Source organism: Kitasatospora sp. NPDC059088 (genome assembly GCF_042738155.1).
Lineage (GTDB): Bacteria > Actinomycetota > Actinomycetes > Streptomycetales > Streptomycetaceae > Kitasatospora.
The window spans coordinates 5,360-63,030 of sequence record NZ_JBHYGR010000030.1 but is presented as its reverse complement, the minus strand read 5'-3'; the positions used below and the strand labels follow the sequence as shown (position 1 = coordinate 63,030).

Sequence of the window (57,671 nt, the reverse complement as noted above, 5' to 3'; positions counted from 1 at the left end):
CGTCGAGGACGAGGTTCGACCCCAGGTACATCCCGACGTGTCCTGGGGAACTCGCGGTACCGTCCGATCCGGCAAGGAAGATCAGGTCTCCGGGCTTGAGCTGTTGTGCGTCGTAGACCGGGGTTCCATCGTAGACCTGCTCAAACGTGGTCCTGTGGATCGTGATCCGGGCGGCCTCGTAGGCTCGGAGCATCAGGCCTGAGCAGTCGTAGCTGGGGTCTCCAGTGCCGCCCCACTGATAGGGCATGCCCAGCTTGGAGACTCCGAACGTGATAGCGGTCACGACCGCGGTGGGGGTGCCGGCTGGCAGGGAGAAGCCGGCGGGAAGGCTGACGGCCTCGCTCGTCGTTTGGCCGTCGCCGTTGCCGAGCGAGCAGTTCGTGGCGTTCCCCCCGAAGGTGGCTGCCAGCTGTTGGGCGAGGCTCTCCCACTTCGCGTAGGCGTCGGGATAAGCGCTGGCCTGGACCCGTTGCGCGGCGACGGTGACCGGAAGCGTCTCCCACATCGGTACCTTCACCAATGCCTCGTAGAACTTCTTCGACGAGTAGACCGGGTCCATGATCTGAGCGGGAGAGCCCCACCCCTGGCTGGGGCGTTGCTGGAACAGCCCGAGGGAATCCAGGTCTCCGGAGCTCAAGTTCCTCAGCGCCGACTCCTGCAGTGCGGTGGCGATCGCCACCACCGCTGCCTGCGGGGGCAGTTGGAGTGTGGCCGCGACCTGGTAGATGATCTGGGCATTGTTGATCTGCTCGGTGGTCAGCTGCTGCCCGTCCGCGACTGCCTGGCCAGGAGCGACCGGTTTGAAGCAACCGAGTCCGATGCCGTTCGCATTGACCGCCGGTGTGGCGGCTGCCGTTCCTCCGCCGGAGAGCGCGACGCCGAAGACCACCCCGAAGGGTGCGAGGACGCCGACCAATGCCAGATGCGCTGCTTTCTTCACGTGCCACCTCTGAGCCGGCGCGCGAGAAGGCGCACAGCTGTTTCACATCAGCTAATGGGATAGATGGGAACAATAAGCTGATGTGTGCAGCTGGGGTCAACTGAAGTGTGAGTGAGTAAGCCCACTTCGTTAGCCAGAGTGAAGATGTGTGGGCATGGCTCGGCGCGGTAGGGGCCAGGGAGTGTCGGGCGTGTGTGGGCCGATGCGGCCACGGGTGTTAGCTGTCGAGCCAGCCGAAGTGCAGGAGGGCTGCCGGCTGGAGGTCCGGGAACACTGCACTGAAGGCAGCGGCCGCGCTGACCTTGGCTGCATCTTCGGCGCGGTGGCTGGGGGTGCTCGCGGGAGTGCGGTCAGGCCGGTATTCGGATTCCGCCTTGGCCGGCGATGTGGGGGTGGTCGGCGCGGGCGGGGCGATCGTCGAGGCCGATTGCCGACTTTGCTGTGAAGATGTGCCGCGGCCTGCCGGCCGGGTGCCGCAGAGCGGGATCGCGCCCATGGAAATGCCTCCCTGGTCGGGAGGCATTGCTGTGGAGTGGATGACCTGTAGTCGGAGGGTCACTCCGTCTCCCGACCCGCAGAACTGTATGCGACCGGTCGCCGAGAGTGTGCCACTCATCTGGAATTGTGATCATCGAGCGCAGTGGCGTGCATCACTCCGGCGCGGAGTCGGGTGCGGGAAGTCCTTCCATCGCTCGCGCCGATTGGATCATGGCGGCGATCGCCGCCAGGCTGTGCTCCGAGAGGCCGTCCGCATCGAGTGCGAGTTGTCTGATCGCCGGGTTGCGCAGTGCGGCCGCGAGGCGGAGCTGTTCGTCGGTTCGCTTGGCGGTTTCGTCCTCGTAGAAGTACATCGCAGAGACGCCGAAGAAGTCAGCAAGTGCCTTGAGGCGACTGTGAGTTGGGTCCTGGCGCTTGCCCTTTCGGAGCTGCCATAGATAGGTGGCGCTGAGGACCTGGTGGCCGGCCTTCTCGTTGATCGCGCTGGCGACTTCCGGGTTGGCGTACGGGCCCCGGTCGGCTGGGTGCACGGTTGCGAACAGGTGGTTCAGGCGAGCCGCAACCACTCCACCCTCTCCACCCTCGACGGACTCTTCGACTGACATGACGCGCCTAGCACTCCTCGCTGCTGACTAGGTCTCATCGTTGCGCACAGTGACACTCATTAGCCACTGTAAACGGAGAGTGGTCGGGTGAGGCTAGTCACATTCACTCTGGTTGACGCGCCCGGTTCGCACCCGTCTATCGTTTGGTCACGGCCGATTAGCCAGAGTGAATCGCACTGATGTCGCGTGCTGAACTCAGGTGAAGGTCGCCCAATGCCTCCCCATGCCCGATCAAGCAGGGGCGGCTCCTTCTGGCCAGCGCAGACCGTGCGGGATCGCTGGCACATCGCAACTCCGGAGCCCGGTATGTCCCTCACCCTGCAAGCTGTTCACCACCTCGCTGACGTTCACTACCTCGCCGACATCCAGAATCCGGCGCCGGCCGATCCGACGAACGGCTCGAAGGGCGCGAACCTTCTGCTGAGCTACGCGAAGTGGGGAGCCCTGATCGCGTGTGCCGTCGCCGCCGTCGTCTCGGGCGGTCTCATGGGCATAGGCCACCTCAGCAACCGGCCTGATTCCGCGGAGAAGGGGAAGCGAAGCCTGGTCTGGTCGCTCGGCGGCGTGATCGTCACCGCCTGCGCGATCCCCGTCGTCAACACCGTGTTCGGCGCGGCGGCCTAGGACTCGTCATGAACCAGTTCCTCGACCGCCCCCGTCGCCGGATTCTGCCGCTGCTCCTCCTCGGCGTCGTGGGCTTGCTTGCTTTCGTTGCCATCGGGGTCGCCATCGAGTCCGACAACGGGCCCCGCGGCCCCAAGGCCTACACGCCGCCGGCCGCCATCCCGCCGCCGGGCTCGGTCACCGGCGTGGAGTCCACCGGGTCGCCCGCCCCCGGGGTGATCGGCCCTCTCCAACTGATTCACGGAGAGCGCCTTGTCAACGGAGTTCAGCTGGGCTACCCGCATTCCACGGTAGGCGCTGTTTCTGCGGCGGTCGAGTACTGGCGGCAGCTCGGCTCCACGCTGGAGCCCGACCGAGCCGCAGCCGTCGCCAGGGTTGTTGCCGCCGACTCCTGGTCCGATGCGGCGGACACCCTGGCTCAAGGCCCGGTCGCTACTCGGAAGGCGCTCGGCCTACCGGCGAAGGGGCAGTTGCAGCCCGGCGCCTCGGTCATCTTGTCGCCGGTCGAGTACCAGGTGCGCTCGGTCGGCCCCGGCAGCGTCCAGGTGCTGCTGCTGGCGACCTACACCACCAGCGTGCCAGGCACCGGAATGCAGACCCGCATGGGTGTCTATCCGCTCGACCTCGTCTGGTCGGCGGGCGACTGGCGCATCCCGGCCCCCTCCGGCAATCCCACCACCGACTACACCAGCCTCACCGCTGAGCCGGGTACCCCCCAGGCTTCCGCGAAGGGCTGGCAGGAACTGAAGCGATAACCACCATGGTCACCAGCAACACCAGGGGGTCCGCATGCCCTGCGGCCTGAGCGACCCCATCAGCTGCATCCCCGGGCCCGGCGACACCATCCTCGGCAGCCTCGCGGGCGACGCCGCCACCAAGGTGGCGGGCGGCGCGTGGGACTCCATCTGCAAGTCGTTCGCCGACGCCGCGACCAGCTTGCTCAAGTCGTTCGCCACGGACTTCGTCAAGATCCCGCCGGTCGATCTCGCGAGCAACGGCATACGTTCCGTCTACGCGATATCCCTCGGCGTCGCCGGGCTCGTCGCCTGCTTGCTGGTCGTCGTCCAGGTCATTCGCACGGCGGTCACCCACGACGGCCGCCCGTTGGCTACCGCTGCGGTAGGCATCGGGAAAGCGGCACTCGCCTTCATGCTGACCTTGACGGTTGCCTCGACGGCCCTGGTGGCGAGCGACGAGCTGACGAAGTACGTCGTCGACAACTCCCTCGGCGGGGAGAAGGCGCTTAGCGACAAGATCGGCAAGCTGGTCGCCTATACCCCCGGGACTGCAGCCTCGCTCCTGCTGATCATCGCCATCATCGGCATCCTGCTGACGATCGTGCTGTGGTTCGAGATGCTGCTGCGGAACGCGGCGATCGCGGTGCTGATCGCCACTTCGCCGATCAGCGCCGTCGGTCAGATGTCCGACTCCACCAAGTCCTGGTGGTCCAAGCTGGTCAGCTCCACCGTCCAGCTGATCATCCTCAAGCCCATCATCGCGCTGGTCTTCGCGCTCGGCTTCAACATGGCGGGCGACTCACAGGATCTCCAGACGACGCTCTCGGGAATGCTCGTCCTGCTCCTCGCGGCCCTCGCCTGGCCGGCCATCGCCCGATTCTTCACGTTCGCAAGCGTCCAGGTCGGCGGAGGCGCTGGCCTGGCCGCGCTGCTCGGCTTTGCCGGAGGCCGCCTCAGCAACGGCGGCGGCGGTTCGACCGCCGGCCCCTCCCCGGACACCTTCGGACAGGAGAGCGCCACCCGCACGATGACCAACTTCGCCGGCAAGGGCGGAGGCGCCGCCGGTGGAGCAGCTTCCGGTGGTGCCGGGGCCGCTGGCGCCGTCGGTGGTGCGGGAGGCGCGGGTGCGGCGGCCGGAGGAGCCGGTGCTGCTGCCGGCCCGATCGGCATGGTCGCGGTTGCCGGTGTCCGACTCGCGCAGCAGGCGGTCAACAGCCTCGCGGGAGGCATGGAGAAGATGGCCGGGCATGCCGGTGTGCAGGGCGCCAACGTCTACGCGGCTCAGCCCGCCGGGTACGTCAACCGTCACGCCGGAGCCCCGCTGCCCACCAGCGACCAGGTGCTCCCGGATCAGCCGGAGCCTGATTGGTCGGGCCAGCAGGACCCGAAGGTCGAGCCGGTGCACCCGGTCGGCCCGCAGGCCGACCACCCACAGGCGCTCCAGGACGCCACCCCGAACCTGCCGGTGGCCAGTGCCCCGCGAAGCGACCCGCCGACGATCGAGATGCCCCCGGTGCCCGCAGGCCCGCCCACCACCGCTGCGGCGGCCTCCGTCCCCTTGGCAGGGTCCGCACCCAGTGGCGGCCCCGCACCGGCCCCCGCACCGCAGACCCCTCAATCCGGCAGCCCGGCCACCACACCGTCCCCCTCCGGCGCGGAGACGTCGGCGCAGAGCCAGGCACCAAACATCACGTCCCGGCCGACCTCCGGGGCTCCGCTCAACGAAAACCGGGCAACCAAGCGCCCTGACACGCCCGAAGGAGGCAGCAAGTCATGAGCACCGACACCGCTCCCGCCCGCACGTACTTCGGGTGGCAACAGGAGAAGGTCGCCTTCCTCTTCGGCCTCAGCCTCCAGCGAGCCGCCATGCTCGGTGCCGCCATCCTCGCGGTGATCTGGCCGTTCGCCATCTCCTATGTCCGGGCAGGCATCGTGACCTGGCCCCTGTCCTTTCTCCTCTTCCTTCTCGCGTTCGTCCGGATCGCCGGCCGCACCGTCGACGAATGGGCGGTCGCCGCAGTGTCCTTCGAGATCCTCCGCTTCCGCGGGCAGAATCGTTTCCTCTCCGGCGCCTTCGCGCCGCGCAAGGCCGGTACGGACGAGCCGAAACTGGATCTGCCCGGCATCCTCGCCCCGCTGACGATCCTCGAAGCAGACGCAGGCAACGGTGCCCCGATCGCCGTGATCAACCACCAGCTCGACCGCACCTACACGGCGGTCGCCCGGGTGCGCTTCCCCGGTATCGGTCTGGTCGACTCCCACCGCCGCGACCAGCGGGTGGCCAGCTGGGGAGAACTGCTCAACTCCCAGTGCACCGAGGGAAACCCGATCATCAGGATTCAGGCGCTCCAGCGTCTCGTCCCAGAATCCGGTGCGGCCCTCCAGCGCTGGCACGCCGACCACGTCACCACCGAAGCGCCCACCGTCGCGGTCGACATCGCCAAGTCGCTGCTGTCCACCGCCACCCTGGCCACCAGCCAGCGCGAGGCATACCTCGCGATCACGATGGACGCCTCCCGAGCCGCAGGCCCCATCAAGGCAGCCGGCGGCGGCAGCGTCGGCGCCGCCACCGTCCTGGTCCGGAACCTCCGGGCCATGACCTCTTCGATCGCCTCCGCGGACCTCCAGGTCGAGAGCTGGCTCAACCCCCGCGAGCTGGCCGAGGTCCTGAGGACTGCCTTCGACCCGAGCTCCGGCCGGATGCTCGCGGAACGACGAGCGGCGGCCACCGCAGCCTCGCTGCGCGGCAACGAGGTGCCCTTCGAATCGGGAGTGGACCCGGCGGCGGCAGGCCCGTCCGCGGCCGAGAGCTGGCGCGGCCGGTACGAGCACGACGGCGCGATGTCCGTCACCTTCTCCGTCCACAGCTGGCCGAAGGCCAAGTGTCACTCGACCGCCCTCGCCCCGCTCCTGGGCGAAGGCAAGTACCGCCGGACGCTCAACATGCACATCGAACCCCGCAGCCCCCGTGCCGCTGAACGGGAAGTGATGCAGGAGCGCACCGCCCGCGAGGTCGCGGTCAACATGCGCCACAAGACCGGCCAGATCATCCCGGAACACGAGAAGCAGGCCCTGCGCCGCGCCGAGGCCCAGGACGCCGAACGGGCCGCAGGCCACGGTCTGGTCCGCTACACCGCTTACTGCACCGTCACGGTCACCAACCCGGCCGACCTCGAAGACGCCTGCGCCGAGCTGCTGGCCGACGCCAACCAGGGCCGGATCGAACTCCAACGCATGTGGATGGCCCAGGACGTGGGCTTTGCGATCGGCGCGCTTCCGGTCGGCATGGGCCTGCCCAAGAAGCGGGTGGCGTGATGATCTTCCGTCGACGTGCCACCGACCTCCCTGTGCTCGACCTGGCCGATGTGCTCGGCCGTCCGGCCCCGGTAACGGCGAAGCCCGCGAAGCAGAAGGCGCCCAAGCAGCGCCGTGAACCGGTCGCGCCCCGGCGCGGCCACGCTCGCCCGTACGCCGGGCGGGCACCGAGGATGCCGCAAGTGCCGGTGTTCCGCGGCAGCACCGGCCAGGTCCAGGGGTTGTACCCCTGGCTGTACGGGGCGTCCATGCCTCCGGCCGGTGCCTACATCGGCGTGGACTGCCTGGCCGGCGGCGCTTTCTCCTGCCACCCGATCGAGTGGCTGCACCGCGGGCTGATCACCAACCCGAACCTGCTGATCACGGGAGTCCCCGGAACGGGCAAGAGCGCGACCATCAAGGCCCTGGTGACCCGCCTGTCCGCCTACGGCGTCCGGTCGTTCATCCTGGGCGACATCAAGAACGAGTATGCGGGGCTCGCCAGGGCGTTCGGCGTCGAGCCGGTCGAACTCGGCCCTGGGCTGCGGAACCGGCTCAACCCGCTCGACTCCGGACCGCTCGGCACGAACCTGCCGTCCGACCCGGAGGAACTGCGCGAGCGCCTGGACGAAGTCCACCGCCGCCGGATCACCCTGCTCTCCTCCCTGCTGGTCATGCGGCTCGGCCGCAACCTGACGCCCACCGAGGAAGCCGCGCTCTCCCTCGCCATCCAGCACGCCTCCGGCCAGGCCGCCGGTGCCAGCCACCTCGTGGACCCGACGATCCCGCAGGTCTGGGCTCTGCTGCGCGATCCGCTGCCCGAGATGGCAGAGGATCTGCGTGTCCGCGGCGCCGACGTGGCCGAGCTGCGGGAGATGATCCGCCCGGCAGCCGACGCCCTCGGCAATATGGTCCGAGGCTCGCTGTCGGGCCTGTTCGACGGACCCACGACGGTTCGGCCGGACTTCGGTGCGCCGATCCAGACCGTCGACCTGTCGCGGATCGATGGCCGTGGGGACGAGACCGTGGCCATGACCCTGGCCTGTGTGTCGAGTTGGGGCCAAGCGGCGATTGACGAACCCGGTGGCCCGGTCCGCCTGGTCGTGCGCGACGAGCTGTGGCGCGCGATGCGCGTGCCGGCCATGATCCGCAAGCTGGACTCCGACCTGCGGCTCTCGCGAGCTCAGGGCACGATCCAGGTGTTGAGCACACATCGCTTGTCGGACTTCGAGGCTGTCGGTGCGCAGGGCAGCGAAGAGGTCAGCATCGCTCGCAACCTCATCGCGTCGTGCGATGTTCGGATCTGTTTGCGTCAGGACACCGCGCCCCTCGCCATGACGAGAGACGCGATCGGCTTGACCGACACCGAATGCGCGCACATCGCCAGCTGGTCAGGTGAGCAGATCGGCCGTGCGATCTGGAAGATCGGCCGCACCTCTAGCCATGTGGTCCAGACCATCCTGAGCCCGGTCGAGAGGCAGTTGTACTACACCAACGAGCGGATGGCTGTGTGAGATGGCCGCCGCCTCGAACGCCACGGTCGCACGGCGGCCGGTGCTGGACGGCCCCGCGGACTACCTGATCGTCCTGCTGGTCATCGTCGTGGTCACGGTCACCGCAGGGACCTGGGCAACCGGCCAGGTCGCCGGGCTCATCACCCACGCCTCCTGGCCGGCCGTCCCGTTCGGTGACGCCTTCGCCGTCGCCAAGCAGCTCCCTCACCACCTGGACGACCCGAAGTCGGCCTGGCCCGAGCCGGTTCGCGCGGACCTGCCCGGTCCGGTCGGCTTCGCCGTCGCCGCCGCGATCGTCGCCAGCGGGATGGTCACGGCAGGCGCCTTCGCCCTGCGCCGCCTCCGCCGCACCCGCTCGGTGCGCGGCATGGCCTCCGCTGCCCAGCTGACGAAGACCCTGTCCGCCGCAGCGGTCGTGAAGCGCGGGCCCATCGTCCGGCCCTCCCTCAAAGGCAGCCGGTTCACCCCTGACGACGTCGCCGTACGACTCGGCCGGACCATGGCGGGGATGCTGCTGTGGGTCTGCATCGAGCACTCCGTGCTGATGCTGGCCGCCCCCCGCCAGGGCAAGACGAGCCAGGTGATCATCCCGTGGATCAAGGCGTGGCACGGCCCGATGCTGATCACCAGCGTCCGCGGCGACGTGCTCGACGCGACCGCGCTGATCAGGCGCGGCCTCGGCCCGACCCTGGCGATGCTGCCGACCGGCATGGTCGACTGGCCGGACCAGGTGCAGTGGTCGCCCACCAGCGGCTGCGAGGACTTCGGCAAGGCCATGCAGCGGGCCGACCTCATGGTCAAGATCGGCAAGAGCGAGACCACCGACTCCTCCGGCGCCGGCTTCTTCGGCGCCACCGCAACCTCCCTACTCGCCGGATGGCTGCACGCCGCTGCCATCACCGGCCGCAGCATGGAGGACGTCCTGCGCTGGGGGTTCAACGCCCACGTCGAGGAACCGATCAAGCTGCTCGCCGAGTCCCGCCGCGCGGAGCCCGGCGTCGCCGAGATGCTCGACGGCCTCTACCGCAACCCCGGCGACACCCGGGCGAACCTCTTCGCCACCGTGCAGACCGCGCTGACGCCCCTCTTCTCGCCGCTGGCCCGGGCCACATTCGTCCCCAAGGCGGGCAACGGCATCGACATCGAGGACTGGCTGCGCAGCAACGGCACCATCTACCTGCTGGTGGACAAGGAGGAGGCCACCGCGCTCGCCCCCCTGATCTCCGCCTTCGTCTCCGAGGTCTTCGGCACCGCCAAACGCCTCGCCGACCGGTCTCCCGGCGGCAGGCTCGACCCGCCGCTGGGAGCGCTGCTGGACGAGGTCGCCAACGTCACCCCGCTGCCCAACCTCCCCGACCTGATGTCCTTCGCCGGCGGCTCGGGCATCTACGTCGTCGCCGTGCTCCAGAACATGGCCCAGGCCCGCAAGGTCTGGGGCCGAGAAGGGGCAGAGATGCTCTGGGGCAGCTCCACCGTCAAGATCGCCCTCGGCGGCCTCGGCGGCGACGAACTCGAAGAGTTCTCCAAGTTGGCCGGCATCTACCGCGAGTCCCTGACGACCTATCAGAGCGGCGCACAGGGCACCACCATGCAGACCACCCTCCAGGACCGCAAGACCGTCACCCCGGACGAGATCCGCACCCTCGACGAGGAGCGGCGCGAGGCCCTGGTCATCCATGCCACCACCCCCATCACCAAGGTCCGCATGCAGCGCCACTACGAAGGCCCCGACCGCAAGCTGTACGACGAGAGCATCGAGTGGTCCCGGCGCTACCGCGCCGGCGAACTCGACCCCATTGAGGCCGCCGCGTGACCCCCCGACCCGCGTGGAGCGGGCACCAGGCCGAACCGCGGACCGACGCCGATCGACGCTGGCTCGCCCGCTTCGACCGACGCCACCACCAGGGACTGCTCAGTCGGCCCGCGCACCCGACCGACTGCACCTTGAGGTGGAGCGGGCCGGTGCGCGGAATCGACGGCGCCCTCTACCACCCCGGAGAGGACCACACCGGAGCCCCGGTGATCGCCGTGTGGAGCCCCGGCTACCAAGAGATCGTCCCCGCACCCTGGCGGACCGACGACTGGGCCGACCACCGCGCCGCCACCGAGGGCCAGTTCCTCCCGCTGAGCACCTGGCGGCCCACCCGGGCCGACCACGAAGATCTGGTGCTGGCCTACCTAGCCCAACGCCCCCGCGAACTTGCCGACCTCGGCCGATGGGTGCCGGTGGACAGCATGACCACCCACGTGCGGTACGGCATCTACGAGGCGATGCTGGTGCTGCACGACGACGCCGAACCGGTAACCCCCACCGCCATCGAGGACCGCGTCCGTCGGAGCACCCACGAACTCTCCCCCCGCCTGCGTCAGTTGCTCGCCGACTCGACGGACACCGCCGCCTACCTGCGACGACTTCTCCTCACACCGAGCACGTCGATCGACGCACTCGACGCCGCCGTGCACCTCGTGAGAGCCGACTGGCACGCGGCATCGGCTCCCGGCCGAACCGTCGCCGAGCACCAGGCCGCCGAATACCCAGGCACCCTCTCCGACGCCACCCTCACCCTGCCCGCCCAGCTCCAGGACCAGATATGACCGAGCCCGCGATCGCGCCAATCGGCAGAGTCAAACACCGTCCCCACGCCCGGATCCGACGCCCCCGAGGACGCCGAGCCGACAGCGCTCCGACCACCGGCGCCGGGCCCGCCGCCACCGCAGCGAACCCCCGCACCCAGCTGGTCGAGTGGCACACCATGACCGGCCCCGAGCGCATCGCAGCCTGGGGCGGTCTCTGCGACTGGGTCACCTGGCTCCACGACCGCTACGAGCTGGCCGTCGAGTCGAGGCTGCCCCAGTGCTGGGCCGAGCACCCCGGGCTGATCGAAGAACTCTGGGCACTCAGGGTCTGGCGAGAGGAGATCTACGGAGCAGCCCCCGAACAGCAGGTCGGCCAGGCCGCCCGCTACTGGCACACCGAGCTGCGCACGGTGGTCGCCAACGCGACCACCGTCTACGCCACGGCCTGCCGAACCGGCCACCGAGCCCCGGACCTCCAGGCCGCTGACTCCCCGGACCTCCAGCAGCGGTGGACCAACGCCGACCCCTGGGCCGGGATTCCCAGCCCCCTGCTGGCCGCCCACGCCGACACCGCCGAAGCCGGCAGCCCGGACCGCCTCACCGCGGCCCAGATGGACGACGCTCGGACCCGCGGCCTCGCCACCCCGATCAGCCCCGGCATCCCCGAATACGTCAGGTTCGCCGACGCATGGTGGGCCGTTGACATCGACGGCGCTTGGCTGCGCATCGTCAACGAGGTGCTGCTGGAGCGGCTCGAAGACGCCGCAACCCGGATGGCCGCTGCGGACGACGCCGCCCGCCGCTACAGGGAAGCCACCACCGGAACGAAGTCGAGGACGAACTGACAATGACCCACCCCGACCTCGTACTCCGCGCCGAGCAAGCCGTCATCGGCGCCGCCCTCCGCGACCGCCAACGCCTGGACGACATCGCCTACCTCACCCCCGACCGCATGGCGCACCCCACCCACCGCGCCCTCCTGACCGCGCTGGTCGAGTCGCGCACCAGCAACCCGACCACCCCGGCCGCCCAGTTGCCGGAGCTCATCGCCCAGCGCACGGCCATCAGCGGCGTCAACGCCGACTACCTACGGCGCCTCGCCGACGCCGCGCCTCAGCCCCGAGCCCTCGCCACCTACGCCCGCATGGTCCAGGAGGCGGCGGTCCGCCGGGACCTCACACAGCACGTGGACCGCCTCCGGACCACCTCCCCGGGCTTGCGCGGACCGGACCCGGTCCTCGACCGCCTTGCCCAGGCGATGCGGCGCACCGAGCACGCCGTCCCGGTGGCCAAGTACAACGAGCCGGCCCCGGCGCCGTACGAGCCACGGGCGAGGCCAGCGGGGGAGCAGGAGGTCCGGGTCGAAGCCCGCCTTGAGCGCCAGGACGCTGTCCTGGCGGAACTCCTCCAGCACCCTGAGCAGGTCCGGGAGGTCGCCTGGCTGTACCAAGAGGTGTTCGAGGAAGGTCCCCGTCGCGAGGTCTACGAGGCGATCGTGGTCGTCGCCGAGCGGGGCGACCCGGTCGACCAGCTGACCGTCGAGTGGGAGGTCTACCAGCAGGACCCGCAGACCTACGAGGTGAAGGTGGAGGTGAGCGTCGAGCAGCGTGAGGAGCGCCCCGACTACCTCGCCCGCCTCGCCACCACGGCCGTCGTCGTCGGCGCCGCTGTCGGCCTCTCCGGGGAGATCATGGCCGAGGACATCCGCACGAAGCTCGCCACCGACTTTGGCAACATCGACGTCACCACCCGCGCCCCCGAGGTAGAGCCCAAGGCGAGCAGGGACATCACTGCGGCCACGCAAGCCCCCCAACTGGCGGCGCAGCTTCTCCAACCGCCCCCGGTGCAGCAGGCCCCCACCATCCAGCCGAACATCCGGCCGTGAGGGGGACAGCGATGACCAACACCGACGCGGGCATGCTGGCCGACCTCAGCCACGCCGCCATGGGAGCCGCCCTCGCCGACGGCTCGGCTCGGCACCTCAGCGAGACGATCCGCGACTTTGCCCGGTACCGGGAGTCCTGGTGGATCTACGACCGGGCCGGCTGGTGGGAGGTCACCAGAGCGGACGTCGCGGCCGGACTGGACCTGATGGCAGCGAACATGCGTCTAGCCGATCAGGCAGTGCGGAGCAGCGCCAGTTAGAGAAGAACAGCAGGCCAGGAGTCGCCGCCATGGAAGGGGCTGGGTAGAGGTGTAGGGATTCTGGCTGCGCCGGTGCGGACTCCGCCGAAGTCGGAACGCATCGTGGGAGTCCCCCCACCTTTGAGGTCGATCCGGCCGCGCTGCGCCGATGCGGCCGTGGGTGCTGGAGGGGCGGAGGCTGCGGGAGGAACCCCGCCAGGTGTGGGCGAAGATCCGGACGAGTGATTGGGCACGGACGCGGCCACAGAGTTTCCTTGCTCTGCGGCCCGCAGGGGCCAAGATCGGCGAACTCTTGGCTGCCACAGCGGCACATCGTGTGGCGGCCGTTCGACGTCCCCAGTGCGCCCGTGACCTCGCTACCTAACCGCGGAACAGGCGTGATGCAGCGGTGTGCACAGCGACCCCCTTCGGGGGGATTTCATCCTATTTTTCGCATAGTGTCCGTATATGCATTCACTGCGCTGCCGTTCCTGCCCTGGCGCGGCGCGGGAGAAGGAGGTCGTGCCGTGTCCGACAGTGCTGAGGCGATCCACGCCAGATTGGCCGAGCTCACCGCACCAACAGCTCACAGCCAGATCATCGATCTTGGGTGCGGTGCCGCCCCGACACTCCTGGCACTGAGCCGTCTTGCTCCTGAGGCTACGCTGATCGGTGTCGACAGGTCGGCCACGTTCCTGCAGCAAGCGCGCCAGAAGCTCCGGGGGCACCTTGGCCCCGTGATGACGTTTGCCGCGGACCTACGTTGCCCGCTTCCGTGCGGGAATGAGAGCGTGGACGTCGTCCTCTCGTACAACACTGTCGAGTGTCTGCCTGCCCCGGAGCTGCTGCTGGTCGAGGTAGCACGGGTCCTTCGGCCGGGTGGGCGGGCGATCCTCGCTCATGTCGACTTCGACTCCCTCGTGATCGCCGGCGCGGATGCGGACCTTGATCGACGGGTCTGCCACGCTTTCGCGGACGATATGCAGAGCTGGATGGATCACGCGGACGGCCGGGTTGGCCGCAAGCTCGGCATGCTGCTCGTCCGGAGTCCGCTGAAGTTGGTCAGGGTCGAGCCGCTGCTGACATGGTCGACCCGTCTCGCGGGACATGCGGAGGACAGGATCGGACAGATCAGGAAGGCGCTGTTGTCCGCTGTCAGGCACGATCGGGGTTCGCTCAGTGCGGCCGAGGTCGAGGAGTGGTACGCGGCGGTGTGCGAGGCGGACCGCCTGGGCGGGTTCTTCTTCTCGGAGCTGGCCTTCATCGCGGTCGCCGAGCGTCCCCGCGAGGAGCGCTTGACCGGCGACACCGCTCCGCTGGCCCGAAACGGCCTCCTGCCCGGGCTTGACGGCGGCTGGGCATCGGGCCGTTCCTCCGCTGCATGACGGGCGCCTACGACTCGGTGCCGCCCCGAAGCACCCTGTCGGCGAAGGAGCAGAGGACTTTCGCCGAAACTCTGAGAGGAGCTGTGGTGTCCAGGGTGAGCGCCGGGTGCTCGGGTTCGGTCCAGGAGAGTTCTGGCGCGTCCGGTGCGGGGCTGGCGCGGTAGGCGGGTGACTGTCGGAGGCCGTCGCGGGCGTGCCGGAGTTCCTCTGGTGCGCGGACGTGGATGAGGTTGAGTCGTTCGCCGAGAAGGTCGGCGGCGAGCCGCCGTTCCGTGGGCGTGGAGGTCACGAGGGTGACAATGCCGATGGGGTGTTGGTCGGCGGCGTGCGAGAGCGCCTGGATGGTAGCGATGCGGTCCTCCGGAGACCAGCCGAGGTCTCGCAGAACGCCGGTGGCGCGCTGCTCGTCGGCGTCATACAGGCCGCAGTCGTGATGCTCGGGTTGAAGGTGGGCAAGGAGTCGGCGGGCGAGGGTGGTCTTGCCGGACGCCGGTAGGCCCATGAGCCAGAAGACCGGTGGGGCCGGTAGATGGTTCATGCGGGGTAGCCCCACGTCTCGCACCATTGCCTGAGCAGCGGCGGGATCGTCGCGTCTGCGGGCGGCGGGGTGGCGTCCTGGATCCGGCCGGAGGCGATCTGGGGTGACCAGTCGCCGATGCCGTAGACGAACGGGCCGTGGTCGTGGCGCCCGTAGTCGAGCATCGCCGGATCCCAGGAGATGCCGATGAACTCGCACAGGGCCTTGCAGATGGCTTCCGGTTCAGCGGTCAGCTGCTCGTAGGTGACGCTGATGGAGGTGGGGACATTGGCGGCGGCTTCGTCGAGGGCGGTGGCGAACTTGTCGACGGTGACGGCGGCTCCGGTGAGGTCGGTGGCATCGCCGGCCCGGCGGATGGAGTCCGCGATGGCCACCGGGTGGCGGCGCAAGATGATGAAGCGGGCACCGGGCCAGCAGTCGACGAGGCGCCGCCAGATGAAGACGTTGCCGGGGGACTTCTCGGCGAGCACGGTCTTACCCGCTTCGGTCAGTTGGCGGTGCAGCAACCGGTCCCACAGCAGGTGTTCGAGGTCCTCGCGGCCGAGGTTGAGGGTGCGCATGGAGAGGTCGGTGAACTCGTCGTTGACCGTGACGGTGAGGCCGCCGAGGTGGAGCTCGTGCGGGGCGTGGACGTCGGGGTGGGAGCCGAGCAGGCAGCGCAGCAGGGTCGATCCGGAGCGGATCGGGGAGAGGATGAAGACGGGTGCGGGGACGAGGCGGGCGTCAGGCACGGAACTCCTCCTTCACCTGGTGCTCGTGTTCGGCGAAGACACGCAGGCGGGTTGCGAGGTCGCGGCGGTAGTGGGCTGAGCCGGGCGCGGTCTTCTCGTCGCAGTGGAAGACGCGGAGCGGGAGCTGATGCAGGTAGCCGATGCCGGGCCCGGCAGGGTGGGCGAAGGTGTGGGAGAGCCAGTCCTCGTAGTTCATCCAGCTCTGGCCGTCGTCGTGGAACCGGTCGCCGGGGATGCCGCCGGCCGCGGCCATGACGGGCCGCGCCCGGTGGGTGTCGTAGATCAGGAAGTGGGAGGAGACCCGGTTGACCGAGCGGGCTTTGGCGCTGAGGTCGGGGCCGGTGTCTTCGAGTCTCCACTGCCAGCAGTCGTGGTCGTCGATGCGCTGGGCGAGGGCGAGTTGTGGGCAGTGGTCGAAGGTGTCGGCGATCTCGGCGAGGACGTCGGTGGCGCCTGGGTCGCGGAAGGCGACGACGTCGCCCTCGATGGTGATCAGGAAGCGGCTCTTGTCGGTGACGAAGTGAGTGTGGATGTTGTTGGCCTGGTCGCCGGAGGCCCGGTGGCGGGTGCGCCAGCGGAGCCGGACTTCGTCGAATCCCCAGGTGTCGTGGGCGAGTTCGGTGATCTCTTCGATCGGGGCGCTCTCGGCGCCGTCCACGACGAGGACCAGGTCGTAGGGGTGGCGGGTGCCCCGGCACAGGGCGTCGAGGGTGGTGGGGATGGTGCGGCGCAGGAGTTCGACGTCGCTGTGGACGAGGTAGGCGATGGTGAACGCGGGCGGGTAGGACACGGTGCTCACCACCCTGCCGGTCCGGTCACGTCCGCCGCGGCACCGCCGTCGGAGGGCGCTTTGGCGGTGAGCAGCGCGTGGGCGTCAGTCAGCATGGCGGCGGTGAGGTCCCGGGAGTGGTCGAGGATGTTCTGTTCGATGCCGTGCTCGATGTCGTCGGGGATGTGGGGGTGGCCGACGCACATGCCCATGACCTGGTACTTGGCAGTGGTGCCGAGTCCGATGCGGTCGGCGAGGTCCTGGAGGGCGAAGAGGTCGAAGACGACGGTTCCGCTGCGGTAGAGGCGGTCGGCGAAGGCCGCGGTGTAGCGGGAGACGAGCGCACGCACCGCTGGGTGGAGTTCCGGTCGACTGTGCGCCGCCTGGAGGGTGTGGGCAACTGGGTTGGGGAGGAAGACAAAGGCGCACCGGTAGAAGTCGGAGGTGCCGAGTAGGCGGAAGCTGCCGGTGCGTTCCAAGAGGTCGACCATCCGCTCGTAGGTGGCCTGGCGGGCTTCGACGAGGCGGCCGATGCCGTCGGTGCCCTGGTGCTTCATCAGGGCCCAGAGCTTGAGTGATTCAAAGCCGCGGGAGCCATAGAACGGGGTGATCAGGCCGAGGTCGAGGCAGCCGGGATCGTCGGCGCGGTCCGGGTAGCGGGCGAAGTGGCCGAGGGTGGTCGGGTCGTGGAAGAGCACGTAGCTGGAGGGGTAGGAGACGAACAGGCCCTTGTGCGGGTCGAGGGCGACGGAGTCGGCGCGTTCGATGCCGGCGAGTTGGCCCTTGAGCTTTTCGGAGAACAGCAGGCTTCCCCCGTGGCAGGCATCGACGTGGAACCAGACGCCGTGCTGCTGGCAGAGGTCGGCGAGGGCTTGCAGGTCGTCGATGCCGGTGGTGCGGCAGTTCCCGGCGACGCCGACGACCATGAAGATCCGCTTGCCAGGCGGTGGCGAGGCCAGAAGGCGTGCCACCGAGGCTGGGTCACTGGTGAAGTCGGGGGTGGCGTCAGCCCACAGCAGTCCGTCCGTGCCGAGGCCGAGGGCTTGGGAGGCGGCGAGGTAGGAGAAGTGCTCGACCCCGCTGGCGAGGAGGATCACGGGCTGCTCGGGGATGGCGCGCAGGCCGTTGTGGCGGACTTGGGGGTAGGTGTGGGCGAGGGCGGCGGCGATGGCGATGTGGTTGCTCATGTTGCCGCCGGAGGTCCACATCCCTCCCAGCGAGGCGAGTCCCTGGTAGTCGGCCAGCGGCGTGACCGGGTAACCGATGAGTTCTCGCAGCCAGGTGATCAGCTGGGCTTCGATCACGCTGGCGGCGGGCGCGCTGCGGTCGAAGGCGATCAAGTTCTGGTTGAGGAAGGTGGCGACGATATCGGCCGCGAGGGCGGCGAGGCTGTCGCCGGTGTCCGGGAAGGCGAGGTAGCGCGGGTCGGCTTGGGAGATCGACCAACTGGCTATCTCGGCAAGGGAGTCCATGAGCCGGTCGTCACTGGTCCCGGTGATCGGGATCGGCCCGGAGAGGCGGTCGATGAGTTCGCCGACCGTCGCGTGCCGCAGGACGAGGTGGTCGCGCAGCTTGCCGGAGGTGAAGTCGAGGCCGAGGTCGAGCGCCCGGTGCAGCACCCGCTGACTGTCGTCCAGAGGCCGGTTGCTCAGCAGGGCGGGCGGTTGGGGGTCAGGCACGTCCGAACTCCATTCGATACACGCAGCCTTCGCAGGAGGACCAGGCGGGGCCTTGGAGGAAGGAGTCCCGCAGCGACCGGTACGGCGGCGAGATCCAGATCTCGGCCATCGGCGTCTGGTGGATGTTGCCGAGCACGTTTCCCGGGGAGGACTCCATGTGGACACAGCACGGCGTGACGTCGCCGTCCTTGGTGATGTAGCTCGCGTCCCACGGCCAGGGGCAAATGGCGTTTGCGGCGGCCGGGGAGGTGAGGCGGGAGTAGTCGAAGATCGACAGCTGCAGGTCGCGCTCCTCGGCCCGCGCGAGGCCGGCCTCCAGATGCGGGACGACATCGCTCGGGGGGAGAGCGAATAGGGACTCGGTGTTGAGGCTCTTGTCCTCACCCCAGTGGTGCAGGCTCTCCACGCTGACGCGATTCAGGCCGTGGTCGGCGATGAAGTCGACGATCGCCGGGAACTGTTCCAGGTTCGCGGCCGAGAGCGTCACCGCGGCGGACAGCCCTGTCTCCCGGCCTTCGGTCAGCGTGACCGCTTCACCCAAAGCCGTGCTCAGCTGCGTCAGGCGCAGCCCGGAGCGCATCCGGCCGAGGGTCGCGTCATCGGCGCCGTCGACGCTGATGGCGATCAGTCCGAGTCCGGCGTCGAGGACCGGCTGCAGCCGGCGGCGTACGAGCAGGCCGTTGGTGTTCGTCGAGGTGAATACGGAGCGATCCGTGCATGCCTGGACGTAGGCGGCGAAGTCACGGACGATCAGTGCCTCCCCGCCGCCGACGAAGGAGACGTGGCCGAGGCTGGGGATCTGGTCGAGGAGCGCGACGAACGTCTCCAGGGTCAGGTGCCGGCCGCTGCTCTCGTGCACGGCCCGCAGGCAGCCGGCGCAGGCGAGGTTGCACAGGTCGGTGAGTTCCACCTGTAGGTACTGTGGCGTGGGGGTGGGTTGGCCAGGAGTGAGGCCGTAGCGGTCGAAGTCGTCGGTGACGAGGAACTTCCGGAAGCGTTCGGGCACCGTGGTCTGCGGCGTGTGTTCGGGCATCACCCGGCCATCACCCTCCAGTAGACGGAGACGGTCTCGTCGGCGAAGAGCTCGAACTCCTCCGCCCGGCGACCGAACGACGGCACCCGCGTGGCCTGCTCGCGGGAAGCCGCGTCGATCGCCCGTGTCCAGGCTGCCGGATCGCGGTAGTCGCCGACGAGATGGATGCCGGGGTCGCCTGCGAGGTGGTGCATGGACGGGACGGCCGAGGACCATACCGGGACGCCCAGGGCCCGAGCTTCGTGCGCCACCAGCGGATGGTTCTCCCACCACTGCGAGGGCACCAGCAGCGCCCGGGCGTCGGCCAGCACCGGACCGACCTCGGCACGTGAGTGTGGCGGAAACCAGCGCACCCGGGGATCCGCCGAAGCGACGCCGCGCATCCGCTCCTCGTAGGCGTCGTCGTCCGGCACGGTCGCGATCACCAGTGGCAGTTCGGTACGGCTACGGCGGAACGCGTCGAGCAGCAGGTGAAGGCCCTTCTCGGGCGAGCACCTGCCCAGGAACAGCAGGTACTGCCCGCCGCCTCCGCTGGTGGCGAGCGGGGCCCAGGTGTCGGGAAGTCCATAGCAGGCCCGGTCGCGCACGACCCTGCCCACGTCGACGCCGGCCTTCGCCAACTCGGCGGCCTGATGCGGCGTCTGGGTCCACAGGGCCTGTACCCGATCGTTCAGCCAGGCGATGTTCCGCGCCCGCCACCCGGCCACGTCGCCGTGAGCGTTCGAGGGGGCGTTGAGGCATCCGAGGCAGTCCCGGGTGGGCGCGGTCGCCGTGCACTGCGCGCCGGTGGACCGGATGACGAGCTGGTGGTCAGGGCAGACTGCGGTGTAGTCGGTCAGCGTCGCGACCACCGGCACCTCGCGCAGGGACGGGGCGTTCAGGAGCTCCAGACCGATACGGCTGAAGTGCAGTACATGAACGACATCCACGGCAGGTCGAGGTGCGAGCAGCTGTTCGACGCGGTGGGCCTGCTCCGCTTCCTGGGCACGCCAACCGACGGGGTAGTCGTCAGCGAAGGCCGCGGGCAGGCTCAGATACTCATCGGCTGTGCGACGGTGCAGTGGTGATGGCTCGCCGGCCGCGAGCCAGCTGACGTGCATGCCGCGGGCCACAAGTGCCCGGGCGAGGTCGTCGGCCAGGATCTCCGTGCCGCCGGCGTCGTCGCCGGCGAATCGGTGGGTGGTCAGAAGGATCCGCACGCCTCCACCCCTCAGCAGGTGTTGCCCTGGAGACCGGCCCAGCGGCCGATCGGGGTGAGCCCTACGGGTATCCGCCCGTTCACACTGGCTGTCTCCGGGTGACTGGGAGCCTCCGGCCCCGACAGGCGCAGAGATCCGGTACGGGAGCGGTCGAGGAACGCGAACGGCTCGTGCAGGGTCAGGGCGGTCCAGCCGCCGTCCTCGAAGTCCACGAGCACGTTCACCCCCAACTCGGCGTCGGTCTCGCCCTGCGCAGGCAGGGGTACCTGGAGCCGCACCTCCCGCGCTTCCCAGGAGAGGTCGACGTCGGCGGCCGCGTCCCAGACGGGATCGGGGTACGGAACGCGGCGGAAGCGGGCGGTAGGCGCCTTGAACCACTTGGCGCCGTCGCGGGTGGAGCGCAGCTGCTGCTCGCCGGGCCACTGCTGGGCGGCGACGTCGTGCAGAGTGAAAGTGCCCTGTCCCAGTGGCTGCAGTCGAACGCGGACGGCACGCACGGCGCTGGGGGTGTCACCCAGGTCGAGGCGGACCGCCAGGTGCTCGGCGTCGAGCGAGAGCCAGGCGCGCAGACCGGCCGAGCTCACCAGGCCGGCCCGCAGACGGCCCGGACCACCAAGGGGGATGGCCGAGTCGTCGGTGCCCGGGTCCGCGTGCAGGCGGGCCGCCGGCCGGTAGTCGGCCTCAGGGGATGCGGTGAGCGCCTCGTCTGTGAGCCCGTACGGGGCGGGGAGGGCGTCCAGTACCTCGGGGTGCTCCTCGCGGAGCGTGATGACGAGGCGGACCGCCAGGTCGGTGATGAACCGGATCAGGTCGCACTTGACCTCGTCGGGCTTGCTGATGTCCCCGTTCGCCAACACGGCCTGGTAGTAGCAGCCGCCACCGCAGACGTACCGCGACGGGCAGGTGGAGCATCCGTCGCGTTCGTCGACCAGCAGGTCGAGGTACCGGCTGCGTTCGCTGTCCTCGACGCCGGTGGAGGCGTGCCCGATGTGCCAGCCGGACTTCCCGATGAAGTGCGCGCAGGGGTAAAGGTTGCCGTTGGTGTCCAGATAGGTGCCGCTCTTGCCCGCCCCGCACCGGTAGACCTGCGCCGCGCGGTCCTTCACCCGGTAGAAGAACCGCATGAAGAAGTCCTCGGAGTTCAGGGCGAGCAGCCGGGCGAGAATGCCCTCCGGCGGCTGGGCGAGGATGTGCTCGACAAGGTCGGCGTAGCCCTGGTGGAAGGCCGGCAGCGTGGCAGCGTTGAGCGCGTAGTCCTTGTCGTGGGTGGCGTTGACGGGCTTCATGTAGATGTTGCGGGCGCCGACGTCCTCGAAAAGGTGGCGGAAGATCGCCACGAAGTCGGTGCAGTACGCGGTGAGGACTGCGGAGACGCCCATGTCGGGGTGGCGGGCCAGCGCCCGGTCCAGAACCGGCCGCACGTGGTCGTACGTGCCGCCGCGCTCGTTGGTGTAGAAGCGGACCCGGTCGTGGACATCCTTGGGGCCGTCGAGGCTGATGTCCTGGGGCGGGCCGAGCCGGTCGGCGAGTTCGGCCGTCATCGACAAGGTCGCGTTGGTGACCATCGGGCCGGCCCACACGACGCTCACCGGCGAGTCGGCCAGGCCCTCCTCCACCAGGGCCTGGACCTCCTCGTGCATGTGGCGTACCAACATCGTCTCGCCGGCGAGCCCGAAGTCGACGCGGCTGTACCGCGCGTCCTCCTCGACGAGCCGCTTGCGGTGGCTGGCCAGGCCCTGCACCACCGTCTCCAGGGGGATCGTCACGGGCTTGGCGTCGGCGTGGACCCGGTCGCGGAAGGAGCAGTACGTGCAGGCCATGTTGCAGGAGTCGGTCAGGGAGAGCTGAGCCTGCGGATATGCCTCGCGGTAGGCCGTGATCTGGTGCACCGCCTCCAGTCCGCCGCACGGGCACGGCGCGCCCGGGGTGGTGATCTGGCCACCGCGGACGTGGAAGACGTAGCCGTCCGTGAACGAGATGTGCGCGGGGTCGCTGGTGGAGAGTGGAATCGCGTCGCTGATCACGGTGGACCTCTCGGGTTGAGATGGTGCGGATCGGGGCGGTACGGGAATCACAGGTTTCGTGGGCCAGGCAGTCCCAGGCGCTGGCGGAACAGGTCCAGTCGGCCGGCGAGCCGGGCGATCTGATCCTCAGCCTGGCCACCGACCGGGTAGGAGGGGTCGGCCGTCTCCCGCAGGGCGAACGTGGCGTGGACGAGATCGCGCAGCTCTGCCGCGTCCTCGGCGCCGATCACCTGCGGAAGGACGGCGAGTTGCCGCTCCAGAGTCACTGGCATCGGCGCAGTGCCCGAGTCAGTGGATACGAGGCGCGCCAGCGCGGCCCGGGATTCGAACCACAGGTACTTGGCGGTGTGCTCGCGGCCCTGATCCTCGTACTGGCTCGGGCGGCCGATGACATCGGCGGACGGCGGTGTCAGCAGGGTTGTTGCCCATCCCGGGTCGTGGAGATCGGAGCCGGGCCGGCGGAGCTCGAACCACTCGTGAAGGTCTCGGCTCGTGTCGCTGTCCGTGCTGACGAGGTCGCACTCGACCGGGCGCGCGGCGGATCCCTCAGCTGCCAGGCCGAGGCAGGCGAGCGCCTCGATCAACAGGTCCTCCGCCGGCCGGTGGCCAACAGGGTGCGCCGCCGAGCTCAGCTCGAAGTCGATGTCGCTGCCCCGGCCCAGAACTCCTTGGGCGCACGAGCCCCGCAGAAGCAGGTCTAGCTTCTCAAGCTGCAGGACTGCGAGGATGACGACAGCGAGGCGACTGGTGATCTCCTCGGCCACCACAGCCCGGTCATGTGCTGCTATCCAACCACTCTCGTAAGCCAATTGGTCAATCCGCTCCGCCAGTTGACCCAGGGGCATGGCCCCGGGCGGGAGATTCGAATCGGCAGCCGAGAACAGTGCCAGGACCCACGCCCGCCGCAACGTCCCCAGACCCGGCGGAGAAGCGGCCGGGCGGCTGCTTCGCGCGAGGGTGTCCAACTGCATGAGCAGGGAAGCGTAGGCGTCCTCACCCCACTGCTCGCGCAGGTGTGCGGTCAGCACGGTGTGAAAGACGCCGAGCCCGGCGGGAAGAACATCCTCGGCGAGGTGCCCCAGAAAGGCTGCGCTTGGCGATCCGGCCTTCTCCAGCGGGAGTTCGCTCGCGAGCGTCACCTCGATTCCGTACCGGCGGACGTCCCGGTGGGTCGCGGTCGCGGGGAGCCAGCTCGCGAGGACGGTCTCGAAGTCGTCCAGCTCCGCCTCCTCGCCTGGCGACCATGCGAGGATTCGCTCCCGCAACTTGAGGTCGCGCCCGAGCAGGTCGGACCAGGCGATGTCCCACTTCATCAGAGTCAACTCGTCCGGGGCTGTACCGGCCGGCACCAGGAGCGCGTCCTCCCAGTCGATCAGGATCGTCCGGCCAGCCCGGCGGAACATGTTCCGCGGCACACACCCCGACGCCTCGACCCCTCGGTCGAGCAAAGCCACAAGCAGGCCGGCGATGACGGGTACGGAAAGACCGCTCGCCCCACTCCCGGCCGACAAGCGTCTGCCCAGATACGGCGAGACCAATGCGGTGCCCTGCCCGGGCAACGGGACCAGTTCGGGAACACAGACCTCCACGGTGCCGAACCCATCGACCGTCAACCGGCCCAGACGACGCGCGGCCTCGGCAGCCAGATCCCGCTCCGATCGCGCAGCCTCAAGCGGCCGAAACTTCGCCACGAGATCACGCCCACGGTGCCGAAAGCGACGCACCCGCCCACCGATGTCGACGAAGCCGGGGTCGTCGAAGGCGACCCCCTCGCTCCCGCTGTCGAACGCCTGCAGAATCGAAGCCGCGAGCTCCCCCGAACCACGCGCGCCCCTCACCGTCCTGCTCACCTCACTCCCCTCCCGAGTGCCGCATGCAGATGTGCCACCGTAGCCGCTCCGTCACCGTGTGTTCGATCGAATTAGCGGTTTTGGCCATCGACCCCCGGACGCGCACGGAACCGTGCGAAGCCGAGGGGCAGCCCCAGATGGTGATGATCATTCAGCTTTCTTAACCATCAGCACTGTTGGGGAGCCATGGCCTGCTGGTCGGCTGTGCTTAATCGGCCTCTCGCCCACGAGGGCATGGGATAATCGGCGCGCAGCACCGATCGTCCACCTGGTGCGGTTGCTGTGCGACTCCCGCGGCCCGTCCGCGGACCCGCCCTCTCACAGAAGTGGTCCTTCGTTCTATGCCTACGGTCCTCTCCATCGCCGACGCGGTGCAGCAGCGCTTTGCTCAGGCGATCTCCACCGCGTTCCCCGACGCCACGGACAGCGACCCCCAGCTGCGACGAAGCGACCGTGCCGACTTCCAGGCCAACGGGATCATGAGTCTCGCCAAACCGCTGCGGACCAACCCCCGCGAGGTGGCCACGCGTGTGCTTGAGCACCTGGCCGCAGACGGCGTCATCGCGAACCTGGAGATCTCCGGCCCCGGCTTCATCAACGTCACGGTCACCGATGCCGCGATCCTGGAGCGCATTGCCGCCCGCGCGGCGGACACCCGACTCGGTGTCGGCAGCGCCACCGAGCCCGGCGTCACGGTGATCGACTACAGCCAGCCGAACATCGCCAAGGAGATGCACGTCGGCCACCTGCGGTCCACGATCATCGGCGACGCACTGGTGCGCACACTGGAGTTCACGGGCGAGAAGGTCATCCGGCGCAACCACCTCGGGGACTGGGGCACCCAGTTCGGCATGCTCATCCAGTACCTCGTCGAGCACCCCGACGAGCTCGGCGATGACACCGAGAGCACCGACTCCGGCCCGTCGATGTCCCGCCTCAACCGCCTCTACAAGGCATCGCGCGCCAAGTTCGACGGCGACGGCGACTTCGCCGACCGCTCCCGCCGGCGCGTCGTCGACCTTCAAGCTGGCAACCCCGACACCGTCGCCTCCTGGCAGGGCATGGTCGACGAGTCGAAGGTCTACTTCGAGGCGGTCTACGCCCGCCTCGGCGTCCTCCTCGAAGACGCCGACGCCATCGGCGAGAGCTACTACAACCACATGCTCGCCGACGTGTGCGCCGACCTCGAAGCCTCCGGTGTGGCCGTCCGCTCCGATGGGGCCCTGTGCGTCTTCTTCGACGACATCAAGGGCCCCGACGGCGAACCGACCCCGCTGATCGTCCAGAAGAGCGACGGCGGATACGGCTACGCCACCACCGACCTCGCCGCCATCCGCGACCGCGTCGGCATGCTCGGCGCCAACCAGCTCCTCTACGTCGTCGACAGCCGCCAGGCCCTCCACTTCCAGATGGTCTTCGAGACCGCCCGCCGCGCCGGCTGGCTCCCCGATGACGTCCGCGCTCTGCACCTCGGTTTCGGCACCGTCCTGGGCAAGAACGGCAAGCCCTTCAAGACCCGCTCCGGCGAGACCGTCCGCCTCATGGACCTCCTCGACGAAGCCGTCGACCGGGCCCGCGCCGTCGTCTCCGAGAAGAGCCCCCAGCTCGCCAGCGAGGAACTCGAAGACCGGGCCAAGCAGGTCGGCATCGGCGCGGTCAAGTACGCCGACCTCTCGACCTCCCGCACCCGCGACTACATCTTCGACACCGACCGCATGGTCTCCCTCAACGGCGACACCGGCACCTACCTCCAGTACGCCTACGCCCGCGTCCAGTCCATCCTGCGCAAGGCCCCCGAAGGCGTCGCCCCGACCGCACACGAGGACCTCGCTCTGGAGCCGGCCGAGCGCGCTCTCGGCCTCCTCCTGGACGAGTTCGGCGCCACCATCAACCAGGTGACCGGAACGTTCGAGCCCCACCGGCTCTGCGCCTACCTGCACAACCTGGCGTCGGCGTACACCACCTTCTACGAGCACTGCCCCGTCCTCAAGGCACCCACCCAAGAGGTCACGGAGACCCGCCTGCTGCTCTGCCAGCTCACCGGCCAGACCCTGCGGCAAGGCATGGACCTGCTTGGGATCGGGACGCCCGAGCGGCTGTAGGTCGCAGCCCGCAGATGAGCCCGACGAGCCAGGGCCGTCCTTGAACAGCTCATTGGATGCGTGAACCTGCACGTCGTTTCCTGCGCTCCGGCTCGGGTGTGCAGGAGACGATTGGAACTTCGGGCGGGTTTGTGCCCGGAAGTGCACCTTGCGGGCGGTGTCCGGGCCGCCGTCGTCGAGCAGGACCTCGAAGTCGTCCACGCAGACGACGGCGAACCTGCTGCGGTTCAGTGCGTCGCACGGGTGAGAGCTGATGAATCCGGCTGCACCGGTCACGACGGCGGTCCTTCGTGACATGGGGCTCCTCAAGGCTTGGCATGCCGGTCCCACCCGGCGGCGCGACGGCGCCGCCGGCAGATCGGTGTGCAGGTGGGCGGGCGCGGGCACGGCTGGCGTGCCGCGCTTCGGCGATCGGTGCGAGTGGTCCGTCCTCGGCGACGTCATCTCACTGTGCGGCCGGGTCATCGACAGGTTCGGCCCTGAAGTGGTCCCCGACTGCGCTCCCAGGTGCCCCGCCGCACACCAGCGGCAGGGCACCCTTCGGGGGGAGCACTAGCTAACCGCCGCCCAACTCCCCTTGTGAAGAGGACTTTTGTCGTCTCCGTGTCGTCTTCCGATCCCGGCAGTCACATATGCACCATCAGCACACAGTGGCGGAAGAGCTACAATCCGGTGAACACACCGGGGGTTTGCTGATGAGTCGATCAAGCCGCTTACGCGCACGGATGCGGCTTGTCCACCCGCTCAGCGTCGTTCGGGACGAGCAGGACTGGACGTACCAGGACGTCGTCGACATCGTCGCCAAGACCACCAAAAGGTCTGCCGACCGGCGCAAGGCATGGAAGTGGGAGAACTGGGGAGTCGAGCCGGACGCCGAGAGCCAGGAGGCACTCGCGGCGGCGCTCGGCGTACCGCCGGGGGAGGTGCATCAACTCGGTTGGCCGGGGTGGTTACCGGACGGCGGGCCGATCCGCACCGGTTTCCCCTGGACTATGCCGGGGACGCTCGATGCACTGGACGACACCCTGGAGCATGCGATGCCTGACCGGCGCGGATTCATGAAGCTCGGCGGACAGGCCCTGACCCTGCTCGCCAGCCAGTGGCTCTCACAGGCACCCAACGCGCTGGCTGCCGCGCTTGCCGGAGGCTCGGTCGACGAGCAACTCGTCGAAGACCTGGAGGGCGGGCTGCCGCGGCTGCGCCGCTTGGAGGCTGCGCTCGGCGGCCACCGCGCCCGCCAGCTCCTCCACACCGAGCTGGCCACCGTCACCGGCCTCCTCAAGGAAGCGTCCTACACCGAGAAGGTCGGCCGACGTCTGCTTCGCCTTGACGCCGAGCTCGCCCGACTCGCCGGCTTCGCCAGCTTCGACGCTGGACTCCACGCCGCCGCCCAGCGATATTGGAGCAGCGGCCTGCGCGCGGCCCACGCCGCCGACGACCGAGCCCTGGGCGCCAACATCCTCAAGTCGCTCAGCCTCCAGTGCTACGACCACGGCCTCGTCGTCGACGCCCTCGCTCTCGCCACCGCCGCCGTCGAAGGCGCCGGCCACGTCACCCCCAGGACCCGGGCCATGCTGCTACTACGACAGGCCCGCGCCGAAGCTGCCTGCAGCAACCGAGTCGCGTGTGACCGCCTGCTGTCCGACGCCGAGAGGCAGATGGCCCGTTCCTCCGGCACCGACGACGACCCGGCCTGGACCGGCTACTTCGATGCGGCGGAATTCCACGCCCAGGCCGCCACCTGCTACGCGGACCTGCGTCGACAGCGGCTGGCCGAGACCCACTTCGCCACCGCGCTGGGTCTCATGCCCTCCGCCAAGGGGCGCGACCTGGCCACCTACACGATCCAGAGCGCCCGCACCCATACCGCCCTCGGAGACGCCGACCACGCGGTCCATCTTCTGGAAACGGCCGCCCAGTTGGTCGCCACTGCACCGTCCCACCGCAACACGGCCCGGGCACTCGCGGCCCGAGCTGAACTCCCGATGACCACGAAGGACCCGAAAGTCCAGCGCCTCGACCAGCTACTCGCAACACTGTCCGCATGACCACACACCCCAACCAGCGCGTCGCCATCATCTCCGGCGGAAACCGCGGCCTCGGTCTCTCCATCGCCACCCGACTCGCCGAACAGGGCATGCAGGTAGTTATCGGCGTTCGCGAGCGACTGGCCGGCCGCGAGGCGGAGACGGCTCTGGCCAGCAAGGGGCTGACGGTGCACTCCCACGAACTTGACGTCACCGATCCGGCCAGCGTCGCCCGCGCCGTCGCCGACGTAGCCGCCCAGCTCGGACGCCTAGACGTACTGATCAACAACGCCGCCGTCGCCGTCGACCGTGGCCAGGCCGCCTCCGCACCCGACTTCGAGCGCGTCCGCGCGACCCTCGACACCAACCTCCTTGGCGCTTGGCGCCTCGCCGCAGCCGCTGTGCCGGAGATGCGCAAGAACAGCTACGGACGGATCGTCAACATCACCAGTCACCTTGGATCTCAGAGCAACATGGGCACCGGCAACGTCTCATACCGCGTTTCCAAGGCCGGCCTCAACGCGCTCACCCAGATCCTCGCCGCCGAAGTCGCCGGCACCGGCATCCTCGTGAACGCCGCCTCCCCGGGCAGGACGAACACCCGCATGGCCTATGGCGAGACCGAACGCACTCCGGAGGAGGCCGCTGACACCCCGGTGTGGCTCGCCACCCTCCCCGAAGGTGGCCCCACTGGGGGTCTCTTCTACGAGCGGAAGCCCTTGGGGTGGTAGTCCTGGCCGCCGGATCGATCGACCTGTAGCACCGCGTGTCGGTGGACGGTCCTAGCATTGGGCGCATGCCCGCCAACCGCCCTGCGATTCCGCGAGAGTTGGACCGACAAGTCCGTGTCGAGGCCGGCCACTGTTGCGCGATCCAGCGATGCAAGTGGCCGATCATCGAAATTGCGCACATCGTTCCGTGGTCGAAGGTTAAAAGGCACGACTTCGACAATCTTATTGCCCTGTGTCCAAACTGTCACACGCGCTACGATCGGGGAGAGATCGATCAAACTGCCGTGCGGCAGTACAAGGAGAACCTCAGTCTCGCTTCCCCACTCGCACTCGCGATACATCCCGACCACTTCGACTCCTTATCCGATTACCAGAGGTTTCGAATCTTCGTCGAGTGCTGGACAGACAGGCTCACTGAGTTCAACGAAGGCGTGGAAAGCCGGGTCTCAAAGGCCGAACTTCGAGCACGTTTCACAAAGGTCAGGGAAGCCTCGAAACAGGCCTCACGTGCCTGGCTGCGCTTCGCACTGCGATCGCCTCGAAGCGTTTCGCGCCTGGCCGATCAGGTATTTCACGGGGTTGCCAATTGGGGTTCCCAGGTACTCCGAATCCCCTTGAGGGAGGACTTCCCTCGTGTCATGCCGCTCCCTCCCGGCGCCCTACCCGCAGTATGGTCTGAACTGCATGTGGCCATCTATGATGCGATCGCCCAGAACGAACTAAAACCCCCTGGCGAATCCGCTGATGCGTGGTACAAGCGGCCCCTGTAGCCCCGCCTCGTATTTTCCTACAGGGTCGACTGGTAGCGGGCCGCTTAGGGGAGGCCCCGCGGTTGGCGTCGTCGCCGAACTACTGACGGAGGGCCGTGAGTTCTGCGATGGCGCGAAGTACTGCCTGCGGGTCGCGCAAACTGTCGAGGACGCGGTCCGCCCCCACTGCGGCGAGCTGATCGGCCGTCGTGGTGCCGGAGGCGACAGCGATCACGCCGGCTCCACCTTCCGCTCCGGTCCGCACGTCTTCGAGCGAATCCCCGATGATGACCGTGTTCGAGCGGTCGAAGACCCGCCCACAGCGGGCGGCGGCTCGGTGCTGGGCGATGCCGACCAAGGCCGGCCGGTGAGAGTCGTCGGAGGCGAAGCCGCCAACGGCGAGGTCGACATACTGATCCAGGCCGAAGGCGCGGAGCTTGATCTCCGCGCTCTGCTGCAAGTTGCCGGTGACCACGGTGGGTACGAGGTCCGGGTGAGCGTCGACTGCTGCGAGCGCGGCGGTGGCGCCGGGCATGAGCAGGCCGTCTGAGCGCAGTTGCTCGGTCTTGGCGGCAAGGAGCTTCGGCAGCAACTCGACGATCCGCTCTGCGAACAGCTCGGAGTCCCGGTGGTCGACGTCGTTGGCGGTGAGCAGTTCCCGCACTGCCAGCGGCATCGTGCGGCCGGTGCCCCGTTCGGGAAGCTTCGTCGCATCGCGCCCGACGACCTGGCGAAACGCCTCGCGGTAGACGTCGCGGTCGGTCTCACCGACGTACACCAAGGTGCGGTCGATATCCCACAGAACGAGCACGGTGCTGGTCACAGTCACGACTCCTTGGCCGCCATCACTTGTCGTGACCGTTCTATCAGCTCGCTCGACCGCGGGCCGGGGATGGCCTGGAGGTGCTCCACGGTCTGCTCCAGGTGCTCGGTCAGCCTGGCCGACTGGACCTTTGACGCGAGGGTGAAAGCGGCGTCTGCGGCCATGAAGCCTCCGTCACGATCGTCGGCGAGAAGGTGGGCGGAGGCGGCCCGCGATGCGAACAACGCCCGCGTCCGCAGATCCGCGGGGTTCAGGGTGGAGGCGGCCTGCTCGAAGTGGTCTGCCGCGGTCTTGTGCTCGCCGAGCTGGAGGTAGCAGCTGCCGGTCTGGCCGAGGATCTCGCCCCAGTTCATCCAGTAGAGCCAGCCCGGGTCATGCTCGGCCGGGCCGAGCTGGGCCAGTTCGGCAGCCAGTCCGAGCGCCCGCAGGCATGCCTGTCGCTCCCCGAGCTTGGCATGCCCCCGCGCCTGACGGGTCAGGAGCATGGCCTCAAGGTGCGAGGAGCCAAGGGTGCGGACCTTCTCTCTGGCGGCCTGCATCGCGGTCACGGCGTCACGGGGGTCGCCGATCGAGTAGCTCAGGATTGCCAGGTAGGACAGGGCGCCGGCGCCATACCGGGGATCACCGGAGGCATGGGCGGGTCGGAGCGCTGCGAGGAGGACTCGCTGGGCCAGTACATGGTGTCCGGCGTCGAAGTGGAACCATCCGAACTGGGTTGCGGTGTCGGCAGCAATGCCGGCCAGGCGCTGTCCGATCTCCTCGGTGTAGCTAGCCGACTTCAACGTCTCATACAGGACACTGAGATGGGCACGGGCAAGGCCCGCGACCAGGCCGCTGCCCGAGTTGGCGTCCATGGTGCGCAGGCTGTCGATCGTCCCCTGGAGGCTATCGACGAGTGCGGGGGTCACCTGCGCCCCGCCGAGTGCACGTTCGAGAGGCTCAGCGTCGGCGATCCCCCACTGGTGGATGTAGGCGGAGAGGGCGGTTCCGGCTAGGAGCAGGAAACGGCGGCGATTCGGACGCATGGGCATGGCGGCAGGCTCCCCTCGCATCGCGTCGTGCAATGCCGCCACCATACGGCGGGCCGTCCACGGCCCGGCCATGTCGTCATGAGCAGGGAGTGAACTGCCGTTTCCTTCCGGGGCAGATGGGGTCGCAGTCGCACGCAACGGGAGCCTCACCAGATCGGCTGGGGCGCCAACCGCGTCGAGGTACTCGACGATCCGGTCGATGTGGGTCAGCTGCACCCGTCCGGCCTCCAACCGTGACAGGTAGCCCTGGGTCAGCCCGGTGATCCCGGCCAGATCGTCCTGGCGAAGCGGAACGATCTCCCGTAGGCGCTTGCTCAGCCTGCCGAAGTCCAGCTCGGCAAGGCTGTCACGCACCAGGGTGTCTCGCCATACCCATGCGGGAACAGCCTCGGTAGGCGACTCGGCGACCGTACGCGTGCACGGGCCACACACGCTGCCGCTGTCGTTGTACCGGCTGAGCGTGCACCCGCAACGCTCGCACCGCCGCGCCCCCATGCCGCCCCTCCCGTCTGCGGGAGCCCGGCCTCCCGCAGGCGACCAGCGTGATCATATTTCAGCGCGAATATGACTACGTGAATGGTCGCCGGTGAACACTCTCAGGCACCTTACTGCCGAAGCCAGTTGCCGATGGCGAAAGCGATCACATTCGCTTGTCGGGGTCGCGACGTTCTGGCGGCTCAGCGGCGCCACGTCTGCGCGCCGCCGGACCGGCTCGGTGCTCAGCAGCCCCCAGGTGGGAGTCGATGGGTGGCTCGCTTGATCGACCGTGGGCTCGGCCCTCGCATATGGCATGTCCATGATTGAAGGGAGGATCTGTGATCGCCGTGTCTCCGGTCCGGCCGGTGTACCACCCCGCTGGGTTCGACGATGCGCTCCGAACCGCGGTGGACGATCTGCGGGCCGGGCGCTGGCTGTCGACACAGCGGTTGCTGGCCACCGCGGCGCAGAATCTTGGCCTACGAACGTCTCGGACGCAGGTGCTGGCGCTGGTCGCGGCCCGGTCGACGGTGCTCGCCGATTGGGGGCGTGAGGACCCGGACGACCCGGGGCTGGCCATCCTGCGGACCCGGGTCATGGTCGAGCACGCCCTGGCCGCAACGGAGGCCGACTCGCCGAAGGCCGGCCTCCTGGAGCAGGAAGCGCGGGAATCGTGCTGGGCTGCTGCCCAGACTGCGCCCTCGGACCCTGTGCCGTGGGTGTGCCTCCTCGCCCTGGCCGTGCTGGACCGATCCAAGTCCCGCCCCGAGCACCGGCGGCGCTCATCGGATCCCATGCTGCCGCTTGGACCGTGGGGGCTGCTCGACGAGGCGCTCAGGCGCGATCCCGGCAATCGGGAGGCCCACCACCGGATGCTCCGCTACTGGCAACGGGTCTACCGCCCGGCGGCTGCCGACTTCGTGAACGTCGTCATGCCGGCGGTACCGGCCGGATCGCCGCTCGCCGCTCTGCCGCTGTACCTGTCGGTCGATCACTACCGCAACGAGCCGAGGCGGAACGCGGTCGTGCTCCGGCAGTGGCTCCGAGAGCCCCACTTCTCCCGCGCCCAGCGCGCGTTCGAGAGCTGGTCCGCAACCGAACCCAGATCGTGGCCGGTTGTCGATCTCAGCTACCTGGCCCACGCACTGTGGGCGTCGGCCCAGATGGGCGCTGCCGTCCGTGTGTTCAGCGCACTGGGTCCGTTCGCATCCAAGGCGCCGTGGATTCAGGTCGCCGACCTGCCGGAGAAGGCGGAGGGTCTGCTGCTGACCGCACGGGAGCAGGCCCTCGCCGGCCGGGCGACCGCTCTGGCCTGATCTTCCCGCCCCTGCCCGCTGTTCACCTTCTTCTTCCCTCACGGAGGTTGCCCCGATGTCCCCCGCCCACGCCACACCACCGACGGACGAGGACCGGCTTCGCCAACTCGGATACGAGCCCAAACTGAGCCGGAGGATGGGCGAGTTCGGGAACTTCGCCAGCTCCTTCTCCGTCATCAGCATCCTGTCCGGCTGCATGACGATGCTCGCGTTCGGCCTGAACACCGGCGGACCGGCGGTGATCATCTGGGGCTGGATCGGCGTCGGCGGCCTGGTCATGTTCGTCGGCCTCGCCCTCGCTGAGGTCACCAGCGCCTACCCGACCAGTGGGGCGCTGTACTTCATGGCCCACCAGCTCGGCGGCCCCCGGTGGGGATGGATGACCGGCTGGCTAAACCTGCTCGGGCTGGTGGGCGGCATCTGCGGCATCGACTACGGCGCGGCCAGCTTCGTCGGCGCCTTCCTCAACATGCAGTTCGGGTACTCGCCGACGCCTGCCGGGCTGTTCGGGATCTTCGCCGCGATCCTGCTGCTCCACGCGGTGCTGAACCTGCGGGGCGTGCGGCTGGTGTCGGTGCTCAACGGCATCTCAGTGTGGTGGCACATCGGCGGTGTGGTGCTGATCGTCGGGGCGCTCGCGCTCGTGCCCGCCCAACACCGGGACCTCAGCTGGGTGGTCGGGCACTTCGTCAACAACACCGGCTGGAGCAACCCGATCTACGTGAGCGCGGTCGGGCTGCTGCTCGCCCAGTACACCTTCTCGGGCTACGACGCCTCTGCGCACATGAGCGAGGAGACCACCAAGGCGTCCGTGTCGGCGCCGCGCGGGATTGTCCGCTCGATCTGGGTGAGCTGGATCGCCGGTGCCGTCCTGCTGGCGGGCATGTTGTTCGCCGTCCAGGACTACGACGGTGTCCTCAGCTCGCCCACCGGAGTGCCGCCCGCGCAGATCTTCATCGACGCGCTCGGGACGACCGGGGCGAAGGCGCTCCTGGTGGTGGTGATCGTGGCGCAGGTGTTCTGCGGCAACGCGGAGACGGCGGCGGCGTCGAGGATGGTATTCGCGTTCTCCCGGGACGGCGCGCTTCCCGGGTCGGCTCTGTGGAGCCGGGTGTCGGAGCGCACCGGGACGCCGGTGGCCGGGGTGTGGCTGTCGCTCGGGTCGGCGCTGGTGCTCGCGCTGCCGTCGCTGTACAGCGCGACCGCGTACGGTGCGGTGACCGCCGTCAACGTCGTGGGCATGACCCCGGCATACGCGGTGCCGGTCTACCTGCGGCTGCGCAAGGGCCGCCAGTTCAAGCCCGGCCCGTGGAACCTGGGCCGCCGGGGACCGGTGATCGGATGGATCGCGGTCGGCTGGGTGGCCGTGGTGAGCGTGCTGGTGTGCCTGCCGCAGTCCTCGCCGGTGACCGTCGACACCTTCAACTACGCGCCGGTGGCCTTGGCGGTGGTGCTGCTGCTGGCCTGGGCGTGGTGGCTCAAGGCCGGGCGCTCGTACTCGCCGCCGGTCCAGCAGTCGGCCGAGCTGGTCGAGCTGACCGAGGAGGTCGTGTGACCAGCCGCCGGCGCCCGGGCCGTACGGCGACGATGAGGGCCGCCCGGTACCGCACCGCCGGCAACTCGCCGGTGGCGGCCTCGCCGACCGGGCCACTGCACCAGCTGGTGGATGTCTTCGGCATCACGACGGTGCTGCTGGCGGCCGTCGACGTGCAGGGCCGCCTCAAGGGCAAGGAGTTCGACGCGGCCTCGCTGGTGCAGCGGGTGCGCTCGGGTGGGCTGTCGCCGGAGATGTGCGGGTACGTGCTCGGTACCGACTTGGGGATGACGGCTCCGAGCAGCGGGTCGTTCTCCTGGACGTCCGGGTTCGGGGACGTCGCGCTGCTGCCTGACAACCAGCATGCCCGCGTCTTGCCCTGGCTGCCGTCGACCGCGCTGGTGCTCGCGGAGCCGATCAGCGTGGGCCTGCCGCACCCGCTCGCTCCGGGTACCGTGCTCGTCGAGCAGGAGCAGCGCCTCGCCGGTCTCGGGCTGACGGCGAAGGTGGGGGTGGAGACGGAGTTCGTCCTCTTCGAGGGCGCTGCCCGGGACGCGGCGGCGGCCGGCTTCCGCAGGCTTCGCCCCGCCGTCTGGGACAACCGCGACTATGCCCTCGACCAGGCGCTGCCGGTGCGGGAGTTCAGCAGGCGTCTGCGGCAGGTCCTCGCCGACGCCGGCCTTCCCGTCGAGGCCGTGAAGGGCGAGGGCGCGCCGGGCCAGGTCGAAGTCACCTTTCCGTACGGGCCGGTGACGGCGGCGTGCGAGCAGCACGTGCTGTTCAAGCACGCCGCGAAGGCGGTCGCGGACGAGCAGGGCATGGTGGCGTCGTTCATGGCGGCCCTGCCGGGCGGGGTCGGCAGTGGCATGCACTTGCACGTCTCGCTGCACGACGTCGACGACCAGCCGGTCCTGCCGGCTGGCCCCGAGTATGGCAGCGGCCTGTCGGAGCTGGGTGAGCAGGCAGTGGCCGGACTGCTGACCGCGCTTCCCGCTCTCGGTCCGCTGTGGGCGCCGTACGTGAACAGCTACAAGCGGCTGCGGGACCACTCCTTCGCCCCCACTCGCCTCAGCTGGGGGCGGGACAACAGGTCGTGTGCGGTTCGGGTGGTCGGTCACGGTCGCAGTCTGCGCCTGGAGGTGCGGTTGCCCGGTGCCGACGCCAACCCCTACCTGGCGTTGGCGGCGGTCCTGGCCGGAATCCGGCACGGCATCGAGGCCGGACTCAAGCCCCCTGCCGCGACCCGCGGCGACGCCTACCTGGACCGTGAGGCCGAGCCCGTGCCGCAGTCACTGGCCGAGGCCGTTTCTGCGTTCGAGACCAGCCCGCTGGCCGGTGAGCTGCTCGACGAGCACGTCGTCGCCCACCTGGCTGCCGTCGCCCGCCTGGATCTGGACCACCACGCCGCCTGGGTGACCGATGCCGAGTTGGAGCGTGGTCTCACCCAGGCATGAGCTCCGGGCCGGTCGCGGCGCCAGACCCCCGAGACCCGCGACCGGCCCGGTCCAACCGAACCCCTCCGTTCCCGACCCTGCTGAGGAAGCCCTTCCTATGGACACCACCACCCGCCCCCCAACTCGTACGGGCCCGCGGCCCATCGGCGCGGATCTGCTGACCCGGGCCCACCTGGTCGACGCCACCGCACCCGGCATGGAGGGCCTCGCGCTGTGGCTGGCCACGCGCCAGCTGGACATCACCGCCAGCGTCACCCACGCCGAGCAGGACAGCCCGGCCGCCGCCCGGCTGCGCATGGCTGGCGTGAAGGTCGCTGTTGGCTTCGACGCCGAGCACGTCCAGGCCGACCGAAGCGCCGTGGTGTGGTCCGGCGCGACGATGGGCCCGCTCCCGGAACTCGACCAGGCTCAGGCCCTGGGGCTGGCGGTACTCACGCGCGCGCTCGCGCTCGCCACGCTGACCGGGGAACAGGGGCCGCTGGTGGCCGTCTACGGCAGCCACGACACCGCCACCGCGGCGGCGGCCCTGGCCGCAGTCCTCGACGACGGCCGCACTTCCTGGATTCTCACTGCTGCGACCCATGGCAGTGTTCCCGGACAGGGCATCGACGGCCAGCGCCTGGTCGTGGACCTGTGCCCGGACGCTGGCACTCACGAGGCCGCCTCCTGGAGCCGCCTCCCGCGCGGCCCGCAGCCCGTCCGCAGGGCGACTCCGGCCGTGACGCTGATCACCGCCGCCGCGATGAACGCTCCGCACTTCACGGACACCATCGAGGCTCTGGACGCCGCCACCGTCGTCGCCCGCGCCTCCGCCACGGTGGTACTGCCGCTGTGGGACAAGGGCGCCAAGATCGTGCACGAGCGCCTCAGCGACCGCCCCGGCCCCGCCGTGGTCACGGTCGGCCTGGAGGAGAACGCCGACGTGTGGGTCCTCCCGCCCCGATGGCTCGGCACCGAGTACCTCCTGACCCTCCATCACCGGGGTGAGCGGTACCAGTTCACCGTGCCGATCGCTGGCCGTCACCACGCCCTGGCGGTGTGCGCCGCCATCGCCACCGCGCTCGTCGTCGGGGAGGACCCGCAGGCCGTCGCCCAGCGCGCCGGCGGCTTCCGCGGGGTGGACCGGTCGCTGGCTGTGCTCGGCGCTCAGGCCGGCGTCACCGTCGTCGACTCTCGCGCCCGGCACCCGCGCGAGATCGCGCAGGACGTCACGGCCGCCCGGATGCTCACCGAGGGCTCGCTGGTCGTCGTCCTGGAACCGGACGGCGTCGCCCGCACCAGTGCGCACGCCGCCGAAATCGGCGCCGCCCTCGGCGACGCCGATCGTGTGGTGCTGCTGCCGGTCAGCACCCCGCTGACCGAGGACGCCGGGCCCGACCCGCTGGAGGCCGTCGAGCAGGCCGCTGTTCAAAAGCTCGGACAGGGCGCGGTCCACCGCATCCGCCTCGGGCCGTGCGAACCCGCTCCGGAGCAGCGGATCTTCGAGATGACCGCCGAGGGCGACCTCGTCCTGGTCATCGGCACCGGCCAGGCCGAGCGGCTCGGTCCGAGGCTGCTGTTCCACCTCGCTGCCCCCGGCATGCCGATCCCTCAGCAGCTGTGACCCGCCCGAACAATCCCGCTGGAGACGACGCCGTGGCCATCGGCCCCCTGCCCGCCCTCACCACCTCCGAGCTCCGGCTGATCGTCCTGATCGCCGCTGGCGCCAGTCACGACCAGATCGCCGCCGACCCCGACACGAAGCTGCAACCGGACGACGTCCGAAGGGCGATCGAGGCACTGCTCGTCACCACCGGCACCCGCACGGTGCTGCACCTCGCCGCCTGGGCCACCGCCCACCGGATCGTCACCCAGCCGGTGCACCCCAGCGGCGCGCTGACCATCAAGCCCCAGCTGGCCCCGCGGTTGACGCAGATCCTGCGCGGCTGGGCGGGCGGGCGCAGCACGCCCGAGCTGACCGCCGACTTCGGCATCGCGCCGAGCACGATGCGTACCTATTACAAGACCCTGCTCAGCCAGCTGAACGTCGACTCCCAGCCCCAGGCCGTCGTCGTCGGCGTCCTCGCCCAGCTGGTCTGGCTGAACAGCATCGACCCCGCTTGGCCGGCCGGCCCGCTCGCCCCGGCCGCCGAACCGCAGGTGGTGGCACCGTGAGCGGTCAACGGGGCATCGGGCGCATCGGTCTGGCCGTGCTCTGCTTCCTGCTCGGCGTTCTGATCGGAGGCGGCGCCATCTACCTGCTGGATCACCGCGCCGCCTTCAGACAGCCGCTGTACCTGGGCACCTTCGCCGTCGTCGCCCTGTGCACCCTCGGTGTGGCCGACCGCTTGGTGACCCACCGTGCGCCGCCCCCGAACGACCCGGATCGTCCCGGCGACCGCCGCCGGTCCGGCTGAACAGCACACCCGCAGCAACTCAAGGTGGCCGTTCGGGCCAGGGCCGCACCCCTTCGACCTCAGAGAACAGATGATCACCCTCACCGCCCTCCACGGACCTACTTCCTCCGGCGGCGCCCGGTGAACCTTCGATACGTCGAGGCACCGCAGCCGTACGAGCCGGACGGCCGCCCAGCGGTGTTCCTCGCCGGAGCAACCGTCGGCTGCCCGGACTGGCAGAGCGAAGCGGTCGACCTGTTCGCGACCGCGGGCTTCGACGGCACGGTGCTCAACCCCCGACCGTCACGCAACCCGGCCACCGACCCCTATCTCGCGTGGCAGCCGTTCGGCTGGCAGGACCGCAACATCCGGTGCACCGACGTCGTCCTGTTCTGGAACCCGATCGGCCACGTGCGCGTGCACGACTGCTACGAGGCCGGCCTGTTCACCCCGTACGGCGGGACGGTCGTCGTCGGCTGCGACCCGGCCGACTCCGTCCAGCGCGCCAACCGCGTGCTACTCGCGAGCCGCATGCCGTGGTTGCCGGTAGCCGACACGCTCGCCGACACCGTCGCCGCAGCCCTCGCCGCGCTCGCGGCCCCCACTCCCGCTCGCCGCTGACCACCCACCCGCCCGCCCACGTCAGGACGCCATGCGCACCACCGCCCCTTCCCGGATCGAGGACCACGCGCTCCTCGGCAACACCGCGTCCGCCGCCCTGGTCTGCCCGGACGGCTCCATCAACTGGGCCTGTCTGCCCGGCTTCGACTCGCCGGCGGTGTTCGCCTCGCTGCTCGGCGACGCCGACCATGGCCTGTGGCGGGTCGGCCCGGCCGTCTACGACGGCTCACCGCCCCCGGCGGCCGACCGCCACCACTACGTGGGCAACTCCCTGGTCCTGCGCCAGGAGTGGGATACGCCCGCCGGTACGGTCGCGGTCACAGACTTCATGCCGGCGCCCACAGTCAGCGACCACGCGGAGCCGAGGATCATCCGGATCGTCGAAGGCATCAGCGGCGAGGTCCGCGTCGCCAGCGTCTTCCGCCCCCGCCCCGGCTACGGCGCCACCAGGCCGCGCGTCGAGCGGATCACCCGCGGAGCCCAGCGGCTGTGGGTGGCCGCCCACCCGGACTCGTACTGGCTCGACGGCCCCCAGCACACCGCCAACGGGCGGGGCGTGTGCCGGGCCGACTTCACCGTCCACTCCGGCCAGATCGTCGTACTCACCCTCACCTGGGCTCCCTCTCACCGTCCCGCGCCCGAGCCGCCCGACGCCCTCTCCGAGCTCGACGCCACCGCGGAGTTCTGGGAGCACTGGGCAGTCGGCTGCACCTACCGCGGCCCGGACCGCGAGGCCGTGGTGCGCTCCGCCCTCACCCTCAAGGCACTCTGCCACCCGGGCGGCGGTGTCGTCGCCGCGCCCACCACCTCCCTGCCCGAGCAACTCGGCGGCGAACGGAACTGGGACTACCGGTACGTCTGGCTGCGCGACAGCGCGCTGACCATCGCCGCACTGCTGCGACTCGGCTTCCTCGACGAGGCCCGCCAGTGGCGCAACTGGCTGGCCGACACCGTCAACCCCGAGCGTCTCCAGCCGATCTACCGCATCAACGGCGACGCCGACCTCGACGAAGAGACCCTGGACCACCTGCCCGGCTACAACGGCTCCCGGCCAGTACGCATCGGCAACGGAGCCGCCGACCAGCTCCAGCTCGACGTCTACGGCGAACTCGCCGACACCCTGCTGCTCGCCGAGGACGCCGGCCTCCCCCCGTCCACGCAATGCGACGCCCTGCTCCTGGCGCTCGCCGAACAGCTGGAGCAGCGCTGGCACGAGCCCGACGAGGGCATCTGGGAAATCCGCGGTCCCGCACGGCACTTCACCCACTCCAAGGTCATGTGCTGGGTCGCCGTCGACCGGACCCTGCGACTGCTGGAACGCCGGAGCACCACCGCCCCTGCCGTCCTCGTCCGCCTCGCCCGCCTGCGCGCGGAGATCCACACCGACATCTGCACCCACGGCTTCAACCCCGAGACCGGCACCTTCACCCAGTCCTACGGCGGCACTGCCCTCGACGCCTCCCTGCTGCTCCTGCCCCTGGTCGGCTTCCTGCCGCCGGACGACAAGCGCGTCATCCGCACCGTCGAAGCCGTCCAGCGCGAACTCACCGAGCACGGGCTGGTGCTGCGCTACGACACCCGCGAGGATGCCGGCGGCAACGTGGACGGGCTCGCTGGCCATGAGGGCGCCTTCCTGGCCTGCTCGTTCTGGCTGGCCGAGAGCCTTGCCGCCATCGGCCGGCACACCGAAGCCCACGAGCTGTTCGACCGACTGCTTGGACTGCGCAGCGATCTCGGGCTCCTCGCCGAGGAGTACGACCCCCTCGCCCGCCGACAGCTCGGGAACTACCCGCAGGGCTTCTCCCACTGGAGCCTGGCGGACGCAGCCGTCCGCCTGGCCGCCAGGCTGCAAGCCCAGTGCCCGGTGCTCCCCGGGCCGCGCGCCGTCGTCGATCAGGCGCTTCCCACCACTGTGGTGGCGTAGTGGGCGGCAGCGAGGTCCGCAACACCCTGCGCGGATCGAAGGTGAACGTCGCTGTCCAGGCCGCCAGCATCACCGGTGGTGTGCACCTTCACCCGGGCCCGCCGCCGCGACCGGTGCCGCGCCAACTCGCCCCGGTTCCCCCAGTGTTCACCGACAGGGACGAGGTTCTGCTCGCGCTGGACGGCGTTCTCAGCCGCGCGGTCGTCGAGACAGCACCCGTCGTCGTGGTCACCGGCCCGGAGGGCGTCGGCAAGCGCTCCCTCGCCGCGAAGTGGGGGCACCGGATCGCCGCGCGCTACCCGGACGGGCACCTGGTGGCCCGGCTGCGCACGGGTGCGCCCGGCGTTCCGGCACCGACTGCCGAGACCGCACGGTCGTTGCTGCGCTCGCTCGGGCTGGGCGAACACGTCCCCCTTCCCTGGGCCGAGCAGGACCTGCTCGGGATGTGGCGCAGCGAGACCGCCGGGCGGCGGATGCTCGTGCTGCTGGAGGACGCGGCCTCCGCCGACCAGGTGGTGCCGCTGGTGCCGGCGGAGCCCGACTGTCTGGTGGTCGTGACCAGTTGCTCGCCGATCCCCGCGCTTGCCGCCCGCGGCGCGCACCACCACCACCTCGGCCCGCTCGCGCCCGCCCACGCCGTGCAACTGCTCGGCCGCATCCTCGGCGAGGGCCGGGTGCGGGCGGAGCCGGCCGCTGCCGAAGCCCTCGCTCGGGCCTGCGACGGTATGCCGCTGGCCCTGGGTCTGGCCGCTGGCGAAGCCGTCCTCACGCCCGCTCGCCCACTCGCCTCCCACCCCGTGCTGACCGCCGCGCCCGAACTGGGCAGTGTTCCGATGGCCATCGCCGTCGCCTGCGCAGCGCTGCCCGAAAGCGAAGCACGCCTTCTCCGGCTCGCCGCGTTGATCCCCACGCCTGACCTCGACCCGCTCACGGTGGCCGCCTCCACCGCCACCCCCGCGACCCAAACCCGGCAGCTGCTCGAAGAACTCGCAGCCCGGCACCTCTTGGAGCACGCCGGCCGCCAGCCCGTGCGCGGTGACGTCTACCGCATCCGCCCCGGCGTCCCGGAGCTGTTCCGGAGCTCGGACGACACACGCCTGCTCGTCGTGCAGCGCTGCCTCGACTACCTGATCGCCACCGCCCAGGAGACCGTCCAGCGGCTCACCCCGCACCACCACGTCCTGCCGCGCCAGCACCGCCACCATCCCGCCGAACCGGTGCACATCGCCGACGACCGCGCCGCGCTCGACTGGCTGGAGGCCATCGCCCCCACCATCCCGTCGGCCCTCGCCGCAGCCCGCGAACTCGGCGAGCACCAGGCCGTGGTCGTCCTGGTCCGCGACCTGTGGCCCTTGTTCCACCGCCTGCGGCGCACCGACCTCAGCATTGCCTTCCACGAGCTGGGCCTGGCCTCCGCCCGGATCTGGGGCCACCACATGGCCATCCGGGAGATGACCACCACCCTGGCCATCTCGCACAAGCGCGCCGGGGAACACGAGGAAGCCCGCCGGTTCTACCGAGAGGCCCTCGCTCTCGCCACCGATGACCACGACCCCCGCGGCATCGCCCAGTGCACCGCCGGAATCGGCGCCACGCTCTACGACGCCGAGCAGTACGCCGCCGCCGAACCCGAACTCACCCGCGCCATCGAGCTCTACGCCGACCTCGACGACCGACGCGGCGCCGGCCTTGCCAAGATCCTCCTCGGCTCCGCCGCCGCCCGCCAGGGCAACACCGACTTCGGTGCACCGCTGCTGTGGCAGGCCATCGTCGACCTCGGCTCGCTCACCCCGCTCGACCCGCTGAACGTAGCCCGGGCGAAGGTCTTCCTCGGCGAGGCGCAGTCCCTGGCCGGCGAACACGGCCTCGCCGTCGCCACCATCAGCGAGGCCCGCCGGGAGTTCACGGACCTCGGCCACGACCACTGGACGGCCTACGCCACCGAGTTCCTCGGACAGGCCGCCGAACGCTCCGGCCTCCCGGACACCGCCCGCGACCGGTACACCGCGAGCCTCCGGCAGTACGAAAACCTCGGAAGCACCCGCGACACCGAGCGCCTCCAGAGCCGGATCACCGCCCTGGCGGAAACGTGAACGCCCGCCCCCCCCGCCGAGCACGGCGCGATTGTCAGTACCCCGTGGCACACTGCCCTGTTCGACCCGCAACCGCCGTACCAGTATGACGAGTTGGGGCCGTTCACCGGATCGTGTGGCTTCTGCCACGACACGCCGACGCGGCCCCGCCGGGCCGCCTACGGTGGGACACCTACCAACGCACTCACGTACGACGAACGATCACCAGTTTGATCGCAGCTTTGCCATGCTTTGAACCGGTTTGCGCTCCCTGCGCCGGTTCCCTCACCCTCTGAGAAGGAGACGTCGAGTGCCGCACACCGTTGGTGTCGGAGTGCACCTGGTCCTAATCGAGAACGGCCGGGTGCTGCTCGGACAGCGCGCCAACACCACCTACGCCGAAGGGCACTGGCACACTCCGGCCGGCCACCTTGAAGCGGGAGAGTCCGTCCTGGCGGGCATGGCCCGCGAGGCCGGCGAGGAACTCGGCATCACCATCCGGGAGGAGGACCTCGACCTGGTGCACACCCTCCACCACCTCGACGCCGACGACGGTGCCGGTCGCCTCCAGCTGTTCTTCACCCCGCGCGCGTACACCGGCAAGATCACCAACCGTGAACCGGACAAGTGCGCCGCTCTCCGCTTCTGGCCGCTGGACGGGCTTCCGGATCCGATCGTCGGCTACACCGCGGACGCACTCGCGCAGATCACCGCCGGCCGTCCGCTGTCCGTCGTCGGATGGCCGGCATGAGCACCACGAGCCACCCGGGGCTCCCGGCCGCCGGGGCGCCCGCAGGGAGCGCGGAGACCCGGCTCGTGGTCGTCCGGGGAAACTCGGCGTCGGGCAAGTCGTCGGTGGCGGCGGGCCTCCGGGACCGGTTCGGCCGGGGCCTGGCCGTGGTCGCCCAGGACAACCTGCGCCGGATCGTGCTGCGTGAGCGGGACCGGCCCGGCGGCGCGAACATCGGCCTGATCGACACCGTGGCCCGGTACGCGCTGGGCGCCGGCTACCACGTCGTCGTTGAAGGCATCCTGTACGCCGATCACTACGGCGAGATGCTCCAACGCCTGGTGGACGACCACCGCGGCGTCACCCGCTGCTACTACCTCGACATCCCGTTCGACGAGACGCTGGTCCGGCACACCTCGAAGGCCGATCGCGAGTACTTGGCGGCCGTCACCGAGCGGGAACTGCGCGACTGGTACCGCGAGCACGACGTTCTTCCCGGCGGAATCGAGACCGTCATCGGCAGCGAGAGCACCCTCCGCGAAACGGTCGACCGCATCATGCGCGACACCACGCTCTCGGAGCTGCCCCCGCGCGACACCTAGAAGCAGTCGCCCGACCGCCGTGTCCGCGCCATTGCCCCCTCCCATTTCAACCAGGAGCACCTCTGATGCACGAGACGAGCAGGCTGTCGGTCGGCGTCATCGTCCACGACCTGACGACCGACCGGATCGCCACCGTCCACTACGGCCAGCGCAGTTGGACCTCAGGCCCCGCCTGGACGATCCCCGGTGGGAAGGTCGACCCCGGGGAGGAGATCCCCGATGCTGCCGCCCGGGAACTGCATGAGGAAGCCGGGCTCATCGCCCGGCCGTGCGACCTGCGCCTGGTGCACACCATCCAGGCCAAGGAGGGCTGGGACGGGCACGGCGGGTTCGTCCTCTTCGTCTTCGCCACCAGCGAGTTCACGGGCGAGCTGGTCAACGCCGAGCCGGACAAGCACCTGGAGGTGCGCTGGCACCCCGCCGCCGACGTCCTGCCCAGCCCGATGTTCCCGACCTCCAAAGCCGCGGTGGAGGCGTACCTGGCCGGCGGACCCGCATTCTCCACCCACGGATTCGACCCCGCCGCCGGACAGCGGGAGCTCGTCGAGACGTGACCGGCGCCCGTCTGCACCGTGCCGGGCGAGTGCGCCCGCCCGACACGGTGCAGGCCAGTCCAACCCTGCCCCGTCCGTACCGGTCGCCCCACGGCTACGCCGGACCCTGACGGCACTGGCGCCCGACCACTGCGTTCCCCTCTGCGAAAGGGAGTATGTGACCAGCACGCCCAAGACCTCGACGGACTCCGTGCCGGACAGCGAGCAGCTGCTGTTCGGCGGGCCGATGCGCTACGACTACGGCTGGGCCAAGCACGAGATGGCCAGCGGCGAGGTGACGTTCTGGGCGGTTGCCCGGCAGATGCCGCGCTTCCTGCGCCTAGCCGGAGGTATGGCGTGGCAGGCCGACCGCGCGGCGCTGCTGACCCTGGTCGGCGCCGAGATGACGCGCGGCCTGGCCGCCGCTTTCGCGCTGATCGCCACCAACCACGCCCTGGCCGCACTGCTCGCCCCCGGCCATGTCGCCGACGTGCTGCGAGCCGCCTCGCCGGCGATCGTGATGGTCGGATTGGTAGCGGGCCTGTCCTCGGTGCTGTCCGCCGCCTCCGGCTGGGCCGGAGGCAGGCTGGAACCGGCGGTCTTCCGCCAGGCCACGATGGAGTTCCTGGGCATCGTCGGCCGCTCCGAGCTGGAGGCCATCGAGGACCCGGCGTTCCTTGCCGAGGTGGACAGCGCCCGCTGGGGTGCGATGTCGCTGCAGCGCATCATCGGCCAGGCCACCTCCGTCCTCACCGCCACCTTCGGCCTCGTCTCCGCCGCCGGTGTCCTGTCCGTCCTCCACCCCGCCCTGCTGCCCATGCTGCTGCTGATCACCGCCCCGCGCGGCTGGGGAGCTGTCCGCACCGCCCGCCGCCACTACGCTTCCAGGCGGGCCTGGCTCCAGCACTCCCGGGCCAGCAGCGCTCTGGCGGACATGCTGATCCGCCCGTACTCCGCGGCCGAGCTTCGGGTGCACGCCTGCGGGCCGTTCATCCTCCACCACTACGAGCAGATGGCCCGCGCGGCCGAGCAGGAGCAGGGCCGCCTCGCCGGAGCACGGGCCCGTACCGACCTGCTTTCCGCGGCGCTTGCCGGCGCCGCCACCGTCTGCGCCTTCGCCTTGCTGGGCTCGCTCGTCATGAACGGAGCGATCCCGCTGGCCGCCGCCGGGACCGCCGTGGTGGCCATCCGCACCGGCTCGGCGAGCATCGGCGGCCTCGTCTCCCAGATCAACCAGCTGTACGAGGAGTCGCTGTTCGTCCGCGACCTCGACCAGCTGCGCCGCGAGGGCCACCGGCGTGCCATCCCGACCGGCGGTACACCGCTGCCCGAGCGCCCCGAGACGATCACCGTCGAGGACGTGTCCTTCACCTACGACGGCCGCGACATCCCCGCGCTGGACAAGGTCACCCTCACAATTCCCCGGGGCAAGGTCATCGCCCTGGTGGGAGCCAACGGTTCGGGCAAGTCCACCCTGGCCAACATTCTCTGCGGGGTCTACCAGCCACACCACGGCCGCGTCCGGTGGGACGGCATCGACACCGCGACCGCCGACCGCGACCAGCTCTTCAGCAGCGTCGCCCTGCTCGCCCAGAGTTTCCAGCGCTGGTCCTTCACTCTGCGTGCCAACCTGCTCCTCGGCCGCCCCGAAGTTGCCTGCGAGCAGCGGCAGTTGGAGGCCGCCGCCGACTACGCCGACCTTCACCCGGTGGTTGAGGAGTTGCCGCGCGGCTGGGACACCCTCGTCGCCAAGGGCTTCGAGGGCGGTGTCGGCCTCTCGGGCGGCCAGTGGCAGAAGGTCGCCCTCGCCCGAACTCGCCTGCGTCTGACCACTCCGGATGCCCACGGCCGGCTTCCCGCCCTCGTGGTGGTCGACGAGCCGACGTCGGCGATGGACCCGGAAACCGAGGTCGAGGCGTTCGAGCAGATCCGCCAGCTCACGGCCCTCGGCGTCACCGTCGTCCTCATCACCCACCGCCTCGGCGCCACCGCCAAGGCCGACCGCATCTTCGTCCTCGACCACGGCCGCCTCGTAGAACAGGGGAGCCACTCCGAGCTGATGGCCCAGGAACCGGCCACGCGCTACCGCGAGAGCTATCTCCTCCAAGCCGCCCAGTACGACCTCGGCGACCGCCTGCCCCACCAGACCACCGCCAGTGCCTGACACGCTCACTCGGTAGTCCCCGATCCGAGCCGATCCGACCAGCAGGGAGAAGCCAGTGAGCGCACCGAACTCACCTGAAACGCCGCAGCCGTCCGACGCCACCTCGTGGGACGACCTGCTGGCCCGCGGCACCGAGCACATCCAGCGCGCCTTCCGCGAACTCACCGCCGCCACCAGCGACTACGCCGGGCACAGCCCCGACCTGATCTGGGGGAACCTGCAGACTCCCGCGTACGCACAGGAGGTCCTGCGCATGGTCGCCTGTCTGCACCAGCTCCCCGACGACTCGCAGGCCGGCGCGGCCGAACGCACCGCCCGCGCCCGCTACCTCGGGCAGGACGGCCGGACCTACCACGTCCTGCTCGGTGAGCAAGCCCTGCTGACCTGCATCGGCGGCGCCGAGGTGATGTGCGCCCAGCTGGAGCACCTGCTGGCCGCCCTCGACACGCCGGGCCTGCGACTGGGGATCATCCCGGCCCGAGCTCGCCTGCACGTCTACCCCGGCGACGGCTTCGGCATCCACGACGGCACCCGGGTGGAGGTGGAGGGCTACCGCGGATGCGAGACCATCACCGACCCCAAGCGCGTCGGCCTCTTCCACCGGGCCTTCCGGCTGCTCCAGGAATCCGCCGTCTACGGGCAGGACGCCCGCGCCCTGATCACCGAGGCTCTGCGCGGCTGGTGATCCCACCTGGCCTTGCCCGTCAAGGACCTTGGGCTGCTGGCCCGCTGGTCCAACCGCGCCGCAGCACTGATACTCGCCCAACCTGACCAGATCAGACCGGAGTTCTTCATGCAGACCAATCCCAGTACCACTCCCCGTACGGCCATGCTGTGCGGCGCCACTCTCCGGATCGGTGAACTCGCCGGCCACGGACGCCCCAGCGAGGACCGGGTGGTCACCACCGCCGATGCCGTGATCGTCCTGGACGGCGTCTCGACCGTCACCGACGACCAGCCCCGCGGCGGCTGGTACGCCGACACCCTGGGTCAGACCATCACCGAACTCCTCTTCCAGGAACCGGACATGGGGCTGCGCCAGGTGCTCGCCGCGGCGATCAGGGCCGTGGCCGGCGACCACGGGCTCGTGACCGGTTCATCGCCGGCCTCCACCGTGGCGGTCGTGCGACGGCGGGCGGACCGGATCGAGGCGGCCGTCCTCGGCGACAGCCCCGTCGTCGCCATCGGCCGCGACGGCACGCTGCACACAGTGCGCGACGACCGGCTCGCCCGACTGGTCGACACCCAGCCTGCGGCACGGGAGTACCGGGACCTCCTGCGCGCCGGGCATGGCTTCGGCGACCGGCACCGCCAGATCCTGACGGAACTGCGCGACTTCCAGGGCACGGTGGTCAACCGCAACCCGGACGGGTACTGGATCGCTGAGGCCGACCCCGAAGCGGGCCTCAACGCGGTCACCGCCTCATGGCCAGCCGCCGACCTGGCCGAGATCCTGATCGCCACCGACGGCATCACGGCCGCAGTCGAGGAGTACGGACTGTACTCATGGAAGGAACTCGCCCAGGCGTGCCGGGAAGACGGGCCCCAGGCGGTCGCCGACGCCATCGCCCGCGCTGAGCACGAGGACCCCGCCGGACAGCGCTGGCCCCGCTACAAGATCTCGGACGACAAGGCCCTGGCCTGGTGGCCGCTCACTGGCGACGAGGCGCCCGGCACCGAGCGGATGACCGAGCAGAAGGCCGGTGGCGTTCCGGAAGCCGCCGATCTGGTCACCGTCGCGAACCTCAACGCCTACAAGCTGCATCCCCGCGACGTCGGCAGCCAGGGGTGGCGGGCCCGGGTCACCGCGATCCGCGAGGTCGGCCCGGATGTCCTGTGTCTGCAGGAGGTTCTGGTCGACGAGGACGCACCCGAGGACGCCGACGAGAACGGGATCGTCGACGAGGCGAAGCGGCACCACCGCTGGGACACGCAGGCGGCAGCCGTCATCGCGCGGCTGGCCCGCGAGTGCGGACTGACCGCCACCACCGTGCGCTCCGATGGCAGCGCCGGGCTGGTCGCGATGGCCCGCAACGGCGACCGTCCCTGGTTCACCGCGGTGCTGTGGCGCCCGGAGACGGTCACCCCGGTGCCCGGAGGGTTCCGGCCGTACGGGTCGCCCGACTACTGGCACGGTTTCACCACGATCCAGCTCGACATCGGCGCGAAGGCCCCGCTCCTGATTGCGAGCTACCACGGCGACCCGTTCCGCCCCGACTTCCGAGCGGACGAGGCCCGCCGTCTCAAGGGCGCCTTCCGGCGCAGCGGCGGCTCCAAGCCCGGCTTGGTCCTCGGCGACTTCAACTCGATCTCCGCGGCCACCGTCACCGTCGACGGCACGCAGCAGCCCTACGACACTGAGCCCTACACCGGCCATGACCACGACGACCTCGAATACCAGTGCGTCCCCGAGACGGTCGGCGACACCAACCTCGCCGACCGCCGACCGGTCGCGATGCTGCTGCGGCGCGGCTTCATGGTCGACGCCGCCGCGCACCTGGGCGCGCCTTGGGAGCCGACGGTGGGTCACTGGGAGGACGGCAAGGGCGACCCGGACCCGTGGGGGCCGCGCAGGATCGACCTCGCCCTGGCGACCAGGCCCGTGGCGCCGGCGCTGGTCGGCTGCCGCGTCCACCGAAGCTCTGCCGCTCTCGCCGCGTCCGACCACTTGATGGTCGTGGTCGACCTCGCCCCGTCCAAGATCCTGCCCTGATTGGAGAGCACGTGAACAACTTCTTCGACCCGTAGCGGATCTGGTCGAACGGCCCCTACCCGCACCTCCTGATCCTGTTCGACCGGTACCCGAAGTACGTCGAGTGCGCGCGGCAGCACGCCGAACTCCTCGGCCGCTTCGGCAACCTGGAGACGATAGCTGCGGCCCGAGCGAGTCACCCTCACGGTCGACACCGTTCACCTGGTGCTGCAGACCCAGGACCCGGACGCAGGCTTCTACCACTGGGAGACGGCGTCCGAGTTGCCCCGCCGAGGCATCTGGTGATGGTTCCGGGGCCTCGTGCAGCCTGCTCGCGGCGCCCACCCACAGACCGGCACCCCGACCCGACTGTTCCTCACGGATACGGACACGATGTCCGCACCAGGCGATTGGAGAAGTGATAGTGGAGAGGTTCGTTCCCAGGTTCCAGGGGATGCCGTGGACCGACGGCGCCCGCGTCCTGCACATCTACGCTGTGCCGGACCTGCGATCCGAGTTCCCGCTGGCCCGGCTGATCGGTGAGTCCCGCACCGCGATGCTGCCGTTCCCCATCGCCCCAATTGGCGACGACACGCTGCACTGCACGCTGGAGATGGTTGCCGACACCACCGCCGACAAGATCACGGCCGACGAGCGCAACGCCCTTCTCAGTGCCCTGCGCCGGCACCTAGATGGCGCCAGTGCGTTGGAGGTCACCGCCGGGTCCCCGGTGGCCAATCGGGTCGGGGCGTATTTGGACTTGTCGCCGGACGAGGGCCTGCTCGATCTGCGGGAACGCGTCCGCGCGGCCATCCGTGAGGTCCGTGGGCCGGGCGCGTTGCTCTACGACGGCGGTCGGCCGCACATCTCGCTCGGCTACGCCTTCGACACCGCGTCCTCCGACGAGCTGCAGACCGCGCTGCGTCGGATCTCGCCAAGCCACGCCCCCGTCCGCGTCGCCGGAGTGCAACTGCTCGACGTCCGGTTCCAGCAGCGCCCCCGGCTGAACGGAGACACAGCGTGGGAGCTGTCGTGGGAGCCGGTGGCCGAGATCCCGCTCGACGGCCGCGGGTAAGCACTGCCGGTGCTCACCGGGACCCGGGCTTCCCTGGGTGGCTTTCCGGGACCGGGGCTCCGGCCTGCGCCGAGCTGTCCGCGCGCCACCGGGACGGTTGCTCGCGGGGGCCTTGGCCCCCGTCCGCCGTTGCCGGCGGCTTGGTCGCGCGCACCGTGAGGTATTACGGTCCGAACCATGCCTCAGCTTCCCGACCTGGCCGCCGGACTGCGAGCGGACCACCTGCGCTTCCTCCGGTCGCCGGACAGCCGGGCGCTGTACAACTACTTCGAGTCCGAGGGTCACGCGCTTCTGCACCCGGCCGCGTGGATGGCGTTGCCTCGCCAGCAGCGGATCGATCGGGTCGTCGCGGCCGAGGAGCGCCGAGTCGCCGCAGGGACCACGTTCGCCCTCGACACTCCGGTGGTCGAGGCCGTCCGGGCCGTGGCTGCGGACCGGACGGTGCCGCTGGTGTTCACCGAGGACATCCTGCCCGCGCCGTCCGGCCTGCTCGTCACCGCGGTGCCGTTGTACGACCTCGGCGAGTTCTCGGTCGTGGCTGCCTCCTGGGGCCCGTCGATGGCGGGCTTCGGGCCAGGTGTGCACCTGACCTGGTGGTCTGACGGCCGCACCAGCAATGAGGGGGCCATCCCCCTCATTCGGGACTTCGAGCTGCATCTGCCTTTCCCGCCCGTCGTGGACTCCCGCCTGATCCAGGCCGACCTGCCGGACGGCCTCAAGTACTCGGCAGGGCCGCTACGGGCCGTCGTCGCCGCCTGGTATGCGCTCACCGGCACCGAGCTCTCCGAGCAGCGGCCGTCACCCGCCATTGGGCGCGCGTTGGCGGCGCAGAAGGCGAAGCAGCGCAGCGTCCGCGTGGCCACCACGGCCTCCGCCGACGCCGTCCGACAGGCGGTCCTTGACCAGGCCGCTACCCGGCACTCCCAGCTGTTCGGCACCCACGGCACGCAGATCGGCGGCATCGACCCGTCCGCTACCCCACCCCAGCCCTCCCACGGCCGGTTCCCCGCCGAACTCGACCACCAGCTTCCCCCGGCCCTGCGCCGCATCGCGCAGCTGTACCGCGAAGCGGCCGACCGGTGGAACCGGTGGGAGACGGAGATCTTCCAGCAGTACCCCGGAGTCCTGGAGCAGTTGGAGGAACTGCGGGTGCGTAACCACGGGGTCTGGAAGCCGTGGTGCTGGATGCCCGTCAGGGAGGTTGCCCGCTGGCTCATCCAGCAGTGGAGCGTTCCCGTGGAGCAGGCGCTCTGGGACGCCGCACGGATCGCGGCGATCGGGTCCTGGCGCAGCGGCGGGCGGCACGCTCTGGTGCACGGCGGGGTGGGGTACTGCCAGGAGTCCGACGAGCGGGTACCCGCGCGAGCGCTTCGTGACCTGCCTCTTCCCGGGGTCGGTGTAGTGGTCGAGGACGGCCCCCGGATCCGGCTGCTCCTCGCTTTCCTCGACCAGCCCGCAGGCCAGGACGGTGGTGAGCTGGTCCTCCTGGACGACGCGGGCGAGCCGGACCGCAGCTTTCGGGATCTCACCAAGACCACCCTTCTCCTTGCCGATGGCCTGAGTCTGACCGACGCGGTGAAGGCCACCAGCCGGTACTACGACGAGGTGGAACGGGCAAAAGGCGGGACACCTCCGCAGCCGGACGAAGCCGCGTTCGTCCAGCAGGCCGCGTTCATGGGGTGGTTCACGGGTTTGCTGTCCGCCGCGAGCGTTCCCGGCGCCGCGTACGACGCTGGCGCGGTCGCCGGCCAGAGGCCCACCGCGTTTTGGCCTCCCGCGCCCGGACTGCTGCCCGAGTTGGTGCTGTGGCAGATGCGCCGCAGCGAGGAGGAGTAGCCCTGCAGATCGGCGGCAATGCCCCCGCAGGGCGGCGTCGTGCCCGTCTGCCGCCCGGTCTTCACCGGGGCGTCGGCGAGTGCGGCGCCGCGTCGCTCGGGTCCGACGTGCCGATGTCCTTCTCTGGGGCGAGCAGTCAGCCGGGGGCGGCCGCCAAGCTTGGGCGAAGGCCGTCCGACCGGGCGCGGCTGTTACGGCTTTACCGGCGAAGGCCCTGACGCCCACGTCCCGCCAGCCCTAGTCTGGGCAGGTGACCTGGACATTCCCCACGAGCCGCATCAGCCACGACGGCGCCGGCACCGTGGTGCTGGAGATCTGCCACCGCGTCAGCGACTACACCGCCGTCCCCAGGAGGCGCGGCCAGGTGTTCTGGACCAGCAGCCCGCTGCCAGACGGCGCGACCCTGCTGGACGTCTACTGCCCCGTGTGCACGGCGGACCGCGGGCTCACCGTCTCCGGCACCTGGGGTGGGCCTGCTGAACTGACCTGCCTGTGCGGGCACTCCTGGACACCCCGGGTGCCCACGCTGTCTCCCGAGCAGTTGCTGCGATCGCTGGTCCGCCTGGCGCTCGAAGGGTCATTCCTAGGGATCCGCTACCGGATGATCAAGGTTGACCCCGTCGACAGGCACCCCACCCCGCTGCAGGACGCTGTCCACCCTGTGGTGATCGCGGCCGAGCGCGAACTCAACCTCCGCCAGTGGGAGTTCACTTACCGCGAAGGCAGCATCGCCTCCGAGCTGTTGAAGCGTGCCGGCCAGCGGGCGTATTGGAGCCCCGAGGCACTTGCCGCGCTGGTCCAACAGAAGCGGCCCACGGACGAGGAGAGCCTCGCCTGGGTTGTCGACAACTACCGGGCGCTGGAAACCTGCAGTATGTCGACGGGGGGACGGCTCGGGCGCTTCCTGTCGGAGGCCGCGACCGCGCTGCGGCCGATCGACGGGATGACCATGGACGACCTGGAGCCCGGCGTGACGTGGTCCCGCATGCCACCCGCGCTAGACGACGCCCGCGGCGCCTTGGGCGCGGTCCACGTGGTCCTCACCGCAGGCGTTACTGACGACGTCGACTACTGACCGCTTACCGCTCCGGGCCCGAGGTCCCAGGAATTGCGGCGCCACAATGGAGTCTGCCAGTCGATCAGCCTGGCGGAGGCGATTCGGGCGGTGCTGCGCACGCCGTCCGGCGCAACCACATGCACGGCACCGGCCCGCGGCACCACCGCATCCGGCCTGCCAGGCCTGCGCACCCGCCCGGGCTTGGGATCGGTGAGGTCGAACCGACGCAGCGCCGCCCACACACTCCACTCCCGCAAGGCGATTCCAGCCCAGACGGCCTGGTCCTCCTCGGTGTCCAGTTCGACCAGCAGCGGCGACCAGGACCGGTCCGGCCGGCGCGATCCGCGTTCCAGCAGCACCGCGCACCGGCGCGGCGAGACGATGCCGACGATGTCCTCGATCAACAGGTTGCGAAGAAGCCGCCCGAGGACGAGCTCGACCGCATCGTCCTCCAGCTCCGGCAGGGAAGCCAGGAGCAGGCCGTACGCCGTACCCTCGTGGAGAAGGTCGCAGCCCCCGGGGCCGGTCGCATACACGCCGGTGTCAAGGATGTTGTCGTCGCCGGTGTACGGCGGATCGTTGTGATCGCGGTACAGCGACAGGCTGACGTGCGGAGGCGCAGAAGGCCCTCGGTCGTCCACCAGGGTCCTGGCCCATGCTCCGGCACGGTTGCCGAGCACGGTGCTCCCCGCTAGCGCCGCCTCCAGTCCACGATCGGGTCGCTCACGCAGCATCTGGGCTAGCGCGTGACGGCGCGCACCGACGGCCGGGGGCGGGCCCGGTTCCGTGGCGTCACAGTGGCAGGCCAGGACGCGGCCCACCTGCCTGGTTACGTCGCCGTCACCGCCAACTGCCGCCGCGATCTCCTCCAGCGACGGCGTCATCCACGGCGCTTGGGACGCGAGCCGAGCTTGCGGGAAGTCGTGCAAGGTCTCAGCGAGCAACTGCACGACGTCTTCGCGGCCAGGCACAGCGCCGATTCGCTGTTCCGCCCAGGCCGTCAAGAGCTCCGCCCACTCCTGGCATGGTTCAAGCCCACCGTCGAGGGCCGGCTGACCGAACAGCGCACTGTCAGATTGCCGCCCCTCGGGCGAATCGGGCCTCATCGCCGGATCACGCTGCTCGCTCCCAACGAGGAGCCCAGGCTGGCTCGACGAATGGGACGGGGAGAGTCACCTCGGCACTTCACAACTGCAGCCCCTTATTCGTTGTGGACGACCCGCGAGCTTATGGACACCCCTGGCGGTAGCCGGGGTCCAGGTTCAGCAGGCTACCGCGCCGTCAGTGGAAGAGCGTGGGTTGGATTTCGCTGTGATCACTGGTGGGGCTTCCCGGGATTCGTTCTCGGCCTCCAGCGCTGCCGGGTTCCCCCGTCCCCCTTCCGCGGCCCAGTTTCCGGGGCCGGCCGCCCGGGTCAAGGGCGCTCCCTTCGGTCGCGCGGCTTCGCCGCCGGCCTGCGGCCGGCCCTTGACCCGGGCGGCCTCTTTGCCCCGGACCCCAGGCAGCTATCAGGGGGACGGGGGAGGTGTGTATGGGCTGGTCAGCTGCATCGCCGTACCTTCCGCGCGACATGAAAACGATCATGAATCCGCCATGTCCGAAGGGCTCGGGTCGGCAGGCATGATTGACCAATAACCCTCTTTGAGGTATTATTGTTCTTGTTGGGAGGGGATGGCACCCCCGCCCAACAAGCAGAGACCAGGCACCTGTTGGAGGATTTGTGACCACCGTACTTGCCCCCGCCGAGCTGCTGGACGACGAGACTTGCTCGCTGGAGCCGATCGAGCTGACGGCGGCAATCCAGGTCGAATCCGTCGATGAGACCACCGACCCGGCGGAGATCCCGGCGAAGATCCTTCTCGAAGGAATCGACCCGACCGAGCTGATCTTCACGCGCAACGTCCGCAAGGCCGAGCTGACGCCGGAATTTGTCGACTCGATCGCGGAGCACGGCCTGTTCCAGCCGATCATCGCGACCCCCTACGAGGCCGGAATCGCGATCATCCTGGGTAACCGGCGCGCCAAGGGCTCGATTGAGGCTGGCCGGACCATCGACGTCATCGTGCGCAACGACCTGAATGCCGAAGAGGCGCGGATCATCGCGCAGCTCATCGAGAACATGCACCGAGAGGACATGCGCGAGAGCGAGATCGCCGACGCCTACGCGCAGTTGTCCATCGAGCTCGGTCTCGACGCCGACCAGATCGCCGCACGGGTCGCCCAGGACCCGAAGAAGGTCAGGGCCTCGATCGCGCTGTCCGCGATGCCGAAGACGGCCCGGAGCGCTGTGGACGAGGGCGCGCTCACGCTGGAGGACGCCGAGCTGATCGCCGAGTTTGAGAGCGACCCGAAGGCGTACAAGCGGCTGCTCGACACGATCGAGCGGGGCGGCAAGCTCAGCTGGGCCATCAAGAACGAGCGGGCCAAGGCCGAGAAGGCCATGCAGCGGAAGGAGACCACGCAGGCGCTCAAGGCCTCTGGCGTCCGCATGGTCGGTGAGCCGTACGGATTCGGCTGGAACGGGTCGAAGGAGGTCGGCCTCGGCGATCTCGCCGACGCTGACGGGGTGGTTCTGACGCCGGAGAGTCACAAGAGCTGCGGCGGACATGCGGCCTTCTTCAACGAGCGCGTGCACGGCGACCTCAAGGCCACGTTCTTGTGCCGTGACCCTCACCAGTACGAGCACAACGTGCTGCGGAGCTACTCGTTCCGCAGCCCGGCCGAGGAGGTGGCCAGGGCAGCGGCGGAGCAGGCCGACCGCGAGCGCAAGGAGGCACTCACCATCGCTGCGGAAGTCCGACACGAGTACATCCAGGAACTGTGCCGCTCCAAGAAGGTGCCCAAGGGAATGACCCGCAAGGTGCTCGCGATGCTCTACAAGCTGGGAGCGGACCACACCGACCCTGAGGTGTTGAAGTTCCTCCAGGCCCCGGGCGACGACGACCGCACCGCACGGTACGGGCGGTTCATCGGCAGGACGGCCGAGGCTCGTCTGCCTCTGGTGCTGCTCGCCACCGTCGCGGTGCGCGCCGAGCGCGAAGTGCGGCAGGCCGCCTCCGGCTGGGGGGACAAGCAGGACGTTGTGACCTGGTTCGAATTCCTCAAGGCCTACGGCTACGAGCTGAACGAGCCCGAGGTCGAGCTGCTGGCCGAGCTCCGGACGAAGATCGCCGCAGCCGAGGCACGGGCGGCCACCAAGGCGGAGGAAGAAGCAGCCGGAGAGGCGGCGGCCGACGCCGAGGAGGACGAGGAAGGGCCGGGGCTGGCGGCACAGGACGAGGAACTGGAAGACGAGGAACTGGAAGGCGAGGAGGACGAGGAAGGGCCGGGGCTGGCGGCACAGGACGAGGAGCAGGAGGACGCGTTGGACCGGTACCTCACGCTCGTGACGGACGACGAGTCCGATGGCCCGGTCACCGATCGCGCGGGGGAGCAGGCCGAGGAAGGCGACTGGGAAGCCCGCTACCCGGAGATCAACGAACCGATCGCGGCCTGACCTCAGGGAGGGTTGACGCCCTCCCCACCACGCCGGGGGGGGGGGGGGGGGCCCGCCCCCCCCCCCCCCCCCACCCACCCACACCCAAAACCCCGCGCACGACGGCCAACTCACACAACCAACACCACC

General features: G+C 69.8%; 48 protein-coding genes (1 of these 48 cut by a window edge). 34 read left to right on the top strand and 14 right to left on the bottom strand.

The window, feature by feature from the left end; translation table 11 throughout:
* The 3 genes from ACFWXO_RS16300 to ACFWXO_RS16290 form a co-directional block, all read right to left on the bottom strand.
* Nucleotides 1-940, bottom strand: the 5' portion of a protein-coding gene (locus tag ACFWXO_RS16300) for a C40 family peptidase (protein WP_380524596.1). It extends 95 nt beyond the left edge of the window; only the first 940 of its 1,035 coding nucleotides appear in the window; its start codon is at nucleotides 938-940; its stop codon lies beyond the left edge, outside the window.
* Between the two features lie 217 nt (nucleotides 941-1,157).
* Entirely contained in the window at nucleotides 1,158-1,436 is a 279-nt protein-coding gene (locus ACFWXO_RS16295) for a hypothetical protein (protein ID WP_380524595.1), read from the bottom strand.
* 154 nt (nucleotides 1,437-1,590) lie between these two features.
* Nucleotides 1,591-2,043, bottom strand: a complete 453-nt coding sequence (locus tag ACFWXO_RS16290) for an XRE family transcriptional regulator (protein WP_380524594.1) — start codon at nucleotides 2,041-2,043, stop codon at nucleotides 1,591-1,593.
* A 306-nt stretch (nucleotides 2,044-2,349) separates the two neighbouring features.
* Here ACFWXO_RS16290 and ACFWXO_RS16285 point away from each other — a divergent pair, with 306 nt between their 5' ends.
* The 11 genes from ACFWXO_RS16285 (at nucleotide 2,350) to ACFWXO_RS16235 (ending at nucleotide 14,298) form a co-directional block, all read left to right on the top strand.
* Nucleotides 2,350-2,667 (top strand): hypothetical protein, encoded by a 318-nt coding sequence (locus tag ACFWXO_RS16285; RefSeq protein WP_045700742.1) that lies wholly within the window; start codon nucleotides 2,350-2,352, stop codon nucleotides 2,665-2,667.
* A gap of 8 nt (nucleotides 2,668-2,675) precedes the next feature.
* The gene (locus ACFWXO_RS16280; protein WP_380524593.1) at nucleotides 2,676-3,422 is read left to right on the top strand and encodes a hypothetical protein; all 747 of its coding nucleotides are present in this window, start codon (nucleotides 2,676-2,678) and stop codon (nucleotides 3,420-3,422) included.
* 34 nt (nucleotides 3,423-3,456) lie between these two features.
* A complete protein-coding gene (locus ACFWXO_RS16275) occupies nucleotides 3,457-5,181 on the top strand; it encodes a hypothetical protein (RefSeq protein WP_380524592.1) in 1,725 nt (574 codons plus the stop codon).
* Complete coding sequence (locus ACFWXO_RS16270; protein WP_380524591.1) at nucleotides 5,178-6,719, top strand: SCO6880 family protein; 1,542 nt, start codon at nucleotides 5,178-5,180, stop codon at nucleotides 6,717-6,719. The genes ACFWXO_RS16275 and ACFWXO_RS16270 overlap by 4 nt, the downstream gene beginning before the upstream one ends.
* The gene (locus ACFWXO_RS16265; protein ID WP_380524611.1) at nucleotides 6,719-8,212 is read left to right on the top strand and encodes a VirB4 family type IV secretion system protein; all 1,494 of its coding nucleotides are present in this window, start codon (nucleotides 6,719-6,721) and stop codon (nucleotides 8,210-8,212) included. The genes ACFWXO_RS16270 and ACFWXO_RS16265 overlap by 1 nt, the downstream gene beginning before the upstream one ends.
* A 1-nt stretch (nucleotide 8,213) precedes the next feature.
* Nucleotides 8,214-10,025, top strand: a complete 1,812-nt coding sequence (locus tag ACFWXO_RS16260; protein WP_380524589.1) for a type IV secretory system conjugative DNA transfer family protein — start codon at nucleotides 8,214-8,216, stop codon at nucleotides 10,023-10,025.
* On the top strand, nucleotides 10,022-10,807 hold the full coding sequence (locus ACFWXO_RS16255) for a hypothetical protein (RefSeq protein ID WP_380524588.1): 786 nt from the start codon (nucleotides 10,022-10,024) through the stop codon (nucleotides 10,805-10,807). The genes ACFWXO_RS16260 and ACFWXO_RS16255 overlap by 4 nt, the downstream gene beginning before the upstream one ends.
* A gap of 158 nt (nucleotides 10,808-10,965) precedes the next feature.
* A complete protein-coding gene (locus tag ACFWXO_RS16250) occupies nucleotides 10,966-11,634 on the top strand; it encodes a hypothetical protein (protein ID WP_380524587.1) in 669 nt (222 codons plus the stop codon).
* A gap of 2 nt (nucleotides 11,635-11,636) precedes the next feature.
* Nucleotides 11,637-12,674 (top strand): DnaB-like helicase N-terminal domain-containing protein, encoded by a 1,038-nt coding sequence (locus tag ACFWXO_RS16245; protein ID WP_380524586.1) that lies wholly within the window; start codon nucleotides 11,637-11,639, stop codon nucleotides 12,672-12,674.
* A gap of 11 nt (nucleotides 12,675-12,685) precedes the next feature.
* Nucleotides 12,686-12,934, top strand: a complete 249-nt coding sequence (locus ACFWXO_RS16240) for a hypothetical protein (RefSeq protein WP_380524585.1) — start codon at nucleotides 12,686-12,688, stop codon at nucleotides 12,932-12,934.
* Between the two features lie 506 nt (nucleotides 12,935-13,440).
* The gene (locus tag ACFWXO_RS16235) at nucleotides 13,441-14,298 is read left to right on the top strand and encodes a methyltransferase domain-containing protein (protein WP_380524584.1); all 858 of its coding nucleotides are present in this window, start codon (nucleotides 13,441-13,443) and stop codon (nucleotides 14,296-14,298) included.
* A 7-nt stretch (nucleotides 14,299-14,305) separates the two neighbouring features.
* Here the strand turns inward: ACFWXO_RS16235 and ACFWXO_RS16230 are convergent, their stop codons facing one another.
* Genes ACFWXO_RS16230 through ACFWXO_RS16195 form a run of 8 tightly spaced genes read right to left on the bottom strand, consistent with a single transcriptional unit; the run spans nucleotide 14,306 to nucleotide 24,121 of the window.
* Nucleotides 14,306-14,836: an adenylyl-sulfate kinase gene (locus tag ACFWXO_RS16230; protein ID WP_380524583.1), complete on the bottom strand. Its 531-nt coding sequence runs from the start codon at nucleotides 14,834-14,836 to the stop codon at nucleotides 14,306-14,308.
* Complete coding sequence (locus ACFWXO_RS16225) at nucleotides 14,833-15,567, bottom strand: sulfotransferase family protein (RefSeq protein ID WP_380524582.1); 735 nt, start codon at nucleotides 15,565-15,567, stop codon at nucleotides 14,833-14,835. The genes ACFWXO_RS16230 and ACFWXO_RS16225 overlap by 4 nt, the downstream gene beginning before the upstream one ends.
* Nucleotides 15,560-16,357, bottom strand: a complete 798-nt coding sequence (locus ACFWXO_RS16220; RefSeq protein ID WP_380524581.1) for a hypothetical protein — start codon at nucleotides 16,355-16,357, stop codon at nucleotides 15,560-15,562. The genes ACFWXO_RS16225 and ACFWXO_RS16220 overlap by 8 nt, the downstream gene beginning before the upstream one ends.
* A 5-nt stretch (nucleotides 16,358-16,362) precedes the next feature.
* The gene (locus ACFWXO_RS16215) at nucleotides 16,363-18,015 is read right to left on the bottom strand and encodes a pyridoxal phosphate-dependent decarboxylase family protein (RefSeq protein ID WP_380524580.1); all 1,653 of its coding nucleotides are present in this window, start codon (nucleotides 18,013-18,015) and stop codon (nucleotides 16,363-16,365) included.
* On the bottom strand, nucleotides 18,008-19,048 hold the full coding sequence (locus tag ACFWXO_RS16210) for a radical SAM/SPASM domain-containing protein (protein WP_380524579.1): 1,041 nt from the start codon (nucleotides 19,046-19,048) through the stop codon (nucleotides 18,008-18,010). Before ACFWXO_RS16210 ends, ACFWXO_RS16215 begins: the two co-directional genes overlap by 8 nt.
* A complete protein-coding gene (locus ACFWXO_RS16205) occupies nucleotides 19,048-20,247 on the bottom strand; it encodes a glycosyltransferase (protein WP_380524578.1) in 1,200 nt (399 codons plus the stop codon). The genes ACFWXO_RS16210 and ACFWXO_RS16205 overlap by 1 nt, the downstream gene beginning before the upstream one ends.
* An 11-nt stretch (nucleotides 20,248-20,258) precedes the next feature.
* Nucleotides 20,259-22,271 (bottom strand): radical SAM protein, encoded by a 2,013-nt coding sequence (locus tag ACFWXO_RS16200; RefSeq protein WP_380524577.1) that lies wholly within the window; start codon nucleotides 22,269-22,271, stop codon nucleotides 20,259-20,261.
* A 47-nt stretch (nucleotides 22,272-22,318) separates the two neighbouring features.
* Nucleotides 22,319-24,121 (bottom strand): hypothetical protein, encoded by a 1,803-nt coding sequence (locus tag ACFWXO_RS16195; protein WP_380524576.1) that lies wholly within the window; start codon nucleotides 24,119-24,121, stop codon nucleotides 22,319-22,321.
* Nucleotides 24,122-24,462: 341 nt separating this feature from the next.
* On the opposite strand from ACFWXO_RS16195, the gene argS reads away from it, so the two are divergent.
* The 4 genes from argS to ACFWXO_RS16175 all read left to right on the top strand — a co-directional run bounded on the left by argS (nucleotide 24,463) and on the right by ACFWXO_RS16175 (nucleotide 29,751).
* On the top strand, nucleotides 24,463-26,223 hold the full coding sequence (gene argS / locus ACFWXO_RS16190) for an arginine--tRNA ligase (protein ID WP_380524575.1): 1,761 nt from the start codon (nucleotides 24,463-24,465) through the stop codon (nucleotides 26,221-26,223).
* 725 nt (nucleotides 26,224-26,948) lie between these two features.
* A complete protein-coding gene (locus ACFWXO_RS16185; protein ID WP_380524574.1) occupies nucleotides 26,949-28,271 on the top strand; it encodes a hypothetical protein in 1,323 nt (440 codons plus the stop codon).
* Complete coding sequence (locus ACFWXO_RS16180) at nucleotides 28,268-28,981, top strand: SDR family NAD(P)-dependent oxidoreductase (protein WP_380524573.1); 714 nt, start codon at nucleotides 28,268-28,270, stop codon at nucleotides 28,979-28,981. The genes ACFWXO_RS16185 and ACFWXO_RS16180 overlap by 4 nt, the downstream gene beginning before the upstream one ends.
* A 65-nt stretch (nucleotides 28,982-29,046) precedes the next feature.
* On the top strand, nucleotides 29,047-29,751 hold the full coding sequence (locus ACFWXO_RS16175; RefSeq protein WP_380524572.1) for an HNH endonuclease signature motif containing protein: 705 nt from the start codon (nucleotides 29,047-29,049) through the stop codon (nucleotides 29,749-29,751).
* Between the two features lie 79 nt (nucleotides 29,752-29,830).
* Here ACFWXO_RS16175 and ACFWXO_RS16170 read toward each other — a convergent pair whose 3' ends face one another.
* Together ACFWXO_RS16170 and ACFWXO_RS16165 are read right to left on the bottom strand one after the other, a co-directional pair.
* A complete protein-coding gene (locus tag ACFWXO_RS16170) occupies nucleotides 29,831-30,553 on the bottom strand; it encodes an HAD family hydrolase (protein WP_380524571.1) in 723 nt (240 codons plus the stop codon).
* Between the two features lie 2 nt (nucleotides 30,554-30,555).
* Nucleotides 30,556-31,938, bottom strand: a complete 1,383-nt coding sequence (locus ACFWXO_RS16165; protein WP_380524570.1) for a helix-turn-helix domain-containing protein — start codon at nucleotides 31,936-31,938, stop codon at nucleotides 30,556-30,558.
* A 461-nt stretch (nucleotides 31,939-32,399) separates the two neighbouring features.
* On the opposite strand from ACFWXO_RS16165, the gene ACFWXO_RS16160 reads away from it, so the two are divergent.
* The 18 genes from ACFWXO_RS16160 to ACFWXO_RS16075 all read left to right on the top strand — a co-directional run bounded on the left by ACFWXO_RS16160 (nucleotide 32,400) and on the right by ACFWXO_RS16075 (nucleotide 54,064).
* Entirely contained in the window at nucleotides 32,400-33,377 is a 978-nt protein-coding gene (locus tag ACFWXO_RS16160) for a hypothetical protein (protein ID WP_380524569.1), read from the top strand.
* Nucleotides 33,378-33,432: 55 nt separating this feature from the next.
* Nucleotides 33,433-34,932, top strand: a complete 1,500-nt coding sequence (locus tag ACFWXO_RS16155) for an amino acid permease (protein ID WP_380524568.1) — start codon at nucleotides 33,433-33,435, stop codon at nucleotides 34,930-34,932.
* Nucleotides 34,929-36,365, top strand: a complete 1,437-nt coding sequence (locus ACFWXO_RS16150; protein WP_380524567.1) for a glutamine synthetase family protein — start codon at nucleotides 34,929-34,931, stop codon at nucleotides 36,363-36,365. The genes ACFWXO_RS16155 and ACFWXO_RS16150 overlap by 4 nt, the downstream gene beginning before the upstream one ends.
* A gap of 97 nt (nucleotides 36,366-36,462) precedes the next feature.
* Complete coding sequence (locus ACFWXO_RS16145) at nucleotides 36,463-37,968, top strand: glutamate ligase domain-containing protein (RefSeq protein ID WP_380524566.1); 1,506 nt, start codon at nucleotides 36,463-36,465, stop codon at nucleotides 37,966-37,968.
* A gap of 32 nt (nucleotides 37,969-38,000) precedes the next feature.
* Entirely contained in the window at nucleotides 38,001-38,519 is a 519-nt protein-coding gene (locus ACFWXO_RS16140) for a LuxR C-terminal-related transcriptional regulator (RefSeq protein ID WP_380524565.1), read from the top strand.
* Nucleotides 38,516-38,761 (top strand): hypothetical protein, encoded by a 246-nt coding sequence (locus ACFWXO_RS16135; protein WP_380524564.1) that lies wholly within the window; start codon nucleotides 38,516-38,518, stop codon nucleotides 38,759-38,761. Before ACFWXO_RS16140 ends, ACFWXO_RS16135 begins: the two co-directional genes overlap by 4 nt.
* Nucleotides 38,762-38,881: 120 nt before the next feature.
* A complete protein-coding gene (locus ACFWXO_RS16130; protein ID WP_380524563.1) occupies nucleotides 38,882-39,361 on the top strand; it encodes a hypothetical protein in 480 nt (159 codons plus the stop codon).
* Between the two features lie 31 nt (nucleotides 39,362-39,392).
* Nucleotides 39,393-41,285 carry a glycoside hydrolase family 15 protein gene (locus tag ACFWXO_RS16125; protein WP_380524562.1) on the top strand — a complete coding sequence of 631 codons (1,893 nt, stop codon included), beginning with the start codon at nucleotides 39,393-39,395 and terminating at the stop codon, nucleotides 41,283-41,285.
* Nucleotides 41,286-41,428: 143 nt separating this feature from the next.
* Nucleotides 41,429-43,378, top strand: a complete 1,950-nt coding sequence (locus ACFWXO_RS16120) for a hypothetical protein (RefSeq protein ID WP_380524561.1) — start codon at nucleotides 41,429-41,431, stop codon at nucleotides 43,376-43,378.
* 289 nt (nucleotides 43,379-43,667) lie between these two features.
* Nucleotides 43,668-44,108, top strand: a complete 441-nt coding sequence (locus tag ACFWXO_RS16115) for an NUDIX domain-containing protein (protein WP_380524560.1) — start codon at nucleotides 43,668-43,670, stop codon at nucleotides 44,106-44,108.
* Nucleotides 44,105-44,689, top strand: coding sequence for an AAA family ATPase (locus tag ACFWXO_RS16110; RefSeq protein ID WP_380524559.1), 585 nt, complete (start codon nucleotides 44,105-44,107; stop codon nucleotides 44,687-44,689). The genes ACFWXO_RS16115 and ACFWXO_RS16110 overlap by 4 nt, the downstream gene beginning before the upstream one ends.
* A gap of 65 nt (nucleotides 44,690-44,754) precedes the next feature.
* On the top strand, nucleotides 44,755-45,243 hold the full coding sequence (locus ACFWXO_RS16105; RefSeq protein WP_380524558.1) for an NUDIX domain-containing protein: 489 nt from the start codon (nucleotides 44,755-44,757) through the stop codon (nucleotides 45,241-45,243).
* A 157-nt stretch (nucleotides 45,244-45,400) separates the two neighbouring features.
* The gene (locus ACFWXO_RS16100) at nucleotides 45,401-47,386 is read left to right on the top strand and encodes an ABC transporter ATP-binding protein (RefSeq protein ID WP_380524557.1); all 1,986 of its coding nucleotides are present in this window, start codon (nucleotides 45,401-45,403) and stop codon (nucleotides 47,384-47,386) included.
* A 55-nt stretch (nucleotides 47,387-47,441) separates the two neighbouring features.
* Nucleotides 47,442-48,071, top strand: a complete 630-nt coding sequence (locus tag ACFWXO_RS16095; protein ID WP_380524556.1) for a DUF5753 domain-containing protein — start codon at nucleotides 47,442-47,444, stop codon at nucleotides 48,069-48,071.
* 12 nt (nucleotides 48,072-48,083) lie between these two features.
* A complete protein-coding gene (locus tag ACFWXO_RS16090; protein WP_380524555.1) occupies nucleotides 48,084-50,099 on the top strand; it encodes an endonuclease/exonuclease/phosphatase family protein in 2,016 nt (671 codons plus the stop codon).
* Between the two features lie 433 nt (nucleotides 50,100-50,532).
* Nucleotides 50,533-51,153, top strand: coding sequence for a 2'-5' RNA ligase family protein (locus ACFWXO_RS16085; RefSeq protein WP_380524553.1), 621 nt, complete (start codon nucleotides 50,533-50,535; stop codon nucleotides 51,151-51,153).
* Nucleotides 51,154-51,330: 177 nt separating this feature from the next.
* The gene (locus ACFWXO_RS16080; RefSeq protein ID WP_380524552.1) at nucleotides 51,331-52,989 is read left to right on the top strand and encodes a hypothetical protein; all 1,659 of its coding nucleotides are present in this window, start codon (nucleotides 51,331-51,333) and stop codon (nucleotides 52,987-52,989) included.
* Nucleotides 52,990-53,239: 250 nt separating this feature from the next.
* The gene (locus tag ACFWXO_RS16075) at nucleotides 53,240-54,064 is read left to right on the top strand and encodes a hypothetical protein (RefSeq protein ID WP_380524551.1); all 825 of its coding nucleotides are present in this window, start codon (nucleotides 53,240-53,242) and stop codon (nucleotides 54,062-54,064) included.
* On the opposite strand, the gene ACFWXO_RS16070 is transcribed toward ACFWXO_RS16075, so the two are convergent.
* Complete coding sequence (locus ACFWXO_RS16070) at nucleotides 54,058-55,050, bottom strand: hypothetical protein (protein ID WP_380524549.1); 993 nt, start codon at nucleotides 55,048-55,050, stop codon at nucleotides 54,058-54,060. The two genes, ACFWXO_RS16075 and ACFWXO_RS16070, sit on opposite strands and share 7 nt — an antisense overlap.
* Before the next feature lie 716 nt (nucleotides 55,051-55,766).
* Here ACFWXO_RS16070 and ACFWXO_RS16065 point away from each other — a divergent pair.
* Nucleotides 55,767-57,542 carry a ParB/RepB/Spo0J family partition protein gene (locus ACFWXO_RS16065; RefSeq protein WP_380524548.1) on the top strand — a complete coding sequence of 592 codons (1,776 nt, stop codon included), beginning with the start codon at nucleotides 55,767-55,769 and terminating at the stop codon, nucleotides 57,540-57,542.
* The last annotated feature ends 129 nt before the right edge of the window (nucleotides 57,543-57,671 follow it).

Bases quoted from the DNA above. Each gene is read 5' to 3' on its own strand.
- ACFWXO_RS16295 (WP_380524595.1), bottom strand. From the start codon at position 1,436: ATGGGCGCGATCCCGCTCTGCGGCACCCGGCCGGCAGGCCGCGGCACA.
- ACFWXO_RS16290 (WP_380524594.1), bottom strand. From the start codon at position 2,043: ATGTCAGTCGAAGAGTCCGTCGAGGGTGGAGAGGGTGGAGTGGTTGCG.
- ACFWXO_RS16285 (WP_045700742.1), top strand. From the start codon at position 2,350: ATGTCCCTCACCCTGCAAGCTGTTCACCACCTCGCTGACGTTCACTAC.
- ACFWXO_RS16280 (WP_380524593.1), top strand. From the start codon at position 2,676: ATGAACCAGTTCCTCGACCGCCCCCGTCGCCGGATTCTGCCGCTGCTC.
- ACFWXO_RS16275 (WP_380524592.1), top strand. From the start codon at position 3,457: ATGCCCTGCGGCCTGAGCGACCCCATCAGCTGCATCCCCGGGCCCGGC.
- ACFWXO_RS16270 (WP_380524591.1), top strand. From the start codon at position 5,178: ATGAGCACCGACACCGCTCCCGCCCGCACGTACTTCGGGTGGCAACAG.
- ACFWXO_RS16265 (WP_380524611.1), top strand. From the start codon at position 6,719: ATGATCTTCCGTCGACGTGCCACCGACCTCCCTGTGCTCGACCTGGCC.
- ACFWXO_RS16260 (WP_380524589.1), top strand. From the start codon at position 8,214: ATGGCCGCCGCCTCGAACGCCACGGTCGCACGGCGGCCGGTGCTGGAC.
- ACFWXO_RS16250 (WP_380524587.1), top strand. From the start codon at position 10,966: ATGACCGGCCCCGAGCGCATCGCAGCCTGGGGCGGTCTCTGCGACTGG.
- ACFWXO_RS16245 (WP_380524586.1), top strand. From the start codon at position 11,637: ATGACCCACCCCGACCTCGTACTCCGCGCCGAGCAAGCCGTCATCGGC.
- ACFWXO_RS16240 (WP_380524585.1), top strand. From the start codon at position 12,686: ATGACCAACACCGACGCGGGCATGCTGGCCGACCTCAGCCACGCCGCC.
- ACFWXO_RS16230 (WP_380524583.1), bottom strand. From the start codon at position 14,836: ATGAACCATCTACCGGCCCCACCGGTCTTCTGGCTCATGGGCCTACCG.
- ACFWXO_RS16210 (WP_380524579.1), bottom strand. From the start codon at position 19,048: ATGCCCGAACACACGCCGCAGACCACGGTGCCCGAACGCTTCCGGAAG.
- argS (WP_380524575.1), top strand. From the start codon at position 24,463: ATGCCTACGGTCCTCTCCATCGCCGACGCGGTGCAGCAGCGCTTTGCT.
- ACFWXO_RS16185 (WP_380524574.1), top strand. From the start codon at position 26,949: ATGCGGCTTGTCCACCCGCTCAGCGTCGTTCGGGACGAGCAGGACTGG.
- ACFWXO_RS16180 (WP_380524573.1), top strand. From the start codon at position 28,268: ATGACCACACACCCCAACCAGCGCGTCGCCATCATCTCCGGCGGAAAC.
- ACFWXO_RS16175 (WP_380524572.1), top strand. From the start codon at position 29,047: ATGCCCGCCAACCGCCCTGCGATTCCGCGAGAGTTGGACCGACAAGTC.
- ACFWXO_RS16155 (WP_380524568.1), top strand. From the start codon at position 33,433: ATGTCCCCCGCCCACGCCACACCACCGACGGACGAGGACCGGCTTCGC.
- ACFWXO_RS16145 (WP_380524566.1), top strand. From the start codon at position 36,463: ATGGACACCACCACCCGCCCCCCAACTCGTACGGGCCCGCGGCCCATC.
- ACFWXO_RS16125 (WP_380524562.1), top strand. From the start codon at position 39,393: ATGCGCACCACCGCCCCTTCCCGGATCGAGGACCACGCGCTCCTCGGC.
- ACFWXO_RS16110 (WP_380524559.1), top strand. From the start codon at position 44,105: ATGAGCACCACGAGCCACCCGGGGCTCCCGGCCGCCGGGGCGCCCGCA.
- ACFWXO_RS16105 (WP_380524558.1), top strand. From the start codon at position 44,755: ATGCACGAGACGAGCAGGCTGTCGGTCGGCGTCATCGTCCACGACCTG.
- ACFWXO_RS16085 (WP_380524553.1), top strand. From the start codon at position 50,533: ATGCCGTGGACCGACGGCGCCCGCGTCCTGCACATCTACGCTGTGCCG.
- ACFWXO_RS16080 (WP_380524552.1), top strand. From the start codon at position 51,331: ATGCCTCAGCTTCCCGACCTGGCCGCCGGACTGCGAGCGGACCACCTG.